Source organism: Fusicatenibacter sp., assembly GCF_050872605.1.
GTDB lineage: Bacteria > Bacillota > Clostridia > Lachnospirales > Lachnospiraceae > Fusicatenibacter.
The window spans coordinates 112,997-170,667 of sequence record NZ_JBNMHD010000001.1 but is presented as its reverse complement, the minus strand read 5'-3'; the positions used below and the strand labels follow the sequence as shown (position 1 = coordinate 170,667).

Genomic DNA, 57,671 nt, shown 5'->3' with positions numbered 1-57,671 from the left:
AATACAACCACAACAACTGTTAGATATGACTGGTTTATCAGTGGGTGAGCCATTTTTGATTTGCGGGGGACCACCATGCCAGCCTTTTTCAACTGCGGGAAAAAGATTGGGCATAAATGATCCAAGAGGAAGTTTGTTTATGGATTTTATTCGTATGATAGATTACATACAGCCTCGATTTTTTGTAATGGAAAACGTAAAAGGAATTATGTCATCACCGTTAAAACATGTACCTTTATCTGAAAGAGATGAGAATGACCCTGAACAAAAACTAGGTACAGTGCTTGATGTAATTTTATCTGAATTTGACAAATTAGGATATAAGACAGTATATGGGGTGTTGGATGCTGTAAATTATGGTGTTCCTCAATTTAGAGAGAGATTTGTATTAATCGGAAGCCGTGATGATGAAAATGTTTTTTTACCAATTCCCACACATTTTCAAATGCATCAAGATAAGAAATATCAGTGGCAAACTGTTGGAAGTGTAATAAAAGATTTGGAATTTGATTATGGAGAATGTGCAACATTAAGTCAAGAAAGAATGAAATTTTTAAAAATGGTTCCGGAAGGTGGAAACTGGAGAGATTTGCCAGAGGATATTATTCCGATTGCAATGGGTGGTGCATATAAATCAGGAGGAGGAAAAGTTGGATTTTATAGAAGGTTATCGTATGATCAGCCTTCACCAACGGTAGTTACTTCTCCGGTGCAGAAGGCGACAATGATGTGCCATCCGACACAGAATAGACCGTTAAGTGTAAAAGAATATGCAAGGATTCAACAATTTCCAGATGATTGGGTATTTACTGGAACAACAGCAGCGAAATATCGTCAAATTGGGAATGCAGTTCCGGTAGGATTAGCTGAAGCTATTGGAAAAACGGTACTTTCTGTAGCTGATAATACTGCGGTTGTCCAAACAAAACGTTTTAGAGGGACAAATGTGCATAATAAGATTAGAAATGCAATAGAATTGGGAGGAAGTTTATATGCCATTAAATAATTCATATGATGAACAGGCAGTGATCCAGTCAATCGCATCTGCATTGGAAACATTTTATGGAGCATTAATTGAAAAAATAGATGGATTAAACATCCAGAAAGTAATGAAACGTAAAAATCCATATTTATATCGTGCAAAAGCTATGCAGAGCGCAACTGAAATTGTGGATTCGGTACTTAACGCATTTGTAAGTTCCAGTGAAGAAACCATTTTTGGCAATTGCTTTTTTGAGCCAATTGCTATTGCGGCAAGTGGTGGAAACAAGGCTTTGGCAGAAGGCATTGATATTATGATTCAGAACAATGAGACAAATACAATTTCAGCAATAGCTGTTAAAAGTGGACCGTCTGTATTTAATGCAGACAGCAAGAAAAGACAGGAGCAGAATTTTACGGCTGCTTCTAAGTTGGCAAAGCAAGCAAAAGCAAGATATGAAGCGTATATTGGATATTGTTATGGTAAAAAGAAAGAATCTGGAAGAGGAAAGCCTAAAATGTATCAGGAGTTGGCTGGAAAACGTTTTTGGGCGGAATTAACAGGAGATGAAGATTTTTACATAAAGATTATTGGATACATGGGAACTATGCCAGAGAAATATGTTGCTGATTATAAAAAGAGCTATAATAGAGCAGCCAATAGACTGGTTAGAGAGTTTGCAAATAGTTTCTGCCAAGAAGATGGAAGTATTGATTGGAAGAAATTAGTAGAATTTAACTCGGGAGATTAAAATGTCAATTGAAGTTTTTTCTTTCTTCTCTGGACTAGGTTTCATGGATTTAGGATTCGAAGAAGCGGGGTTTGATATAGCGTTCGTTAATGAATATAACCATAATTTTATACAAGCATATCAGTATGCTAGAAGAAATAGACTACACTTCCCACGTTATGGATACTATGAAGGAAGCATAGAAGAATTTCTAAATGATAGGGTTTGGAATGAACAATTTCCGGATTACGATTCGAGAAATAAAGATAGGCTTATTGGGTTTATTGGTGGGCCTCCGTGCCCGGACTTTTCAACTGCTGGTAAAAATGCGGGAAGTACAGGGGAAAATGGTAAATTAACAGAAAAGTATGTAAGGCTAATTATTAAACGTCAGCCAGATTTTTTTGTGTTAGAAAATGTAAAAGGCTTATATCAGACAAAAAAACATAAAATATTTTATGAGCAGATGAAAAAAAGGCTATATCGAGCGGGATATTCATTATTTGATTCGATAGAGAATGCTTTGGAATATGGAGTGCCTCAGTTCAGAGATAGACTAATATTAGTGGGATTTAACCGGAAAAAATTCGGGAGGAATCTAAAATATGCAATTGGAACCAATAAAATATATAATATGGATCAGGTAGAGATGTGTAATTGGCCAACTGTTGATCCGTTCCAAGTTGGAATTATGCGAAATGAGCCACAAGATATAATTCCAGAAGTAACAGTGGAGTATTGGTTTAGAAAAAATGATGTAGGAAATCATGCAAATTCAATGGATTATTTTAACACTGTTGCAAATGATAAATTTAATAGCATAGCTGAAGGAGATACTTCGAAAAAGTCATTTAAACGATTACATAGGTGGAGATATTCTCCGACTGCGGCATATGGCAATAATGAAGTACATTTACACCCATACCAACCAAGAAGGATAAGCATAGCAGAAGCGTTGGCAATACAATCTTTACCAGGGTGGTTTGAGGTTTTACCAACGTTATCTTTATCTGCAAAGTTTAAAATGGTTGGAAATGGAGTCCCTTATTTGTTAGCAAATGGAATTGCTATGGAGTTGCAAGGGTGGATTGAAAAACATATGAATTAAGGTGGGGATATAAATGATAGATGCAGAAATGATAAAAGCGGATTTGATATCATTAGATACACGTGATTTTTACATCAAATATATTGTAAAATCAAAATACTGGTATTTTTCTGATTATTTAGAAATACCTAGTGATGAAGTGATAGATGTGTTGGATAGATTTAAAGAAATTGTTTCTGAGCATTTTAACATTAGTTTTCATAGTTTGCAGCTTGTAGGAAGCGCTAAGACAGGTTTTAGTCTGTCGCCAAATAAACTTTTGACACCATTTCATGATGAAAGTGATACGCAAAAATCCTCAGATATAGATATTGCTATTATCTCAGAGAGATTATATCAATATTATTGGGACAAAATGAGGCAAACGGAAAAGATACAATATAAAAGATTTTATCAACAATTGACAGCTTCTATATTCCGAGGATATATCAATGATAAAGTTTTGATGGAAATACCGCCAATCAGAGCAGAATGGCTTGCAGTTGTAGCCCCTATTAATAAGTTGCTGCAAGATGAGTTAATGATAGTGCATCCAATTACGTATAGAATTTATAGATCATGGGAAGATTTAGAAGAATATCAAATTATAGGAATTGAAAAGACAAAAAAATGTTTGGAGGGTTAAAATGTTTTCTTTTGCTGACAATCATAAGAGTATAAAAGAAATTAATACAATGTTTTCGAGCGGAAGCTTAATTGTAGATGAATCATATCAAAGAAGATCGGTATGGGGAGAAAAAGATAAGATAAGATTAATAGAAACAATTTTACTTAAGCTTGTAATTCCGGAGGTGTTTTTTTGGAAAGCAGAAACAGACCCAGAAACGGGAGAATCGGTGACACATATTGTGGATGGTCAACAAAGAATAAAGGCGATTTCTTCTTTTATAGATAACGACTATAAACTAAAATCGCAGTATTTATTAGATGCGGGAATTAAAGAGAAATATGGAAATAAATTTTTTAAAGATTTAGATCCAAGTGTGAAAACTGCATTTTGGAATTATCGATTAATGATTATTGAGATAAGTCAGGAATCAACTAAAGAAGAAATTGTAGAAGTATTTAGAAGATTAAATTTGACAGATTTTAATTTAAATGATCAAGAAAAACGAAACAGTATATCAGGAGATTTTGCGGCATTAGCAAGAGACCTGTCTGAAAATGAAATATGGGAAGAAAAGCATTTGTTTAATAATACTGACATAAAGAGAATGAAGGATGTGGAATTTTGTGGAACTTTGATTTTGCTATATCGGCAGGGGATTATAGATCAAACAGATCAAAAACCTTTAAATCAGGCATATGAAGATCTGCAAACAGGGTATACAGAGGCTGAAAGTGATAAACAACATATTTGCGATGCAATCACTGAATTGAGAAAATTTATTGAGGATGATGATATTTTAAAGTTTGTAAAAAGAAAAGCACAGCTATATACAGCTTTTTCTGTTATTTTCTATTTACAGAGAGAGGGCAAAAACGTTACAGGAACTCATGTGGAAAAATTGAAAAATTTTGTAAAATTGTATTCGGTTTTTGACAATGATATGGATATGGATGGAAAATTATCTGACGAGGAGAAAGATATTTATGATATGTTAAAAAAATATAAGTTAGCTTCGTCAGAAGGACTGAATAAACACACAAATAGAATGATTAGATATAATGTATTAAAAGACTTTTTGTGCGATGAAAAAAACACAGATGATATTCAGAATGCGTTATATGATAAAATTGTAAATTATGTAGTGCAGGAACAATAATGTTATTATCTTGCAAAATACATTGCCAAATTATTATTTTAAAATTTAACTAAGAGCGCCCATTTTGGGAAGGGAAGTCTTAGTAAAATATTTAAAAACAGAAAAGGTTCACAAAAGCAATGAGTCAAAACAGAAAATCCACCGCGATTGCCATGACGGAAGGTTCGCTGTGGAAGAATATTTTTATGTTCAGTATTCCGTTGATGTGTTCGCAGGTCCTCGAGGTTCTGTTCAACCTGAGTGATGTGGCGGTTGTCGGGCGGTTTGCGGATTATAAGGCGTTGGGATCGGTGGGATCGACGACACTGCTGGTTTCGCTGTTCACCGGATTTCTGATCGGTATGGGAAGCGGTGTGAATGTGCGTGTGGCGCATGGACTTGGTACGGGGAATCGGGAGACGGTTTCGAAAGCGCTTCATACCTCGCTGCTGCTCTGTACGCTGATCGGTCTGCTTGTGAGCGTGATCTGCATTTTGTTTTCCGCTAATATGCTGTCGATCCTGCACACGAAAGATGAGCTGATGGACGGCGCGGTTCTCTACATGAAAATCTACGCGCTCGGCATGCCTGCGATGGGAATTTACAATTTCGGCAACGGCGTTTTGAGTGCGCGCGGTGATACGCGAAGCCCGCTGATCTATCTGACGATCGCCGGTGTGCTGAACGTGATTCTGAACCTGTATTTCGTTATCGTTCTTCACATGGCGGCCGATGGTGTGGCGACGGCGAGCGTGATTGCGCAGTATGTCTCCGCAGTCCTCGTTATTTTAAATCTCCTGCGGCGGAGAGACGAGTGCCGGCTGCATCCGTCAAAAATCCGAATGGATGCATATGCTGCCAAAATGGTATTGATGCTCGGTATCCCGGCGGGAATCCAGAATGCGATTTTTGCGGTTGCCAACCTGTTCGTTCAGGCCGGTGTCAACTCCTTCGATGCCGTCACCGTTTCCGGAAATGCGGCAGCCGCCAATGCCGATACGCTGGTTTTTAATATCATGGCAGCGTTCTATACCGCCTGTGCCAGCTTTATCAGCAGCAACTGGGGCGCCGGAAAGCGGGACCGGATGCTGAAAAGCTATCTGATCAGTCTGTTTTACTCCTTTATGGCGGGAACACTGTCCGGTGTACTGCTTCTGATTTTCGGACGGCAGTTTTTATCCCTGTTCGCAACAGATCAGGCGGTCATCAACGCCGGAATGGAACGACTGAAAATCATGAGCTTTTCGTTCGCGGTTGCGTCGTTCATGGACTGCACGACGGCGGCATCCCGCGGAATCGGAAAAAGCGTTCCGCCGACGATTATCATTATTCTCGGCTCCTGCGTGTTCCGTGTGATCTGGGTGTACACGATTTTTGCGTATTTCCATACCATTACGTCACTGTACCTGCTGTATATCTTTTCGTGGACGATTACCGGTGCAGCGGAGATCCTGTATTTCCGGCATGGCTATAAAACGCTGCAGATCAGTCAAAAATAAAATTACGTATTTTATTACAAAAGAGACTCTAAAGATTGACGGAGTCTCTTTTTTTTGCTATCATAAATGCGGAAAAAGGGATCGTGATACGCTGCGGGGAGACGGGAAGATCATGGGGAGAAAGAGGAGTTTTTGATGGAAAAAACATTTCAGACAGGGAGTTTTTCCTTCCGGCTGAAGTTTCCGGAAAAGCTGGTACTTCCGGCGGATATGGAAAAATTTTCGGTGGAAACGGATTCTGCGGATTATACATATATCATTACGGCTGTCGATATATTGCCGGAAGCGGAGGGAGAGCTGATTGTGGATCGGGTCGATCTGCAGGTATTTCATACAAAAGAAGGATTGGAGAGCCGCCGGATCGGTGTGAAAGGAGAAGAGCGTCCTTATGCACTCTACCGTGAGACTGCGCAAAATCGTGCGGAGGTTTTCGTCGGCAGGTGGTATCTGGCAGAAGTTGAAAAGTATGAAGTTGTTTTTCTTTCCCTCTTTGCCCTGGAGCGCCGTCTGGCGGAGCGGCCGTGCCTGATTCTGCACTGTGCATACACGGAGTATCAGGGGAAAGCAATGCTCTTTTCTGCACCATCGGGAACAGGCAAAACCACGCAGGCGGGACTCTGGGAGCAGTACCGGGGAAGCCGTACCGTAAATGGGGATAAGGCATTGCTGGAATATGACGGCACAGCGTGGACAGCAAACGGCTGGCCGGTCTGCGGAACATCAGGGGTCTGCGAAAACAAAAAGCTCCCGGTCGGATGCATTGTAATGCTGAGCCAGGCAAAGACGAATCAGGCGTGGCGGCTGCGTCCGGCGGAGGCATTTACAAGTTTATACGGACAGATCACCATGAACCGCTGGGACAGGGAGGGACTGGTGCACAGTCTCGACCTTCTGGAACAGCTGGCCGGAAAAGTTCCGGTGTATCATCTGGCGTGCGATATTTCAGAAGATGCGGTGAAAACGCTGGAGCAGGAGATTGGGGCCGGTTCGTTCGAAAGTGAAACATATGCAGCTGCACTGCGCAGAAACAGGATTCAGAAAAGGGAGAAACATGCATGAAAATGGTGGATACCCATTCCTATGTCGAAATGCTGAAAGAACTTGTGGAGCAGGGCAGGGAAGTGCGTATGGTGATTTCCGGTAGCAGTATGGCACCGTTTCTGATTCATGGACGCGATAGCATTTTCTTCCGATCGCCGGAGCGGGAGCTTCGGAAAGGTGATATCGTATTTTACGAGCGGCCGGGCGGACAGTTTGTCGTGCATCGGATCTGCCGCGTTCATGCAGACGGTTACGATATGATCGGGGATGCACAGACGGAAATCGAGCATCACGTGCAGCGGGAGCAGATGTTTGCACGGGTGACAAAAGTGGAACGAAAAGGAAAAATACTTGTGCCGGGAACGTTCTGGTGGGAGTTTTTTGCACAGGTCTGGATTCGCATCATCCCGCTTCGCCCGGTTCTGATGCATGGATATGCCCGATTCTTCTCTGTGGATAAAAGGAAAAAAGAAGCAAATTCCGTGGAAAATGATGCGTGCAGGAAGCCCTCTTTGTGGAAAAAGCAGGAAACGTCTGGCGGAATCCCGTCCGCACGCAGAGAAAACGAAAGGAAAAGAAGATGATTACAGAAACAGAAACCGCATTCCTTGCGGTGATTCGTGCGTTTTTGACAGAAGAAAAAGCGGCTCCGGCGGAAATTGAGGGGCTGACAGAAAAACAATGGAATCATCTGTTTGTACTGGCGTCCCGGCATTCGCTGCTGGCGGCAGTCTATGATGTGGTGGGGAAAACACCGGCATTTCTGCAGCTTCCGGCAGAGTTCCGCGGCCAGATAAAAATGCAGGCAATGCAGAGCGTGATGCAGCAGGTTTCACGGACTGCCCTGTTTCTTGCGGACGAAAAAGAGCTGGAAAAAACAGGCATACAGCCGCTGGTAATGAAAGGAATCGTGTGCAGATCACTTTACCCCAAACCGGACCTGCGCCCGTCCGGAGATGAGGATCTGCTGATTCAGGCGAAAGATTTTGCGGCAGTGGATACTTATTTTGTAAAGAAAGGTTTTGTGCGGGATAAACAATGGGCGGGATCAGGCGATGCGGAGGTTTGGAAGCGGGAGAAGAGAGATCTGTCGAAAAAGCCGCAGCAGTCGGAAAAACCGCATGATTCAGAAACCGATGCGATTCCGGAGGAGATGGGTTACATTCATCCCAAAACAGGTGCTTTTTATGAGATCCATACCAGCCTGTTCAGCAGAACTTCCTCCGCATACGGCTATCTGAACCATGCATTTTCCAACGTTTTCGAGCATCCGTCCCAGATGGAAGTGCAGGGACAAATCATTTATACTTTAGAGGAAACGCATCATCTTTTCTACCTCCTCTGCCACAGCTTCAAGCATTTCCTCCACGGCGGTGTCGGCATCCGCCAGATCTGTGATATGGTGCAGATGATTCGGACATATGGAAGCAAAATTGACTGGAAGATGTTCTGGCGGCTGTGCGAACAGTATCACATGACGTGTTTCTGCATCAATATGCTGGATATCGGGGAGCGGTATCTGGGATTTTCTTATGAGGAGAGCGGAGCAGTCCGTTGTACGAAGAAGATCCGCCCGGACTCCGAAGCCCTTCTGACGGATATCCTTGATGCCGGTGCATTTGGAAAATCGAGTGCGGGGCGCATCCACAGTGCAAACATTACCCTATATGCGGCTGAAACCGGAGTCAACGAACGGAAGACGGGGACGGGCGGAGTCTGGAAGTCGTTGTTTCCAGAGTCTTCTTATATAAGGAATACGTATCCCTATGCAGCAAAGCATCCATGCCTGATTCCGGCAGCATATGCACAGCGGATCTTTAAATGGATGCGGCAACAGCATCATGCCGGAAGAGAGCAGAAATCCAGCCTGGAAGTCGGCACAGAGCGTGTTGCACTGCTGAAAAAATACGATATGATCCGCACGGCAGAAGATCCCAGAGAGGGAAAAAACAGAAATCCAAAACAAAAGAAGGAGAAGGCGGAGAGAAACACGGCGAAGAGCAGAGCCGCCTCAAAAATGAGGTTAAAATTTCTGAAATCAGATGAGAGAACGAAAGGAGGCGCGCATGCAGGAAGAACCCAAAGAGGAAAATAAGGACGCCTCCTTCGAATCCCTCCGCATTCTGGCAGAGCGCTGGAAAAACGGCACCTTTTCCGAAATCATCGACGACTGGAAATGGATTTTCAGCTACAGTGCGCGTTACAAAGGCGCGATCATTTTCTACACGATTCTCGGTATCCTGAGCACATCACTCGGCCTTGTCGGCAGCGTGGCAGGAAAATACCTGATCGACATCATCACCGGCTACCAGATGCAGAAACTGCCGCTGCTTCTCGGAATCATGATCGGAAGCACCGTGTTCAGTCTTGGTTTCGGAAGCATCATTAACCGCATCTCGACGAAACTCAGTATCGCCATCAACAACGACATTCAGGCGGATATTTTTGACAAGATTGTGGATGCGGACTGGCTCGAAATCAGCAAATATTCGAACGGTGACGTACTTAACCGTTTCAACGGCGACATCGGGACTGTCAGCGGCAACGCAATCAGCTGGCTCCCGACGATCATTATCGCCATTTATAATTTCATTGCCACCTTTTTCGTGATCCTCCACTATGACTGGATGATGGCTCTGATCGCTTTCTTAAGTGCCCCCTTTCTCCTTCTGATGTCCCGTTTCATGATCCGCCGCCAGCGGGAGTACAGCAGAAAAGTGCGCGAGATGAGCAGCAGACTGATGGGTTTTGAGGTGGAAGCGTTCTACAATTTCGACACGATCAAGTCCTTCGGCATTGCCCCATATTACAGCAGAAAGATGCGGTGGTGGCAGGGAATGTTTAAAGACATCAGTCTGAAATATAATCTGTTTACGATCAAGACGAATATTGTACTGTCGATTCTTGGAAGTACCGTAGAGTTCATCGCCTTCGGCTACTGCCTGTTCCGCCTGTGGACACACGATATCACCTACGGAACGATGACGCTGTTCCTGCAGCAGCGGAGCAATCTCTCCGGTGCATTCAGTAACGTGATTTCGATTATTCCGTCCTTCCTCAACAGCTCCGTATCCGCGCACCGCATCCGGGAACTTGTGGAACTGCCGAAAGAAGTCCATATCCCCGAGAGCGCCGAACTCGATCCGCTCGCAAAAGACGGCTTTCAGGTGCAGATGCGCGGTGTGGAGTTTTCTTATATAGAAGGAAATCGTGTCATCACAGAATCCGACTTCCAAGCCGCCCCCGGCGAAATCGTCGCGCTGGTCGGTCCGTCCGGTGGGGGAAAAACAACCATGATCCGCCTGATCCTCGGCCTCATCCACCCGCAGGAGGGCGAAACGGTGATGATCGCCTCAGACGGAAAAACAATCCCCATGAACGCCGAAACCCGTCACCTTTTCGCCTACGTCCCGCAGGGAAACACCATTCTTTCGGGAACGATCGCAGAAAATATGCGCATGGTAAAAGAGGATGCCGCCGATGCGGAAATCATCGAAGCTCTCAAAATCTCCTGCGCCTGGGATTTCGTCCAGTATCTGCCCGACACCATCAACAGCCGTGTCGGCGAACGCGGCCGCGGCTTCTCCGAAGGACAGTCCCAGCGCCTCGCCATCGCCCGCGCCATCCTCCGTGATGCCCCGATTCTGCTTCTCGATGAGGCAACCTCCGCCCTCGACGTCACCACGGAACGGAATGTCCTTCGAAACATCATCCGTCAGCGCCCCAACAAAACCTGCATCGTCACCACCCACCGTCCCAGCGTCCTCGGCCTCTGCCAGAGAGTCTACCGCGTGATGGACGGAACCGTGACAGAACTTGACGAAGCGGAAGGGGCGAAGATGGTGGAGAACTTTTAGAAAAATGGCTTCTTTTTCACAGAACAGGTGGGAAAGGAGCCATTTTTGACGGTAAAATGGCGCAAAAATGACATCAGAATGACGTCAAAACGACACCAAAGGTCAGACGAGTGATATTCCAAAGTCAAATCAGTTATAGAGTTACAAGTCGGAAAATTGCTATAATACAACCATCAAAGATCACACAACACGACATGTGAAAAGGAGAGAGAAAATGAAGAAAAAAGTTTTAGCAGGTGTCCTTGTAGCAGTCATGGCATTTTCCATGGCAGCATGCGGAAACTCAGGATCTGGTTCCAGTTCGAATTCCGGTTCATCCGCAGCTTCCGGAAGCACAGCATCAAATGACGAAGGCGATCCATACACCGTAACACTGGTACTGCAGGGAAGCCAGCAGCAGGACGAGGAAAGAATCGAGGAGAAAATCAACGAGATTCTGGAACCGGCGCTGAATGCAAAACTGGATATCGTTGTTCTTCCGTGGGCAAGTGCAACACAGCAGTTACAGTTAATGCTTTCCGGTGATGAGAAAATCGACCTTCTGTACACAAACGCAACAACAGCCGTACAGTACATGCACTCTGGACAGATCATGGATATGACCGAGCTGATCGACAAATACGGCACAAACCTGAAAGATATCTATGGCGAGGATATCGTAAAATCCAACAACGTTGACGGATTCGTATACGGCGTTCCGAACCAGATCGAGCGTGGTAACATTCCGGCAATCTTCATGAGAAAAGACCTGGTAGAGAAATACAACATCAACACTGATGACATCAAAGAGCCGCAGGATATGGAAAAAGTATTTGAGACCGTACAGGCAGGCGAGCCTGATATGACCATGCTGTATTCCATCAACGAAGGTGATACCCCGCTGACTCGTCTGTTCCGCGGCGATGCACTTGGCGATGCCAACTACTGTGGTGTCCTGATGGATCAGACCAACAGCACAACCGTAGAAAACTTCTTTGCAACTGACTGGTTCAAAGATACCACAACGATGCTGTATGACTGGTACAAGAAAGGCTACATCAGCCAGGATGCCGGAACAAACACAGAAAACTGGAGAACTGTATGCAAAGCAGGAAACCTGTTCTCCCTGTTCTTCTCTTATCATCCAGGTACTCCGGTTGAGTTCCAGAGCTCTACAGGATATGACTTTGAGATCGTTCCGTTCTATGACGCACCGATCATCAACTCCTCTTCCTACAGCAACATCATCTTCTCTGTAGCACAGAATTCCGAGAATCCGGACAAAGCAATGCAGGTTCTGGATTACATCTACGGCAGCCCGGAGGTTATGAACCTTCTGAACTGGGGCGAAGAGGGAACTGACTACGTAGTAGAAGACGAAGAAAACGGAATCATCAACTACCCGGACGGCGTAACAGCAGACAACGTAGGTTACAGCTTTAACTGTGGATGGGAGCTTCCAAACCAGTTCATCGCATACAAATGGGATGGATCTGACCCGCAGCTCTGGGAGAAAATGTCTGATTTCAACGCTTCCGGCACAGAGTCCAAAGCACTTGGATTTGTCTTTGACAACAGCAACTACACCAATCAGGTAGCAGCTCTGTCCAACGTTGTAAAACAGTACAGCGGCGCACTTTACAGCGGTTCCGGTGATCCGGAAGAACTGATTCCTCAGTTCCTCGAGGCACTGGATGATGCAGGAATCAACGATGTCATTGCTGCAAAACAGGAGCAGCTGGATGCATTTCTTGCAAATAAATAATTTGTAAACAGACACAGCCGGGGCGAGAAAGAAAAAGCCGGTGTGAAACAGTAACCGAAAGCTCCACTCTTCAAAAAAAGATGTGGAGCTTTCACTGTAAAAGAACATAGTAAAACAGCCTTATAAAAGGAGAAACGCTTTATGAAAAAAGCAGAGGTTAAAAAAGGAAAAAAGAAAAACGCGCTGAAAGAATACTGGCCGCTTTATCTGATGATGGTTCCGGCACTTCTGTATCTGCTGATCAACAACTACCTTCCGATGGCAGGTATGGTGATCGCATTTAAGAAGCTGAATTTTGCCAAAGGTATCTGGGCAAGCCCGTGGGCAGGACTTGACAACTTCAAGTTCCTGTTCTCATCCAAGGATGCATGGATCATCACAAGAAACACACTGTTGTACAACGTTGCATTCATCCTCGTAAACATGGTAGTCGGCATTGCGATTGCGATTCTGATCACAGAAGTAAAAAATACAAAACTCAAAAAACTGTATCAGAGTGCAATTCTTCTTCCGTTCCTGATGTCCATGGTTATCTTAAGCTACATCGTTTACGCTCTGTTAAGTGCAGAAAACGGTCTTGTCAACAACTCGATCCTTCCGTTCTTCCACATTGATCCGATTCAGTGGTACCAGAAACCGAAATACTGGCCGGCGATCCTGATCATCGCAAACTGCTGGAAAGGCGTAGGATATGGATGTCTGATCTACATCGCATCCCTCATTGGTATTGATCCTTCTTACTATGAGGCTGCAAGACTGGACGGCGCAAGCAAATGGCAGGAGATCACGAAAATTACGCTGCCGTGTCTTGTACCAACCATCATCACCTTACTGCTTCTCAGCATCGGAAGAATTTTCTACTCCGATTTCGGTCTGTTCTATCAGGTACCAATGAACTCCGGTGTCCTGTTCCCGACCACAAACGTAATCGATACGTATGTATACCGTGCCCTGATTGAGCAGGGAAATATCAGTATGTCATCTGCTGCTGGTGTATACCAGTCACTGGTTGGCTTCTGTGTCGTAATGTTCAGTAACTGGATTGTCCGCAAAGTAGACAAAGACCAGGCATTATTCTAGGAGGGTGGAATCATGACAAATTCAAAAAAAGCAAAACGTTTCCAGTTCTGGATTAATGTGGTACTTGTTATCATTACACTGTCCATTGTACTGCCGTTCTTACTGGTATTTATTTCATCTCTGACCGATGAAAACACACTGATCCGCAACGGATATTCGTTCTTCCCGGAGAAATTCAGCTTCTATGCGTATTCCTACATTATCCGTCAGGGCGAGAAAATCCTGCGGGCATATGGAATTACGATTTTTGTAACCATCGTAGGTACCGCAGCGAACATTGCCATGTCTTCCCTTCTGGCATATCCGCTGTCCATTAAAAAACTGCCATACCGCAGAGGAATCACTTTCTTCGTATTCTTCACCATGCTGTTCAACGGCGGACTGGTACCGACCTACCTGATGTATGTAAACTATTTCCACATCAAAAATACGATCTGGGCACTGATTGTTCCGGGCTTCCTGTTAAGTGCGAACAATGTGCTGATGATCCGAAGCTACTTCAGCACCAGCATTCCGGATGCCCTGTTTGAGGCAGCCAAAATTGACGGTGCCGGATACATGAAGATTTTCACCAGCATCACCCTTCCGCTTGGAAAACCGATTCTGGTAACGATGGGACTGTTTTCCGCACTTGGCTATTGGAATGACTGGACAAATGGTTTATACTATCTGTCAGGAAATGAAGGTCAGAAACTTTACAGTATCCAGAACCTGCTGAACCAGATGATTACCGATATTCAGTATCTGACAAGCGGAAAAGTAACCGGAAATATCGGCTCTGAAGTAGCAAAGCTGCCGACAACTTCGATTCGTATGGCAATTGCATTCATCGCTATGCTGCCGCTGTTTATCATCTATCCGTTCCTGCAGAAATATTTTGCAGAAGGTATTACACTTGGTGCGGTAAAAGGTTGATTTACGCGTAGAAATTTACAAAAAGAAACACGTTTGAGTTTCCAACATAAAATCACAGAAACAGTACAGATTCATGACAACATGAGGTGTACTGTTTTTGTGCTCCATTGCATTTGAAGGACCCTGCCAGTGACAGGGTCCATAGGTGGTTTTAGAAGGAAGCATTCTGACCATGAAAACAAGGAAAAGGAGAAACGCTCATGCACATTTCAAAACGGGCGAAAAAAACAACACTTGCGCAGCAGAGCCGTTATCTGCTGTTTATCCTGCTGGGGATGCTTCTGCTTTTTCTGGGCGGGAGCATGATGATTCTGGAACGAACCCAGCAGCAGGTGTATGGACAGCTGGAAGAAGTTTCAAAACTGTATACGGATGAACTGGATAACAGATTTCTTCGCATCAGCCGGGATCTGTTTTCTACGGTAATGGATAGTTCTAACCCGGATTCTACTTTCTGGAAATATATGGATCTGATGGAGACAGACCAATATACAGAATATGTCATTACAAAGCTTCGAAATAATTATGTATCCGCGGCATGGGATTTCGGCACGGATTACAATATTTTTCTTTATACAAAAAGTGATGAGAATTTATATCAGTTAAGTATTCCATCTACGGGTCTTTATACGATCAACCCCTATTTAAAGGAATCCATCCGACGCCGGATTAAAAGTCTGGATCAGCAGACGTACACGATCAAGAAAAAATGGACTGTACTGCGGCAGGGAGACGACGTTTACATGTTCAAGGTAGCCCAGAGCAAAGGCATTGGACTTGGCTGTTACGTCAATCTGAAGACGATTCTGGAACCGTTTTCCAGTCTGTCTCTGGGAAAGAGCGGCTATGTCAGCCTGGTTGATCAGAATGGAAAAAGCATTGGAACGCTGACCGAAAAAGGAATTTTGACGGATGATTCCAAAATCGACACAAGTAATTATACCTTCCGCCAGGAACTCTCTCAGGCACCATTTGAAATCCGCATCAAAATTTCCTGGACAGGCGTTCTGAATCTGATGACCGGAAGTATCTTTGCACTTCTCGGCGTTGCCTTTTTAATGGTCATTGCCGGTTCTATGCTTCTGTTTCATCTGGAAAGAAGAATCCTGCATCCCGTCAGTCTGTTTACGGAAAATCTTCAGAAATACGATAATGGGGATTACACCTTCGAGATGTCCGAGGGAAATCTGGTGGAGCTGGAGCAGATTGATGACAAGTTCCGCAACATGATTCACCAGATCCGCCGGTTGAAAATCACGCTGTACGAGCAGGAACTGGAAAAACAGAAGATTGAAATGGATTATCTGAAAAGCCAGATCCGCCCGCACTTTTACATGAACTGTCTGAACTTCATCTACAGTATGATTGATTTCGGACAGTACGACCACGCAAAGTCGATGAGCCGCATTACCTCCGACTATCTCGCCTATATTTTCCGAAATACGAGCGATATGGTGCCGGTGACAGCGGAGACGAATCACTGTGAGAATTATCTCAAAATTCTGCTGCTGCGCTATCCGGAAAAATTCACCTATTATATCGAAGTCCATGAGGAAGTGGAAGATGCCTTGATCTTCCCGTTCCTGATTCAGGTCTTTGTGGAGAATGCTGCGAAGCATGCGCTGACACTGGAAAAAGTTCCGCTGATTTCCGTGACTGTTTACCCGGAGGACCGCGGAGAAGAAAAATATGTCAACATCTATATTTCGGACACCGGAAACGGCTTCCCGGAGGAAACACTTCAAAAGCTGAAGGCGGGAGAAGAGATTTCAGAAAACGGAAAACACATCGGAATTGAAAACTGCCTGAAGCGTTTCCATTATTACTATGGAGACACCGGAGAGATTCATTTCGATAACAGTCCGCTTGGCGGCGCAATTGTAGATATACATATTCCATACCATACAGGAGAGAAAAAAGATGAAATTATTGCTCGTGGATGATGAAGAGTACGTGATTGAAAGTATCAAACGAAACCTCGATCTTACGGAAACGGGAGTGGATGAGGTTTACACGGCATTTTCCGTACAGCAGGCGCAGAATATCATGCAAATGGTGGACATTGATATCGTCATCAGCGATATTGTGATGCCGGGCGGAACGGGATTTGATTTTGTGGAATGGGTCAGAAAAGAGGAGCTGAAAGTCCAGGTTATTTTTCTGACAAGTTATGCAGAGTTTGATTATGCGAGAAGAGCGATTCAGCTGAACAGTGTCGATTATCTGCTGAAGCCCATTGATTTTGGAAAGTTAAAGGAAGCCGTACTGCGCGCAGCGGAATCTGTTTCGAAAGAGAAGAAAATCCAGGATCTTAGAAAAGAAAGCATCAAATGGAACCAGAATAAAAAAATTCTCCAGCAGGATATCTGGAAAAATGTGCTGAAGAACGGTTTCTCCGAAGAAAAATTCTGTGAGACAGCAGAACAGCGCCAGCTCCCTTATGGACCGGGACATTATTTCCGGTTGATCTGTCTGATGCCTGAGCTAAAGAGCAGCAGACGAGAAGTCTGGGATACTGGGACGATGGAATTTGTGATTGAAAATGTGCTGTCTGAGCTGTACGAGGAAACTGATCTTGCGGTGGACACCGTTTTTTATCAAGAGCCGGGGATTTACTGGATTGTCACACAGTCAAAAGAGAAAGCATTTCCACAGGATGGAGAACAGGACCGCGAAATTCTGCACCGGTTCGTGGCATGGATGAATGAAAAAATTTATCCGGAGCTGTGGTGCGGTGTAGGCTGTTGGGAGTTTGTGGCGGAGATACAGGAGCAGAGCCGGAATCTGCTGAAGATGCGGGACGGCAGTCTTTCTGCATGGAATGAGGTTCTGTTTCTATCTGAGTTTCAGGCTCCGAAGACCAGCTACGAAAACAAGGAGCTGGATGTGTGGAAAGCATTGCTCTCGGAAGAAAAACCGGATGAGCTGCTGGAGCGGCTGCAGAAGTGTCTTGACCGGACAGAGCGGGAAAGAATGATTACAAGAGAATTTCTGGCGGCACTGCGCACCGACCTGACGCAGGTTGTCTACGCTTGGCTTTCGGATCGGGAGATCAAGGCGTATGCGCTGTTTGCAGACGCCGATATGGAAAATCTGCATCGGAATTCGCTCTATGGAAGAGAGGAAATGATGGAATACGCAAAGGTACTGATCCGAAAAGCGGTTCAGTACAGACAGTATATCAACAAATCCGATTCTGTCACGAGCCAGGTATGCGCCTACATTGATGCGCATTACCGGGAGGAGATCCACCGGGAAGAACTGGGGGAGCTTGTCTTTCTGAACACGGATTATCTGTCCCGTATTTTCAAGAAGGAAAAGGGGATTTCGATCAGCAATTACATCATTCAAAAGAGAGTGGAGGAAGCGAAAAAACTTCTGACTCAGAGCACGCTGCCCATCAACACCGTGTCTTTGTATGTGGGATACAGCAATTTTTCTTATTTCACCAAAATGTTCAAAGAAAATACGGGATATGCACCGCTGGAGTACCGGAGAAATTTCAGCGAAAAGAAGTAAGGTGCGGCGGTGTTTCATGAAGTCGGAAAAGTGAAAGAAAAAAGTCTGCCCAGGTGATATTTTTTTCCGGGATGCCATGGTAAAATTTCTGCATAAGATTCTGAAAAACGGATACAGCAAAAACAAGGTATGGAGGAGAAACAATGACCGAGCAGAAATTAAAAGAGCTTCTGGCCGACATGACGCTGGAGGAGAAGGTAAACCAGATGAGCCAGGTTGTGGGCGCATTTTTCAACAAAGACATGGACATCACCGCCATGGGACCGATGGCAGAGAAAGGCTTTACACCGGAGAATGTAGCACTTTCCGGATCGATCCTGGGTTCCATGGGAGCAGAAACGTTAAAAGAAATCCAGAAAAATTTTGTGGAGCAGCACCCGCATCACATCCCGATGCTGTTTATGCTGGATGTCATCAACGGCTTTAAGACGATTTTCCCGATTCCGCTGGGACAGGGCGCAACGTTTGAGCCGGAGCTGTCCGAAAAATGCGCGGCCGTTGCTGCAAAAGAGGCAGCCGTTTCCGGTCTTCACGTAACGTTTGCACCGATGACCGACCTCGTGCGCGATGCAAGATGGGGCCGCGTGATGGAGTCTACCGGTGAGGACCCATATCTGAACGGCCTGTTCTGCGCGGGCATGGTGCGTGGATTCCAGGGAGATGATCTGAAAGAGCCGTACAAAATCGCATCCTGTGTGAAACATTTCGCAGGCTACGGTGCACCGACTGCAGGAAGAGATTACAACACTGTAGAGCTTTCCGAACACACCTTCCGCGATTTCTATCTGCCGTCCTACAAAGCAGGCATTGATGCAGGCGCAGCGATGGTAATGACTTCCTTCAACACCGTCAACGGCGTTCCGGCAACCGGAAACAAAAAACTGATGCGCGGCATCCTGCGTGATGAAATGGGATTCGACGGCGTTCTGATTTCAGACTGGGCAGCAATCGAGGAGATCATCTACCACGGCTACTGTGCAGACCGCGAGGAGGCAGCGATCCGCTCCGCAGAGGCAGGCGTTGATATCGATATGATGACCGGCATTTACTGTGAGAATCTCTGCCGTCTTGTAAAAGAAGGCAAAATTTCCGAGGCGCTGATCGATGAGTCCTGCATGCGTATTTTGGAACTGAAAAACAAACTGGGTCTGTTTGAGAACCCATATAAAGACGCAGATGAGACGAAAGAAAAAGAGATCATTCTCTGCAAGGAGCACCGCGATCTGGCAAGAGAAGCTGCAAGAAAATCGTTTGTTCTGCTGAAAAACGAAGAGAAGATTCTGCCGCTTGATAAAGAGAAAAAAATCGCCTGGGTCGGACCGTACGTCCACAGCAGAAACCTGATGGGTTCCTGGTCCTTTATCGGCGATGCAAAAGATGTAACAAATCTGGAAGAGGCAGTAAAAGCACAGGCTGATACAAAGAACATGAGCTTCCATCCGGGTTCCCCGATTCTTGGCTCCGACATCCGTCTGGAGGGATTCGGCGAGGCGATGGAGCAGTCCCATACACCGGAAGAGGAGGAAGCTATGCTTCTGGAAGCCGTATGCGCAGCGAAAGAGGCAGACGTTGTCGTTCTTGTCATCGGTGAGGACCGCCTGCAGTCCGGCGAGGCAACCAGCAATGCAAACATCCGCATTCCGGAAATCCAGCAGAAGCTGCTCGACCGTGTTTCGGAAGTCAATGAGAACGTTGTCGTTGTCCTCTTCAACGGCCGCCCGCTCGATCTGCGAGATGTTGTATCGAAAGCAAAAGCTGTTCTCGAAGTATGGATGCCGGGAACCGAAGGAGCCAATGCGATCGCAGACGTTGTTTTCGGCGCATATGCTCCAAGCGGAAAACTGACCATGAGCTTCCCATACTCCGTAGGCCAGGTGCCGGTTCACTACAACGAGTATTCCACCGGAAGACCGCACGTCCCAGGCAAGGACAAAGACCGCTTCCGCTCCAAATACCTCGACATCCCGAACGCACCGCTGTTCCCGTTTGGATATGGTCTGAGTTACACGAGCTTTGAAGTTTCGGATGTAACGCTGGATAAGACGGAACTTGGCATGGAAGACGAAATCAAAGCTTCCGTAACCGTGAAAAATACCGGTGAAACAGCCGGAACCGAAACGGTACAGCTCTACATCCACGACGTAGCCGCATCCGTGGTACGCCCGGTCAAAGAGCTGAAAGATTTCCGCAAAGTAACCCTCCAGCCGGGAGAAGAGCAGAAAGTGGAATTTACCATTAATGAAAAAGAACTCCGATTCCTGACAGAGAATGAGCGCGTAGAAAGTGAAAACGGCACTTTCGAAGTCTTCATCGGAAGCGACAGCACGACGGAGAATAAGGCAGAATTTGTGCTGAGTAAATAAAAATATATAAGAAAATGAAAAAGAAAAGCCAGCCCCAAAGAGCGAGAAAAATTGATTCGCCTTTGGGGTTGGTTGCTTTATACAGAGAGAAATTATTGAGGTGATGAAACAATTTATGCATTTTCAATATTTGACATTGATTTTTGAATGCATTCTTAATATAATAAAAGTAGGGAAATCCCTACTTTTATGCTTGACAAGGAGGTGGCGATTATGTTAGCAAATATGTTTGTGGATAATGCAAAAGTTATGGCAAAAGGACAGGTCACAATTCCAAAAGATGTTCGAGAGGTACTTGGAGTAGCAAGTGGTGATCGTATTACATTCATTGTTGAGGGAAATACGGTTCGTATTGTTAATTCTGCTGTTTATGCTATGCAGATACTGCAAAAAGAAATGGCTGGAGAAGCAGAGCGTGCTGGTTTAACATCGGATGATGATGTGATGGCACTTGTAAACGAATTGAGAAGCGAGGATGAAAATGCATGAGAGTACTGATAGATACTAACGTCCTGATTTCTGCGGCGCTTAGCAAAAACGGTACTCCGTTCCAGGCGTATGTAAAAGCAGAAAAGCCAGCCGCAAAGAGCGAAAAATGATTTGCCCTTGCGACTGGCGCTTTTTTATTGTTGAAATTTATGACTCACATACAGAAGCGTCGAAATTCTTCTGGTGTGCAGCCGCAGATTTTTTAAATACACTCCCAAAATAACTGGGGATTTCAAAACCGCATAAGTGAGCTATTTCGGAAACTCTGTGCTCGGGATAATGAATCAGCAAAATTATACTTTTCTTTCAAACTTTCCAGCTTTGCATTATCCGGAGTGTAGTCCTCTTTTAAAATACCCGTGAGCGAGTCTGTCAGATAAGAGGCGGTGGAGTTTTTCGGAACAAAACGTCCTAGTTCCTGTCCGTTGTTAGTAATAACAATTTCCTGACCGTTTATGATAAAAGCCAAGTACCGGTCAAAGTCATTCTGTATTTCATTAACCGTAACAATAATCATAGAAATCCCTCCTGGTTAATTCTAGCATATGTAAAATCTGACATTTTATCAAGAGGAAAATTTAAACGAACGATTTTTCTGTTGCGGGATTCCTTTTTTGCGTTATACTGAGAAGTAACGTGTTGGGAAATTTTTAAACAGGGGGATTTTACAAAAGATGGAGAAGAAGAACCGAAGTGTCTTCCGCCGTCTGTACGTACTGTTCGGGGTCAGTATGCTGGTGATTTATATCAGTCTGACCGCCGTATTTTTGCTGTACGCACAGAAGCAGCGGGACAATGTTGTGGAGGAGCTGCAGAACCGGGTGTATCACAATACGCAGATCATGGAGCAGCAGTTTGAGACGATTCAAAAATTAGAGCAGAACTTGATTACGGACAGCCGGCTGCAGTCGCTGGCGTATGATGATGCGCTGAATGTGTATGAGCGCTCGCAGTTGATCCGGTCGCTGCAGGCACATATTCAGGAACTGTGTGCGGCGAACAACAGTATTGATAAAATTGCGATTGTTTTTCCGAAGGAAAGCCGGGAAATCAACACGGAGACAGGATGGGGCGTAAAAACGTATAAAGCATTGGATCGAAAAGGCAATGATCTGGCCAGCACGCTGGTGTATGAGCGGCGGAAGCTGTACATGGAGCTTCTGTATCCGCTGACGTACTCGACGGACGAGGAATACCGCCCCGACTGCGGCATCATTATCACACTTTCCCAGAGCTATTTCCGGGAAATTCTGGAAGCACTTGGGGGTGGAGACACGGGAGCCTTTCTGGCGCTGGAACAGAAAAGCGGAGTTCCCGGTGTGATTCTGCAGACGGAAGCAGAGGGCAGCCAGATTTTCCAGGACTGGAAAAACCAGAATCAGACAGCGGACGGGACGGAGGAAAGTGCCGCAGATACGGAGCAGGGAAAGCTTCGAAGTCATGGAACTGAATACATGTTGGTACGGCGGCAGTTTCCATCCTACGGCGTAACCGTTGGTGCATACTGCAGTGCGAAAAAGGTAGGTGGTGCATCTGCCTGGGCGCTTGCGGTCATGGGGATTGTGCTGCTCTGCATTACTGTCTTGTTCTTTGCAATTCTATACCAGACAAACAACGCCGTCAGCCGCCCGCTGCATGAGGTGGTTCATGCATTTGGAGAAGTAGAAAAGGGAGACCTCGATGTCCGGATCTACCACGAACCGCATGATGAATTCGGCTACATCTATGCGGCATTCAACCGCATGGTACAGCGGATCACCGAGCTGATGGAAAACGTCCGCGAGCAGAGCCGTCTCCTGCAGAATGCAGAACTCATCCAGCTGCAGTCGCAGATCAATCCGCATTTCCTGTACAACAGCTTTTACCTGATCCGCATTATGGCGAAGAATGAAGATTATGATCAGATCACACAGTTCGTAACATCGCTGGCGAAATATTATCGATTCATCAACAAAGAAGTCAACCAGAACATTCCGCTGCAGCGAGAGGTGGAGCACATGCAGAACTACATCGACATTCAGCAGATGCGCTTCGGGGATAAAATCACCGTAGAACACGAAGCACTGCCCGCCGGTGTGAGCGAGTACCGCGTGCCGAAGCTGATTCTGCAGCCGATTGTGGAAAATGCGTATAATTACGGTATGAAGGATATTCTGGAGGATGGAAAAATCTGGATTCATTATGTGAAAACGGAAACACAGCTTGAAATCTGGATCGAGGACAACGGCGGAGGCGGCAGCGAGGAACACTTAAAAGAAATGCAGGAAAATATCCGCGACTACGAGGGACGCGCGGCCGGTCATGCGCTGTCGAATATTGAGCGGAGACTGAAACTGGCTTACGGAGAGGGCAGCGGGCTGGCGGCACAGAAAAGTGAGCTGGGCGGCGTTGCCATGATTCTGCGGCTGGATCTTACGAAAACGCTGGAGTAAAAAGAAAAATTTACGTTACGGTTTGACGGATCTCAGCGAATAGCAACAAGTCAATTTTTGCAGGGGAAGATCAAGAAAGTTACATTGTTGATCTTCCCCTGTTTTTTTATACTGAAGATACGATAGCCGGACTGTGCATTTTTGGCATGGAAGGAAAAAGCTGCTGCACAGACGGCGTAAAAACAGGAGGTATTTTTATGTGGGATAAAGCAGTGTGGCTTGGGGTGCCGCGGGAAGAAATTGAGGAAAAACAGATTTATCAGGGAGATATGAACGGCCGGTTCGCCTGGTACCGTCTGGATTTTGAACTGGAGGAGACCGGAACTCTGATGGTGGATCTCTCCGCCAATTCCCGATACCGTCTCTGGATCAACGAGCAGCCGGTCCTCTCGGGTCCGTGCCGGAGCAGCGAGTTCTGTCAGTATTATGAAACCGTGGACGTCAGTTCCTATCTGAGAAAAGGAAAAAATGTATGCACCGCGCAGGTTCTGCTCTGCGACAGTATGTATGGAACAGGAAGACCGGATGACAGCCGTGCGCCTCTTCACAGCGTGGCAACTCTTCCGGCGGGCCATCGCTTTGCCTTGGAAGGCGCGGTCAAAAAGGAAGACGGAGAGATTCTTGCCGATCTTGCGACAGGAACTGCCGACTGGCGCGTGTGGCTTGATGACACCTGGTATCTTGTCAAAGAGCCGCATGTCAACGGAAACATGGGTGCGCTGACCGAGCGCATTGATTTCCGGAAAACAGAAAGTGATTACAAAAAAGCCGATTTCGCAGCCGGAAACTGGAAAAAAGCCGCGCCGCTCGAAGAAGTAAAAACGGGATTCGAGATGATGTTCGGCATCTTAAAAACCTTCCGCATGGAAGAGCGTCCGATTCCGCTTCTGTACGAGACGGAGGAAATGCTGGAAAAAGAACTCGGAACGCCGGTACTGGGTGATGAGGAAAAAATCGAGGTACACCCGGGAGAACGCTGTGAGCTTCTCTTTGACGGCGATGCCGTTTTCAACGCCTATTTCCGTTATCAGATCGAGGGCGGAAAAGACGCGGAGGTCAAATTTACGTACTTTGAAAAATTCACCCGCGGCATCGATGAGGTAAAGCGGGACGACTATAAAAACGGAGAGATCGGAAACAACGGACAGGAAGACACGATCATCTTAAACGGCGGCAGCCTGGTATATGAGCCGTTCTGGTACCGCACGATGCGCTTCCTGAAAATCGAAATCGAGGCAAAGGACGAATCCGTATGCTTTTACCGTCCGCGTTTCCGTAAAACAGGCTATCCGCTGCATTCCTCGACCTGGGTATCTTCCTCGGAGGGCTGGGTAGAGCAGGTTTACCAGATGTGTGTCCGCACGCTGGAAAGCTGTATGATGGAAACCTACATGGACTGCCCGTTCTGGGAGCAGATGCAGTATCCGATGGATACCCGCCTGCAGGCGCTGTTCACCTACAGCTGCAGTACCGATACGCTGCTCGCAAAAAAAGCGCTGCGTGATTTCCATGAATCGATGCTGCCGGACGGCCTGATCCAGGGAAGAGCGCCGAGCAATCCGAAACAGATCATCTCGACGTTTTCACTCTACTATATTTTTATGATTCAGGAATACTATGAGCGCACCGGCGATGTGGATGTGCTGAAACGGTACCGCGCCGATGTCGATCAGATTCTCGAATATTATGACCGCCACATCGGATCGCAGGGGCTGGTGGAGAACCTCGGCTTCTGGGATTTTGTGGACTGGCAGGAGCAGTGGAATCCGACCTTTGGCCGCCCGGGTGCCGTAAAACAGGGGCCGTCAACCATCATCAATCTGATGTATGCCCTCGCGCTGGAAACCGGTGCGAAGATCTGTGCGGAAAGCGGAAGAACGGCATTGGAAGATGAGTACAAAGCCCGCCAGCAGGCTATTTTGCACCAGATCGAAGCGCTCTGCTGGGATGAAGCGCGCGGCATGTACCGCGAGGGTCCGTCTTACAGCGAGTTCAGCCAGCACGCACAGAGCTGGGCTGTATTAAATCATCTGAAAGAAGGAGCCGAGGCGGCAGAATTAATGCGGAAGACCTTCGAAGAAAAAGATGTCCTCCGCTGCTATTTCTCCACCTGCTACGAGCTGTTCCGCGCCTGTGAAGCGGCTGGCTGCTATGATCTCACCAGCCGGCAGATGGAGTGGTGGAAGCATCTTCTGGATGAACACTGCACCACCTGCCCGGAGACGCCGTCCAATTCCAGAAGCGAATGCCACGCATGGAGCGCCCTGCCGATGTATGAACTGATCTGTGTGATGGCAGGCATCCGTCAGAAAACGGGAAAAGCGGATGAAATCATTGTGAAGCCGCATCTTGGCACACTGCCGGATCTTGAGGGAGAAGCGGTATCGCAGCGCGGAGCAGTGGCATTTTCGTATCGAAAAGAAGGCGAAGAGACACAGTACCGCCTCAAACTGCCGGAGGGATTAAAAGGAATCTTTGTGAAAGAAAACGGCGAGACCATCATTCTGCAGGAAGGCGAAAACGTGATCAGAAATTGATCATTTCTTGATAAAAAATTGCAACAGGTCAATTTTTGACACAGTAAATCAAGATTGTTTCATTGTTGATCTGTGATTTGCGCGGTATAGTGTGTTTAGAAAGCAAAGGAAAAATGCTTCAGGGGTGAAGCAAAAACAGGAGGGTATGATATGAAAAGAAAAATTGCGTTACTGTTGACAGCCGTTATGGTGACCGGAATGATGGCAGGCTGCGGAAGCAGCGGAAGCGGCAGCTCCGGTAGCACAGGCGGATCATCCACCGCGACAGCATCTTCACTGGAAGATGCCGATCCGGATTTCAAGTATGACGAGCCGGTTACACTGTCTTCCTTCTTCGAAATTTCTCCGACAATCATGTCAGATTTCGATCAGGAAACCGTAGTAAACAGCCTCTATTACCAGAGACTGAAAGAGCGCACCAACATCTCCATCGACTGGAAATGGTTTGCAGCCAACACCACCGACGACTCCGTACAGAAAAAGAGCGTAGCCATCGCATCCGGCGATATTCCGGATTTCATGATCGTCAACAGCTCCCAGCTGGCACTGCTTGCAAAGAGTGATCTGATCAACCGCGACATCGGAAAGATCTTCGATGCATATGCAAGCGACACCTTAATGGACTGGACCACAGGAGAGGGCGATGCAGCACTGGAGTCCGCAAGAGATAAGGGTCAGGTCATTGCCATTCCGCTGGTAGATTCTTCCATCGACAGTGCCGACGTTCTCTGGATCCGCCGCGACTGGATCGAAAAACTTGGTCTGGAAATGCCGAAAACAATGGATGATCTGTACAACGTTATGGTAGCTTTCCGCGATCAGGATCCAGATGGAAACGGACAGGCAGATACCCTTGGAATGGTATTCCATAACAATTTCTTATCCACAGGACTTGGCGATGCAACAGGCGTATTTAATGGATTTAACGCCTATCCGGAAATCTGGATCGATGATGGAAACGGCGGTCTGGAATATGGTGTGGCAGATGCGGATGCAAACAAAGAGGCATTAAATTATCTGGCGAAAATGTATCAGGAGGGTTTGATTGAGCAGGACTTCTCTTCCAATGATGAGACAAAAGGAACCGAGCCTGCAGCAGCAGGAAAAGCCGGTATCCAGTATGGACAGCTCTGGAATGCAAACTGGCCGCTGAACGCAACCATTCAGAATGATCCGGAAGCTGACTGGGTATCCATCCCAATGCCGACTGTAGATGGCAGCGATGTACACCCACAGATTAACTTAAAGATCCTTGGCTATGTTGTGGTAAGCAAAAAATGTGAGCATCCGGAAGCCGTTGTCAGAATGCTGAACTTCTGGTGTGATGCATGGTCCGGCGATGAGTACAGCGATTATCTGGTAGACGATGGAACAGGTGCCGTACAGTTCCCACTGCACTGGGTAATGCTGAAAACCTATTATCCACTGAAGAACCTGGACAGCCATCTGGCAGTTGTAGACGCAGTAGAAAGCGGAGATACTTCCAAACTGAACCAGGAGCAGAAACAGTATTATGATGCCGTAGATGGATATCTGTCAGGAAACAAAGTAGAGAATTACGGCGGAATGAAAGTATTTGGAAATGATATGTCTTCTCTTGAAGTTATCAATGAGTATCATGAAAAAGATTCGTTCCTCTTAGATGCATTTACCGGAGCACCGACAGAAACCATGGGTCAGAAGCTTTCCACAGTAAATGACAAAATCATGGAGTATTATACCAAGGTTATCATGGGCATTGAGTCAACAGATACCTATGATGATTTCTTAAATGAAGTGAATTCCCTCGGACTGGAGAAAATAACAGAAGAAGTCAACGAGTGGTACAGCAGCAGAAAATAAGAAAAACGGGCGGGGAGTGGAGAATTGGAGCTTCACTCCCCGAAATAAAAAAGTACAGAAAATCGTAGTGGAAATACGGGGAAGGGATTTTGTATGAAACAGAAAAAAGGGAAAGGGATACAAAATTTAAAAAGAGAATGGCCGCTGCATGTGATGCTGATTCCGGCCGTCATTCTGCTTCTTATTTTTTCCTATCTGCCAATGGTAGGAATTGTCATTGCATTTCAGGATTTCGTTCCATCCGGCGGAATGAAAGGATTTTTCACCTCCGCATGGGTTGGGCTTGACAACTTCAAATATGTATTCGAAATGAAAGATTTCCGCCAGGTTATGATCAATACACTGGTGATCGCAATTATGAAAATTATCGCAGGAATCATCGTTCCATTGATTCTTGCATTACTCTTAAATGAAGTAAGAAACAAACACTTCAAAAAAGCAACACAGACACTGATCTATATTCCATACTTCCTGTCCTGGGTTGTTCTCGGAGGTATCCTGGTCGACATTCTTTCGCCGACCGACGGTATTGTCAACACCTTCCTCGGCCTTTTCGGACACGAGCCGGTTTATTTCCTCGGCAGTCTGAAAACAATCCGCGGAACCTTAATCGTTTCTGAGGTCTGGAAAAACTGTGGTTACAATATGGTTATTTTCCTTGCAGCTCTGACCGGCATCGATCAGAGTCAGTACGAAGCTGCAAGAGTCGATGGAGCAGGATACTTTAAACAGATGCTTTACATTACACTTCCTGGAATTTTACCGCAGATCGTTCTGGTAACTGTTCTTGGAATGGGAAACATTCTGAATGCAGGCTTCGATCAGATCTTCAACCTGTACAGCCCGATCGTCTATGAAAAAGCAGATATCCTCGATACTTTCGTTTACCGTCTTGGTATGGTAAACCTGCAGTACAGTGTATCTACCGCAGTCGGTCTGTTCAAATCGGTGATTTCGTTCATCCTGATCGCAGTATCTTTCTCACTTGCGAAAAAATTTGCAAACTATCAGATTTTCTAGGAGGTTTTTACTATGAAGATAAAATCGTCTCCATCCCGAAAGGTGTTTGAGGTATTCAATTACATCTTTCTGACAATTGTCATCTGCATTTCGCTGTTTCCGCTGGTTCATATTTTTGCACTTTCCTTAAGTTCCAACGCAGCGGCGCAGGCAGGCCTTGTTACCGTAATTCCAAAAGGATTTACGACAGAATCCTATAAATACATTCTTTCCAAACCGGAATTTTTCAAATCATTCGGTATATCCGTTGTAAGAGTTGTCCTGGGAACCATCATCAGCGTCGGACTTACGATTGTCAGCGCCTATGCGATGTCCCAGCCGGATGAGCGCTTCCATGCAAGAAAATATTATGTCTGGTTTTTCATGATCACCATGGTATTTTCCGGAGGACTGATCCCGCTGTTCATCGTCATCAAAAGTGTTGGAATCTACAACACCATCTGGGCCCTGATTCTTCCGAGCGCTGTACAGACCTTCAACGTCATTCTGATGCTGAACTTCTTCCGCGGACTGCCGTACGCTTTAACCGAATCGGCGCTGCTGGACGGTGCCAACCACTTCCAGATCATGGCCAAAATCGTTGTTCCGATTTCCAAACCGTCTCTTGCAACGGTCGGCCTGTTCACGATGGTCAATCACTGGAACTCCTGGTTCGATGGAATGATTTACTTAAGCGATACATCGAAATATCCGCTGCAGACTTACCTGCGAAATGTCATCCAGTCCGTCGATATGTCCAACATCGATATGAACAACGTCGGCGCGCTGAGCAACGTATCGCAGAAAACGGTAACCGCAGCACAGATTTTCGTTGCAATCATTCCGATCCTGCTGGTTTACCCGGCACTGCAGAAATACTTCATCACCGGTATGACACTGGGAAGCGTAAAAGAGTAAAAATGGGGTGACAAAAATGGAAAAAGCAAAAGAGGGACTGATGCATCTGTTACAGATGATGGGGTCCAAAGAGTTTGATGCAGAAAGTTATGCGAGAAGTGAGAGCATCGACGGAATCCTGAAAAATCAGGAGTGCATGCTGCAGAACCCGGAAGAGGGCGGGGAAGCGGCATTGAATTACTGGAAAGAGCGCGGATTGAAAAAGGAGCTTCATGAGGCAGAAAATATCGCGGAGAAGTGGGCATCCTACGTTCCGCTCGAGGCAGAAAAGAATCCGAAAAAAACATATCCGCTGCTGTTTGTAATGCATGGCTCCGGCAATCCGATTTATCTCGCAGAATCGTATGGCTATACGCAGCTTGCGGCGAGAGAGAAAGTAATTGTCATCATTCCGGAGACAGAGACACCGGAAAAACTGGATGAGCTGTTTGCGTATGCGAAAGAACATTATCCGGTGGACTGGAGCAGAGTTTATATGGCAGGCTATTCGCTCGGCGGATTTATGACATCGCGTCATGCGATCCGCTGGCCGGAGCGCTTTGCCGCAGTTGGAACCGGCGGTATGCTGTTTGCAAATGGTCCGACTGGTGTTCATAAACAGAACGATGTGATCTGGCCGGAAGAAACCATCACACCGGAAATGGTCGCACATGCGGCAGAGGTAAAAATTCCGGCCTGCATCTGCATGGGAGAAAACGAGATTCTGGGGCTCCTTCCAGTAACAAGGGACGAACCGCCGTTCAATCCGCCGGGAGGAGATGCCTCGGAGGAAAAAGCAGATCGGATTGATCTTTCCGGAAAAAATAAAATCCAGTCGATCAACAATTGGAGAACGATCGCCGGATGCGAACCAGTTGCAGAAGAAGCGGTACGTGAGGCAGCAAAATACAGTGCCGATATCGTAACAGAGAAACTCGGATTTCCAATGGAACAGACGAGAGTGGAACTGAGGGAAGGAAGAAGCCATTTCATCGGTGACTGTGTGAATCCGCAGGGAGAAAACCTGGCGCGCTTCATCTGCATGGGAAAATCCGCACATTGGCCGTCACAGGCACTTGTGGATTTTACCTGGGAATTTATGAAACAGTTTTCGAGAGAACCGGAAACGGGAGTCTTAAGCAGAAATCCAGAGGCTTGACGAACGGATAAAACAAAACTAAACTTCATGGCAGGGAGGAATGCGATATGTATAATGTACTGATTGTGGATGATGAAAAAATGATCCGCGATGATCTCTGCAGCCTGCTTGCCATGGAGGAAGAATGGGAGCTGGACCTGACGACTGCGGCATCCGGCATCGAGGCACAGAGCGTGCTGGAAGAACGGAAAATTGATATCGCGATTATGGATATCAATATGCCGCAGATGAGCGGTCTTGAGCTCTATGATATCATTCTGGAGCGGTGGCCGCACTGCAAAATGATTTTCCTGACGGGATACGCGGATTTTGACTACGTATATAAAGTTTCCAAACATGCCCGGTATGTGCTGAAAGCAGAGGATGATGAAAAAATTCTGGAGGCAGTCAGGGAAACCATTGCCGAGCTTGAAAATGATCTTCTTCTCCAGCATCTGTCAGATTTTCGGCAGGATCGGGAAATGCAGTCGATATTCTATATGAGGACACTGCTTCTGGGAGAACTGCTGGAGGGCTACCGTCCGCTGAATCAGCTGAACCAGCAGCTTGCGGATGAGATGCTGTTTGACTTTGCGATTGATCAGAAGATTTATTACGTTGTTCTGCGGCACAGTATTTTTCTGAAAGATGATTATGAGGAGGAAAAACGAAATGCCAGAATGTATTATCAACTGATTGAAAAGTATTTTCTCGATTTCATGCACGGATCTTATCTGGAATATAACCGGAACGGTTTTCTGATGATACTGCAGCCGAAACAGATGCAGAAGGAAGAGCATATTGTAAAGATGCTGGCAGGAGCGGCCGAATTGTTTCAGAAGGCACTCCATAAAAATCTTGGAACATCGACGGGAGTTCTGGTGGGAGAGCAGGCGGTTCTGTTTGAAACATTAGTCCGGAAATTTTCGGCCATCGAGGACCGTATGGCATGGTTTGCCGAGGATGAACTTTCGGTAGAACCGATTCAGAAAACACCGCTGGAAAAAGAGCCGCTGTCCGATGCAAAAAAGCAGGATCTGAATCAGAGTGTCATGAAGCTGGAGTATTATCTGGAGGGCATGGAAAAGGAGAAGGTGCTGGATACGATTCTTACGCTGCAGAGAGAGCTGCAGGGAATCCGAAGCATGCACGACCTGTTTGCACTGGAACTCTACTGCAGCATCAGTGCGAAATTTATCGGATGGATCAAACGGCTGGAAGTCAATGAAGAACTGGCGTTTCGCATCGGTACGATGAATCTTTATAATGTATCACTGCATGCAAGCTGGCAGGATGCTTTTGAATACCTGTATCATGTGGCAGAGCACGTTTTTGAAATCAAACAGCAGAATGTGGAGCGGCAGAATGAGGATGTTGTAAACCAGGTAAAACGGTATATTACCGAACATCTGGCAGAAGATACTTCGCTGCATGTACTGGCAGATCAGGTGCATTTCAGTCAGGAATATCTGCTCCGTATTTTCAAAAAGCAGGAAGGAATCACGATTTTACAATATATCAACGATATGAAACTGGATATGGCAAAACGGCTGCTGACCGGATCGGAACTTTCGGTGAAGGAAATTGCAGAAAAGCTTGGCTTTGCGAGCCAGGGGTATTTCGGCAGATTTTTCCGAAGCAAAATGGGACTTTCACCGAAGGCCTACCGTGACGGACAGGCGCGATAAATAAAAAATGGGAGGTTTTTACAATGTACGAAAAATATCTGATTGACATGAATGACCCGAAAGACTGGATCCGCCACTGGGATGAAGGAACGCAGGTGGTCAACGATTTCATCCTGCCGCGCGGCCCGCATGAGAAGGATGAGATGAGTGACACGATCTATCACAAAGATGCGACCGTTCCGTATCACCAGCACCGGAAAGGATTTGAGACGTTTGAAATCGCAGCCGGAAGCGTAGAGTGCTTTATGCGCGGCAAACGCTTTATCGCACACGCAGGCGATATCATCCACATTGCACCGTGGACGCCGCACGGATTCCACTTCCTGGAAGAGGGAACCATCTGGCGCGAGCTGTTCCAGGAGATTGATATGTCGGGCGGCATCTGGGAGAAAAACACCGTCAACCAGAATTTCCCGGAAATCAAAGAAGATCCGGAGTTCATGCGCATTTACCGCGGCGATCCGCTGAATCTCACAAGAGAAACACCGGTCTGCGAGACGGTGGACAAACATGAAATGCACGAAGTCCGCACCCCGGATTTTGCCTACACAACGTATGAGGGTGACGGCTATAAACTGCAGCTCAAAATCGGCCGCTGGGAGACAAACGGCGTGAAAGAAGTATGGCATGCTGAGCTGGAAAAAGGCCTCGTTGTCGAGTTCGCCTTCCCGCACTGCAACTGGGAGCTGTACTATGTGAAAGAGGGCGCGCTGGAAGTCGAGGTCATGGGCGAAAAATTTGTCGCAGGACCGAATACGCTTGTGCATATTCCGAATTTCCATCCGCACACCATCCGCGCACTGGAGCACACAAAGCTGTATGACTACGGCGGAGAGACACACCTGATGGCAATGCTCGAGGATCTCGAATCCATCAAAAAATATCAGCCGGAGAAGCTGCAGGATGAGGCGGCAATGACGGCATTCTATCACAAATACAAATGCTTCGCGACAAAGATGTACCGCGAGTAAAAGAAGAGAAAAAGAAATGGGCAGCCCGCTTTTGAAACCAGAAAAATCTGGCGGAAAAGCGGGCTGTTTTTCTGATGGCACCGTATTGACCCTTCTGTTAAAACAAAGTAAAATATAGGTATTGGGAAAACAGGAGAGGAGAAGAAAAAGAAAATGGGGTACTTAGGAAACAAATTACAGGGTAAATACCACAAAGACACGTTCCAGACCGCCGTCAATATGGCATGGCCGGCGATTGTGGAATCTTTTTTTATTGCCTTTGCGGGTCTTGTCGACTCGCTGATGGTAAGTTCGCTCGGCTCTTACGCAGTTGCGGCGGTTGGTCTGACCACACAGCCGAAACTGATGGGCCTGGCGTTTTTCTTTGCGCTGAATGTGTCGATTTCCGCCCTCGTCGCAAGGCGGCGCGGCGAGCAGAGGCAGGATGCGGCGAATGAAATCCTGGTGACATCACTGGCGTTTATTATCCTTGCGGCAATCGGATTCAGCATCGCTTTCGTGGTACTGGCGAGCCCGATCATCAATCTTTGCGGTTCAACGGCGGAGACGCATGACGGAGCCGTGATGTATTTTCAGATCATCATGGGCGGTATGATTTTCAACTGCATCCAGATGGGCATCAACTCGGCGCAGCGCGGTGCGGGCAATACGAAAATCACGATGCGCACGAATGTAACATCGAATACAATCAACATTATTTTAAATTATCTGCTGATCAACGGCCATTTCGGATTCCCGGCACTCGGCATTCAGGGCGCGGCGCTGGCGACCGTCACAGGAACGGTTGTTGCGTGTGTGATGAGCATTCTTTCTATCATGAAAAAAGACGGTTTCCTGAATCTTGGCTATATTGTGGAAAGGAAAATCAAACCGACTTTCGCATCCCTTGTCAGCCTGATCAAAGTCGGCTACAGTGTTTTCTTCGAGCAGCTGTTCATGCGGATCGGTTTTATGATGACGGCAATCATGGCAGCAAAACAGGGAACCGATGCGATGGCGGCACACCAGGTCGGCATGAACATCATGTCGCTCTCGTTTGCCTTCGGTGATGGCCTCCAGTCCACGGCGGTTGCGCTGATCGGCCGAAGCCTCGGCGCGAAAAAGCCGGATCTCGCAAAAGAGTATGGCAGAACGTGCCGTCTGATCGGCGCTGGCATCGCGGTATGCCTCGTTGCGATTTATCTCTTCGGCGGAAGATGGCTGTACAGCCTGTTTTTCAAAGAACAGCATATCATTGAAATCGGCGTCAGCATCATCCATGTCATCATCTTCGTCGTCATTTTCCAGATCTGCCAGGTCATCTACATGGGCTGCCTGCGCGGCGCCGGAGATACGCTTTATACAGCGGTTGCGTCCATGATCAGCGTTACGTTTATTCGTACGATCGTTTCCTACCTCGGTGGCTATGCGCTGGGTCTTGGCATCGTCGGTATCTGGTTCGGCGTGCTGGCGGATCAGATGTCGCGGTTTATCTTTGCAACGATCCGGTTTAAACAGGGAAAATGGGTGAAAATCCAGATCTAAAACAGGAGAAAAGTTATGATCAAAAAAATGCTCGTACGAGGAGCAAAAGTACATAATCTGAAAAATATTGATGTCGATATTCCCTTAAATGAGATCGTCGGCATCGCCGGTGTGTCCGGTTCCGGCAAATCGTCGCTGGCGCTCGGCGTGCTGTATGCGGAAGGATCGCGCCGCTATCTGGAGGCACTGTCCACCTACACCCGCCGCCGGATGACACAGGCATCGAAAGCGTCGGTGGATGAAGTCTTATACGTTCCCGCCGCACTGGCCCTGCATCAGCGGCCGGGGGTGCCGGGAATCCGCAGTACGTTCGGAACGGGAACGGAACTGTTGAACAGCCTGCGCCTGATGTATTCCCGCCTGGCGAACCACCGCTGCCCGAATGGGCATTATGTGGAGCCGTCGCTCGCCGTTGCAGCCGGAAAAGAGCTGGTCTGCCCGGAGTGCGGGGAACATTTCTATGCGCCGTCTGCTGAAGAACTGGCATTCAATTCGCAGGGAGCCTGCACGCGGTGCGGCGGAACAGGAACCGTGCGCACCGTGGATCTGGCGTCGCTGGTACCGGATGAATCGCTCACGATTGACGAGGGAGCCGTTGCTCCGTGGAACAGTCTGATGTGGTCACTGATGACGGATGTCTGCCGCGAGATGGGCGTGCGCACGGATGTGCCGTTTTCGGAACTGACTGAGAAAGAAAAAGAAATCGTCTACCACGGGCCGGCGGTGAAAAAACATATTTTTTACAAGCCGAAAAATTCGAACCAGGGCGGCGAACTGGACTTCACGTACTACAGTGCCGTTCATACGGTGGAGAATGCGCTGGCAAAAGTAAAAGACGAAAAAGGAATGAAACGTGTTGAGAAATTCCTGAAAGAGGAGATCTGCCCGGAATGTCATGGGACCCGTCTTTCCGCGGCTGCGCGTGGTCCGAAGCTGCACGGCATTTCCCTCGATGAGGCATGTCAGATGACACTGACCGATCTGGTCAGCTGGGTGCGCGGTGTGCCGGAAACCCTGCCGGAGGAGATGCGTCCGATGGCGGAGAGTATCTGTGAATCGTTTTTAAACACGGCAAAGCGGCTGATGGATTTGGGCCTCGGATATCTGACGCTCGACCGTTCTGCCGCCACGCTTTCCACAGGAGAGCGCCAGCGGATGCAGCTCGCCCGCGCTGTCCGGAACCGCACAACCGGCGTGCTCTATGTGCTGGACGAGCCGAGCATCGGCCTTCATCCGTCCAACATCGTCGGACTGACGGGCGTAATGCACGATCTCGTTGCCGATGGAAACTCCGTGATTCTTGTCGACCATGATACGCAGATTTTAAAAGAATCCGACTGGATCATCGAGATGGGGCCGGAGGCCGGAAGCAAAGGCGGTCATGTGATTGCAGAGGGGGCGATTGAGACAATCGAACAGAATCCGTCCTCACAGATCGGCCCGTTTCTGGCGGGAACGGCGGAGACAAAGCTGCGTCCGCGTGTCAGCCGAGAAGAGATGTTTGCAGAAGGAACGATCCGTCTTGTAACCGGTCCGATTCACACGGTAAAACCACTGGAAGTAAAGATTCCGAAAGGCCGCCTCACAGTCGTAACCGGTGTATCCGGTTCCGGCAAAACAACGATGGTACTGGAAAGTCTGATCCCGGCGCTGGAAGCAAAAATCAGTGAAAAACCGCTGCCGGAGCACATCCGCGGAATCGAGGCGGATGGCATCGAGCATGTGAAACTGATCGATGCCACGCCAATCGGCATCAACGTGCGCTCGACCGTCGCAACGTATGCGAATGTCCATGATGAACTGCGGAAAATCTTCGCAAAGCTGCCGGACGCAAAAGAAAAAGGATACAAGGCCGGCGACTTTTCCTACAACACGGGAAGCCTGCGTTGCCCTGGCTGTGACGGAACCGGTGTGGTAAGTCTTGACGTCCAGTTCCTGCCGGATGTCAACATCCCCTGCCCGGACTGCCGCGGTGCGCGGTATGGCAGAGGCGCGTACGGCATCAGAATGACAAACAAAGCCGGAGAAACCGCATCCCTGCCGGAACTGATGGCGATGGATGTCAATTCCGCGGCGGAGTTCTGTGCTGACCGGAAAAACGTCAGCCAGAAGCTGAACATTCTGCGCCAGCTCGGTCTTGGCTATCTGACACTGGGTGAGGAGACGCCGAGCCTTTCCGGCGGCGAGGCACAGCGGCTGAAACTGGCAAGCGAAATCGGCCGCGTGCAGACGGATTCGGTATTTGTCTTTGATGAGCCGAGCATCGGCCTGCATCCGCTCGATGTGCGCGTGCTCCTTCAGGTTTTCCAGGCGCTGATCGACAACGGAGCGACCGTGCTTGTGATTGAGCACGATCTTGATGTCATCAAAAATGCCGATTACGTCATCGACATGGGTCCCGGCGGAGGAGAGAGCGGCGGACGGATCGTCGCATGCGGCACGCCGGAGGAGATCCGGGAAAATCCGGAGAGCATTACAGGGAAGTTTTTATAAAAATTCACATAAACAAGGAGGAAGCAAAACTATGTACAAATTTGACAGAGAAGCCTACGACAAGCGGATGGAATGGTACCGCGATGCGCGCTTCGGCATGTTCATCCACTGGGGGCTTTACGCCATCCCGGCGCGCGGGGAATGGGTGCGGAGCATCGAACAGATTCCAAAAGAAGACTACATGAAATACTTTGAGGAATTCAATCCCGTTGATTTCGAGCCGCGCAAATGGGCGAGAGCAGCGAAAGAGGCCGGTATGAAATACATGGTCCTGACTGCAAAGCATCACGACGGATTCTGCCTCTTCGACAGCCAGTATACCGATTTCAAATCCACCAACACGAAATGCGGCCGCGACCTCGTCGCAGAGTATGTCGAGGCTGTCCGCGCAGAGGGACTGAAAGTCGGACTTTATTTTTCCCTGCTCGACTGGTTCCACGATGATTTCCCGCACTACGGCGACCAGAATCACCCGATGCGGAACAATCCGGCGTACAAAAACGATGACCGCGATTTCGACCGCTACCTGACCTACATGCACAATCAGGTGCGAGAGATCTGTACGAACTACGGAAAACTCGATGTGCTGTGGTTTGACTTCTCCTACGGAACGCTGCGCGGCGAAGCATGGAAAGCAACCGAGCTCATCAACATGGTACGCAGCCTCCAGCCGGATGTCATCATCGACAACCGCCTCGAGGTAAGCGGCGAAGGCTACGGTTCTCTGGCGGCTGGAAATCCGACCCCGTACCACGGCGATTTCGTGAGCCCGGAGCAGATGATCCCGCCGAACGGCATCCAGGATGTGAACGGAAATGACATTGCCTGGGAGTCCTGCGTGACGATGAACAACCACTGGGGCTACTGCGCGAACGACCACTTCTTCAAACCGGCACCGATGCTGATCAAAAAACTGGTCGAGTGCGTATCAAAAGGCGGAAACCTGTTGCTGAATGTTGGCCCGGATGCGAAGGGAAATATTCCGGAAGAGTCGATCGAGCGGCTTGCAGAGATTGGAAAATGGATGAAGAAAAACGGCGAGAGCATCTACGGCTGCGGAAAAGCCGGCATCGAAAAGCCGGACTTCGGCCGTGTGACGCGCCGCGGAAATCATCTGTATTTTCATGTCTATGAAAACACGGTCGGCCCGCTGCCTCTGCCGGGCGTGAAAAAAGAAGAAATCCAGGCCATCCGCTACGTCGCAACCGGCGCGGAAATCCCGGTTTCCACAAGCTGGGTACACAGCGATTACCCGACGATGGCATTTGCTGACCTCGGTGAAGACCCGGTACTGCCGGATGCCGTCGATACGGTTATTGATGTCATTCTGAAAAAATAAGCATAGAAAAACAGCTGCGGCTGATCCCCAAAAGGATGACCACAGCTGTTTTTTTTTCGATGGCAGTCTTTTATTCGGCTTTTCTGGATTTCCAAACCCGCAGAAATCCCCAGAAGAGATTGGCGCAGAGCCATCCGATGCCTGTAGCGGCGGCAACGGCGGCAAGTTCAAAGCGCCGGAACAGGATCCAGGTAAACAGAACGCGCAGTGATATCTGCAGAATAGAACCGATCAGCGTAAAAGAAACGCGCGCCAGTCCATTGTAATAGCCGGTAAAGGAGCTTCCCGTATAGCACAGAAAATAGAAAAACGAGATGACCCGCAGATACTGAACTGCACTTGTATAGGCTGTTCCATCCGCATGGCCGAGCATCAGCCTGACAGCAGGCGGGGCCGTAAAAAAGAGAACGACTGCGCAGAAGAGCCCCAGCAGAAAGAGAATTCGAAGACTGCAAAGCGAAGCATCCCGTACCCGGTCTTTCTTTCCGGCACCGTAGTTCTGTGCAATCAGAACGGAGGTAGAAGCGGAACCGCTGTCGGCAAGGGAATTGACAAAGCCTTCAATCCGCGTGGAAGCGGTATAGGCGGCAATGACTTCTGTACCAGCTGTATTTACAATGCCCTGCACCAGCATTTTCCCGATATAGACACTGGTCTGATGCAGTGCCGTGACGATGCTGCATTTTAAAGTTGTCAGAAGAAGATGTCTGTCAAACAGCAGATCCTCTCTGGAAAGCAGAAGCTCCCGGTGTGAGCGGAACAGGTAGATGAGGCAGAGCACAGCAGAAAAAATCTGGGTCAGAACTGTGGCCTGCGCTGCGCCCGTAATCCCCATGCTGAGCCGTGCGACAAAGAGAAGATCGAGTCCTAAATTGGCAGCGACCGAGGCAGCCAGGATGTAAAGCGCGGCTGCCGTATCGCCGGAAGCGCGGAGTGCAGAAGCGTACATATTATAAAGAAACGCAGCCGGCAGTCCGAGAAAAATCCAGAACAGATAATGGCGGACAAAACCGGAAAGTTCGGACGGCGTCTGAATCAGGACAAGAATCCCGTTCATTCCGAAAAGCCCGACGGCACTTAAGAACAGTGTCAGAAAAAGCCCGCCGTACAGCGCCGTGAAGTGCTGGCGGCGCAGAGCACGCTGATCGGAAAGCCCGTAACAGCGGGCGAACAGCACAGAAAGTCCGGTGCATGCACCGAAAACAGCAAAGAGAAAAAGATTCATAATCGTTCCGGCAATCCCGATCGCGGCAAACTCCTGCTGCCCGGCATAGCGGCCGATGACGAAGGCGTCGATGGTGTTGTAAAACTGCTGCAGAAGATTGCCGAAGATCAGCGGCAGAGCGAGATGAAGAAGATGGCGGGATAAATTTCCCTCCGTCAGATCCTGTGTATGCATAAGAAAACTCCTTGTATGATTGTTCTGATGATTGACAAAAGTATAGCGCGGATTTATCCTTGATAAAAGCGAAAATAAATCAAGTTATACTTGCGGAAACTGCAAGAAGAGAAAAGGGAGAAATACATTAGATGGAACTGGAACGATGGGAAATCTTATTAAAAACACTGGAATGCGGCAGCCTGACTGCGGCGGCGGAGGCGACCGGATACACGCTGTCCGGTGTCAGCCGGAGTATTGCAGCACTGGAAAAAGAGACGGGAATTTTACTCCTACACCGGGAAAAGAAGGGCGTAACAGCAACGGATGGCTGCCGCCAGCTTCTTCCTGCGGTCCGCGAGCTTTTGTTTGCGGCAGAGCGCCTGGAGCAGACGGCAGCATCTGTGCGCGGCGGCGTCTGCGGAACGATCCGAATCGGAACGGCATACCGCCCATACTATCGCTGGATTATGCATGTAACGTCAGAATTCCGGGAACAGTATCCGGAAGTGCAGTTCCGCATCTTTACCGGAACAAGCACAGAGTTTGCCGGAAAAATTCAGGAGCATGAGCTGGATTTCGGCCTCATCAGCAGACGGGAGGGGATTGCATCCTGGATTCCCTTCTGTGAGGACCCGCTGACGGCCCTTGTGCCGGAACACCATCCGCTGGCAGAACGGGAAAAAGTACCGATCACAGAATTTACAAAGGAACCCTACATCGACACCTGCCCGGGCATGGATACCGACAATGCGCGCTTTTTCCGCCAGGAAAAACTGGAGCCGAATACCCAGTTCACGACGATTGACATCCAGGCATCCTACGCGATGGTGGACGCCGGTCTTGGCATCAGCATGAACAATCACATCAACAGTGTACAGGGCTACCCCGGCGTGTGCCAGCTGCCGCTCGAGCCGGAGTATCTGGTGGAAATCGGCCTGGCATACGGAAAGAGACTGTCCCCGGCGGCGGAGCGTTTTCTGGAATTTGTGAAGAAGCGGATTCCGAAAAACGAATCTTAAAACTTCTTACGAAATTCTGTATTTTTATAGTGATCAATTGACAGTTCTGACAGAAGAAGGCATACTGGAGAAAAAGCGTATACAGGAACCACTTTCCAAAGAAAGGAAAACGGAAAATGATTCCGGCGTGCGTGAACAGTAGTTTATTTCCATAAACGAAAGAGGGGGAATAAAAAATGATTTGTCTGAACCACGTCAGCAAGATTTACGGCGACGGAAGCAAAAAAGCCGTCGACGATCTTTCCTGGGATATCGAAGATGGAAAGATCACCGGATTTATCGGCCCGAACGGAGCCGGAAAGACAACAACCTTAAAAATGATCACTGGTATCTTAGAGCCGTCCGAAGGAACGATCGAAATCAACGGAAAAGATATCCAGAAAGAGCCGCTTGAAGCTAAGCGCCAGTTCGGCTTCGTGCCCGATGACCCGGATGCGTTCCTTCGCGTCAAGGGAATTGAATACCTGAATTTCATGGCAGACATCTACGGTGTCAGTACCGAAGAACGCCGGAAATTTATTGAAGAAACCGCAAAACGCTTCGAAATGGAAGAGAACCTTTCGAGCCGCATTATGAGCTATTCCCACGGCATGCGTCAGAAAATTATGGTGATGGGTGCACTGATCCACAAGCCGCCGGTCTGGATTCTCGACGAGCCGCTGACCGGCCTTGACCCGCGTTCTGCACACGAATTAAAACAGATGATGCGCGAACACGCCGATGCCGGAAACGCCGTGCTGTTTTCCACCCACGTGCTGGAAGTAGCAGAAAAACTCTGCGACCGCATCGCGATCATCAATCACGGCCGCCAGGTATACCTGGGTACCCTGGAAGAATTAAAAGCGGCCTATCCGGATCAGACGCTCGAAAATATCTTCCTGGAGATCACCGAACATGCGTAACTTATGGATTCTCACCCGTTTCCTTCTGAAAAGCGGACCAGGAAAAAGCAATCAGAAGAGCGGAAAAAAGAAAGCATTTTCAGGCGCAGGCCGCATCGCCGTCTACATCCTGCTCGGCATCTGCCTCCTGCCCGTTTCTGTATTACTGTTCATGATGGGATACTTTGGCTATGAATTCCTGCAGCCGCTCGGCCTCGAAGTTCTGATGCTCGATTTCGTCTGCGCCATCGGTATGCTGGTCATTTTCTTCTATGGACTGCCGCTGTTCCTCAGCCAGTATTACATGGATTCCGACCTCGTGAAACTTCTGCCGCTGCCGTTCACTCCGGCAGAAATCGTCGGCGCCAAAGGATTCTGCTGCCTGATCAATGAATATTACCTTGTGGTTCTGATGTTTTTCCCGTTTTTACTCGGCTACGGCATCAGCGCAAAAATGGGCATTCTTTACTGGATCAACATGATCCTCGCCTGCCTGATCTTTCCGGTTGTCCCGCTTGTTTACGCGGCGGTTCTTACAATGATTGTCATGCGGCTCTTCAAAAACATTCGAAACAAAGATTTCTTAAGCTATCTCGGTTTTGGCGCATCCATGGTTTTCGCCATCGGCATCAACGTCTTTTCCCGGAGCATCGGAAACTTTGAAATGGAAGATATCATGAACCTGATGGAAAGCCAGAAAGGCACCCTGCGCGCCTTCCAGACCATCTTCCCGAATCTGACCCTGATGACCGGAAGCCTTGCAGAAGCATCACTCCTGAAAATGATCCTCTACATCGCCACAACCGCTGTCATCCTCGCCGTCTTCTTCGCCCTCGCCTGGAAAATCTACCTCCCGGCCGTCCTCGGCATGAGTGAGACAACGAGCGAAAAACGCCGCCTGACCAAAGAAGAAGTCACTCGGACCGTCAAAAGCCGGAACCCCATCCGTACCTATGCGATGATCGAATGGAAAAAACTCTACCGCACCCCGGCCTGGTTCATGAACTGCGTCCTGATGCCGCTCATCTGGCCGGTCTTCATGCTGGGCATTGCCCTGATCTCGGTAATTTCCAGCCTCGGTATGGCCAAGGCTACAGGCTTCCTGCACACACTCTCCGCGGATGGAACCATCTACCACATCCTGCGTGGAGAACTCCCCGTCGCCATAGCCGTCCTCACCGCCGCCGGAATCGCCGTCATGGTCTCCATGTTCTGCCTGATCTCCGCCACCGCGATGTCCCGTAAAGGCAGCGAATACATCTACATGAAGTGCATCCCGATGACCTACCACGACCAGATCCGCGCCATGCTGGTAAGCGGCATCACCATCAGCCTCCTAGGCACCCTGCCGTATTCCCTGGCCTTCAACATCATCGCCGTCATCTTCGGCCTGCACCCGGCGACCCTCGTTTACACCACAGCAATCACCGTCCTGTTCATCCTCTTCATCAACTATGAACAGCTCCTTTTCGATCTGTCCTTCCCAAAACTAAACTGGGAAAACGAAACAGCCGCCATAAAATCCAACAACCGCGCCCTGATCTCCGTCCTCATCGACCTCACCGTCGGAGCCATCCTGATCGGCGCCGGCTGGCTGCTGTACGGAAAACTCCACCTAAACATCCACATCACCACCGTGGTAATGATCCTCATCACAGCAGTTTTGACATTCGCCATGCGAACCGCCCTCTACACCCAGGGAGCGTCAGCAATCCGTCACCTGGAAAGCACCTAAAGCGTATTCCAGAAATATCATCATACCCCCATTTGAAAAGCTCTGTCCCCCAAAAAAATTAGGCAGAGCTTTTTAATTTTAACACCTATCGCTCATCAACATCAGGGCGCAGCGGGGCAGGCATCATGGGCGGCGGGGCATTTGCAGGAGAGCTAAGGATCTTAGGGCGTGGAATTTTGCGTTGGAATGAGACGCAGCACTGTCTGAGCGTCAGCGAGTTTGCGGAGTCTCATTCCGTTTTTAGCAAAATCCCACACCCTTAGATCCTCTTGCTCCCCGAAACAGCCCAGCCGCCCATGATGCCTGCCCCGCTGCGCCCGTCCGTTATCTTAAGAAAAATGTCAGTTTTTCATCAAAAGAATATCCGTTTTCTCTGCTATGATAAACACCATAGAACCAAGAGGGGAAAAACAACATGAACCAATACAACATATTAGTCGTAGACGACGACCGTGAAATCGTAAGATCTCTCGGCAAACTATTAGAACTGGAAGGCTACAAAGTAAAAAAAGCCTACAACGGCATGGAGGCCCTCGACATCCTCATGACCGAACAGATCCACCTGATCCTTCTGGACGTCATGATGCCCAAAATGAACGGCCTCTCCGCCCTGATGAAAATAAGAGAAAAAAATAACATCCCAATCATCATGCTCTCCGCCAAAACCGAAGAGAGCGACAAAGTCATCGGCCTCTCCATGGGTGCCGATGATTACGTGACAAAACCATACAACACAGCCGAGCTGATGGCCCGCGTCAAATCCCAGCTCAGACGTTATTTCTCGCTGGGAGCAGCCAGCGGAACTGCCCAGAGCCAGGATATATTAAAAAACGGCGGCCTTCTTCTGAACCGAAACACAAAAGAACTCCTCGTTGACGGCGAACCCGTCCGCCTGACCGCGACCGAATACAAAATCATGGAACTTTTGATGGAACACCCCGGCTACGTCTTCCCAGCCGAAGAAATCTACAGCCAGGTCTGGCAGGAAGACGCGTACAGCGTAGAAAATACCGTCATGGTACACATCCGGCGTATCCGTGAAAAAATCGAGATCACGCCCAAAAATCCAAAATATTTAAAGGTGGTGTGGGGAATTGGATACAAAATCGAAAAAATTGACTAAAACAGAAAAACGAATCCTGACCTGGATGCTCATCGATCTTGGCATGGTACTCATCCTGTGCGGAAAACTCCTGCGGAAATGGGGCGAAGAATTTGCCTGGGGCTTCTGGCGCGGCATCGACTGGGGAGTCGGTGTGGGACTGACCGTCGCCGGTGCAGTGAGCATAGCCGCAGCATGTTATCTGGTATGGAAATACTGGAAAAACACCTGGAGCCCGGCGATGACTGCTTTTATGGATAACGAACCAGCAGCACAAAAGACAGCATCCGAAGAAAACGGAACAGCAGCCGATTCCGAAACCGAAGAAGCAGCCAGAGCAAGACAGATGAAACAATTGCAGTTTGAAGCCAGAGCCGCCGCCGAAACCGAAAAAGAGCAGCTGTACCTGAAAAAATCCGAAAAGCTGCCAAACGAACTTTTGATCCTGATCGGAGGCTTCACCCTTTACCAATGGATCCGGCCATTCCGGCACAGCTACATCAGCTACAGCTTCGCAGCCAGATGGCCGAACGCAGTGGGAGGATGCATACAGACTGGCGTATTGCTCTTTCTCGTATGCGGTATTTTCCTTCTCTGTGCCGGAATCCTTCTGTACCGTTATACAGAAAAACAACTGAAAGAAACTTTTTGGATCGTTCAGGAAATCGAGCGATACAAAGTCCGCACCAGCCTGGAAAAGCAGCTCGCTGCCCAGAGCAGATGGCCGTTCCGCATCGCGCTTGTCTTGGAACTTCTGATCTTTATCACCATGCTTGCCGGACTTGCAGATGACTGGGACAGTGAAGTGATGTTTGTTCTGATCTTTGTCATGACTGCACTGATTCTCATTCTGTTTGCCTGGAAAACGCATCGCAGCCGCCTGAACCGCGAGATGGGACTTCTGATGGAACAGATCCACACCATGGCAGAGGGCAGCATGGAAAGCCGGATTAACGAAATCTCCGAAAAATCCCTGCTGTACCCGGCATTCGCGGAGCTGGAAAACATCGAGAGTGCCATGCAGAAGAGCGTGGAAAAACAGATGCAGGCAGAGCGTTTGAAAATCGACCTGATCACCAATGTATCGCACGATCTGAAAACACCGCTCACTTCGATGGTCGGCTATACCGATCTGCTGAAAAAAGAAGATCTGACCCCGGCGGCACAGGATTACGTTGAAGTCATTTCCACGAAACAGGAGCAGCTAAAAGAGATGATTCAGAGCCTCTTTGAACTCTCCAAATCGACCAGCGGAACCGAGAAATTCCAGATGGAAAAAATGGACATGAAGCGCCTGATCGAGCAGACACTCGCCGATATGGACGATGCGATTGCACAGAGCGGCCTGTCGTTCCGCACATCACTTGGCGAAGAGCCGCTGCCGTTCCTTGGCGACAATGGAAAGATGTACCGTGTGGTACAGAATCTGGTAGAAAATATCCTGAAATACAGCCTGGACGGAACGAGAGTTTACATCGACGCGGGAAAAGAAAACGGGGAGATTTTCGTGACGATGAAAAACATTTCTGCGTATGAAATGAATTTTGAAGCAGAAGAGATGATGGAGCGCTTCGTACGCGGCGACAAGTCACGGACGAGCGAGGGCCACGGGCTCGGCCTTGCGATTGCATCGAGCTATACCGCCAACATGGGCGGACGCATGGAGCTTGCGACAGACGGCGATCTGTTTAAAGTAACCTTGCATTTTCCGGAGGCAGACGAGAATCTGGAAAAGTGATACAGGCAGTGCAGCTGCCAAAGAATGATAAAAAGAAGTATTTGACTTGCATAAGAATGAGACAGAATCAAGATTACCGGAGGCAGGAGCTCTGCCGACTGTAATCCTGGGGAGGAAAAAAGATGGAAACAATCAGTATTATCATACCATGTTACAATGAAGAGGAAGCAATCCCGGTCTATTATGACGCGATGACACGCCAGATGGATGAGATGGAAGAACTGCAGAAGGTTCAGTTCGAGCTGATCTTTGTCGACGACGGATCGAAAGATCACAGCCTGTTCGAAATGCGCCAGCTTGCCAGAAAAGATGCGCGCTGCCGTTACCTTTCCTTTTCCAGAAATTTCGGAAAAGAGGCCGCTATGTACGCCGGACTGCAGGCGGCAGAAGGTGATTACGTGACCGTGATGGACGTTGACCTCCAGGATCCGCCGGCGCTTCTCCCGAAAATGTACGAGATGCTGCAGAGCGGAACGTGTGACTGCGTGGCAGCACGCCGCAGCTCGCGGGAGGGCGAGGGAAAAATCAAATCGTTTCTCTCAAATGCCTTCTACGGTGTGATCAACCGCCTTTCCAAAACAGAGATCGTAAGCGGCGCGCGGGACTACCGCCTGATGAGCCGCAAAATGGTGGATGCCGTGCTGGAAATGAGCGAATACAATCGTTTCTCGAAGGGTATTTTCGGATGGGTCGGCTTTCATACGGAATGGCTGGAATTCGAGCACGAGGACCGCTGCGCCGGAACATCGAAGTGGCCGCTTCACAAGCTTCTTGCTTACTCGATCGATGGAATCACGGGATTTTCGGTTGCGCCTCTGTCGCTTGCTTCGGTCATGGGTGTGATTTTTTTCCTGATTTCCATGATTATGATCGTGTTTATCGTCGGAAGAACTCTGCTGTTTGGAGACCCTGTCGCAGGATGGCCTTCGATGGTGTGCATCATTTTCCTGGTGAGCGGTGTACAGCTTTTCTGCACCGGAATTGTAGGTGTTTATCTTTCCAAAACGTATCTTGAGACAAAACACCGCCCGATCTATCTTTTAAAAGAGACAAGCGAGGAAATGGCTGAGAAACACAGCCCGCAGCCGGTGAAAAAACACGACAGCGCTGCAAAGCGGAGAAGAGAAGCACATCCGGCAGAGAAGAAAAACGTGTACTTTCCGGAATACGCGGATAAGCGCCACATTTCGACAAGAGGAGAGATCCGGGCATGAGAAACGAAATCATAAAGGAAACGAAAAGCCTGGGGAAAACACGGAAAAAAGAACGATATTCAGAAGGAAAGATCAGAACGTTCTTTCATAACCTTGATCCAAAGGATTTCACGGCGGCGGGTCTGTTTCTCTTTGCTTTATTTCTGTGCTGGCTGTTTGTCCTGCGTTACGGTGTATTTGGTTCCACCATCGACTGGATCAGCCAGCACAGTACGCTTGCCGATTACTTCCGGAAACGGTTTTACGCCACTGGAAACCTGTTCCCCGAGTTCGCCTGGAACCTGGGCGGCGGACAGAATATTTACAATTTTGCCTACTACGGCCTGCTGAGTCCGACGGTATTGCTGTCGTATTTCTTCCCATTTATCCCGATGGATCTGTGGGTGATGGGTTCCTCTGCGGTGCTGTATGCGGCGGATGCGGCACTCTTTTACCTGTGGCTTTGCCGGAAGGGTCTGCACTATGGCACCTGCCTTTTTACATCCCTTTTCTTTACGTGTTCTACCGCACTTCTGTATCATTCCTATAATCAGCTGATGTTTGTCAACTATATGCCGTTTCTGATCCTGGCGTTGATGGGCGTAGACCGCCATTTTCAGAAAAAAAAGAGCGGAATGCTGATCCTTGCCATTCTGGGGATGATTCTGACCAGCTTTTATTTTTCTGTCGGCGGGTTGATTGCGCTTACGGCGTATGCGGTGACGGAGTATTTTAAAACTGCCGGACACAGGAAAACGGCAATGGCGGTTCGAGATTTTTTCCGCGCAGCAATCCGGTTTGCACTTCCAGTTCTTGCCGGAATCCTGCTTTCCGGCATTCTGCTGATTCCATCGGCTGCTGCACTGTTCGGCGGCAGCAGCGGCGGACGCGGCAGCGCAGAGGGCGGGATCGCAGGACTCTTTACCGACCCGGCGATGTGGAAACCGCAGTTTCTGATCCTGCGGCTCTGCTATACGCCGTACGGCATCGGTCTTTCTTCCTTTGCAGCAACAGCACTCTTTGGCCGGATACTTGGAAAAAGCCGGTTCCGGGAAAAACTGCTGTCGCTGTTTCTGCTTGTCCTTTTCTGTATTCCCATCTTTGGCTACCTGCTGAACGGCGGACTGTACAGCAAAGACAAAGTATTTCTCCCGTTTCTCCCGGTTCTCTGTGCAGAAGCCGCACTTTATGTGGAAAACCAGCTTGCCCGGAAACGGGAGTGTGGAAAAAAACGAAGTTCCGGAAAATTGATGCGGAAAGTCATGGCAGAACTGCGGGAACTGCTGCCGTACGGTATCATGCTGTTTCTGATGTGGAACGCAAAGCAGGAAACTTATTTTGATAAATACTGGCATCTTGGCATGCAGGATGTAATCTGTGTAACAGTATGCTATCTGGTGTGGCGCTGGTTTCCGGCCAAAAAACTGCTTCGGGGAAGGACACTTCCGTTCCTGCCGCTCATCTTCAGCGCAGTGATTCTTTTATTCACCGGAAAAGTGATCAATCAGGAAAAAAATGTGATGATTCCATACGAAACGTATGATTCCCTGACAGATGAAAAAATTGCTGAAGCGGTCCGCGAAATCCGTGCGGAAGATCCCGGCTGGTACCGCATCGAGCAGTATGGAGACGGCGGACAGAACATCGCAAACGTCAACCGGATCTGGGATATCGGGCAGAACATTTCGACGATTTATTCTTCGGCATACAATGCAGAATACAAGAAGTTCCGGGACGAGACATACGGCATCAACGAAGCATTCCGCAACCGCATGATGCAGACCGTTTCGGATGATCCGCTGTTCTGGCAGCTCATGGGTGTAAAGTACATTCTGGCGGAAACACAGCCGGAGGGGTATGAACTCTATCGCGATTACGGCGAATTCCAGGTCTATCGGGCAAAAGCTGCCGCGCCGATCGCCTACGTGACAGATCAGGTGGTTTCGGAGTCGGAGTATAAGTCTCTTAGCTATCCGCAGAACCAGGAACTCCTGGAGACAACAGCAGTGATTCCGGATCAGGAAAGACTGGCGGGATCCACGGACGGTTCCGGCAGCACTGAGGCTTTGGATACAAACGCCTCCGACACCAACGATGATTCCGTGAAAACCCTGTTTCACAGCCGCTTCCAGAAGGCGGAACTTGAAATTCCAGAGACTAACCAGGAAGGGCTTCGGATTCAGAAAACAGCAGATGGCTATGAAATTGAGGCGAAAAAATCCGTAACCGTTTCAGCGCAGCTGCCAGACACGGCAGAAGGAGCAACACTGCTTGCTGTTTCCTTCGATGTCGACAATCAGAAAGCAGGCCATGATATGTTTATCCGCATCAACGGCCAGACCAACCGCCTGACAGGTGTTTACCATACGTATGCGAATGGAAATACCCATTTTAACTATCTCGTCACAATGAAAGAGGATGGAACGGCATCGCTTCGTCTGGGAAAAGGCCATTACGTGCTGAAAAACCTTGCCGCCTGGGTTGGTACAGCACAGCCGTCGGAAAAGACAGAACAGCTGTATCAGCAGAAACTTACCTTAATTGGAGGAATAACGAAGACATACGGCGGCGACGGCATTACCGGTGTGGTTTCCGCAGAAAAAGACGGATACCTCATTACCAGCATTCCATACGATGAGAACTTTGTATTGAAAGTCGATGGACGGAAAACAAAGGTGTTCCGCGCCAATACATCTTTCCTTGGTGCCAGAATCCCGGCGGGTGAGCACCAGATCGTCCTCGAATACCACGCACCGGGCCGAACTGCAGGAATGTGGTGCAGCATAGCGGGAATACTTTTGACACTGGCGGTTGCGTTTCGTGAAAAAATAAAAAGATAAAAAAGGCCACGATACGAGTTCTCTTTCGGGTTCTGGGTTTGTATTTCTCGAAATCCGGGAAATAAAAGGCCAAAATTCCTTACATCCGATCTATATTTTACAGATCCATTCAGCTATACTACATCTCAACGACAGGCTATTACATGAAACAAAGAGGTGAGCAGATGGATCCAGCACAGAGAATCAGGCGGATTCGGATGATCGAAAAAATAGAAAAGTATCCCAATTTCAGTAATAAGATTGGCGTGAAAAATACATCCGGATTTGTAAAAAAACAACAGAAAAAGTGAACGGCTTATGATAGAATAAAGCCAGAAGGAGAACGTTATGTTATCATTATTATTTACTATTTGTATGATTGGTTTCGTTGGAAAATTTTTTATATTTGGACTCAGAGCATCCTGGGGAATCCTGAAACTGCTTTGCACAGTTGTTTTCTTACCGGTCATCTTAATCGGAATGGTGCTCGGCGGACTGATCCACATCGCATTTCCATTATTACTGATCGCTGGAGTGGTCGCACTTGCAGCATCACATTCCTCAAGATAAGGGGAACAAACATATGACATACGATATTCAGAAAGAAAAAAGAGAAGCCATTGACGCAGGAAGAAAAGCAATCTCGAGCCTGGAAACAGCAAGAGATAATCTGAACAGTGCAAAGAACTGGGGCCTGGTCGATATGTTCGGCGGCGGATTTTTCACCACCATGATCAAACATTCCAAAATCGACCAGGCAAAAGAAAACATGGAGCAGGCCAAATACGATCTGCGGAATTTCAGCAGAGAACTGCGGGACGTGAATATGGCCTGCGACTTAAATTTTGACATCGGAGATTTTCTTACCTTTGCAGATTATTTCTTCGACGGCTTCTTCGTAGACTGGATGGTCCAGGACCGGATCAGCACCGCAAAACGCCAGGTCGAAGAGGCGATCCGGAGAATTGAAAACATCGTAGATCAGTTACAGCGGATGTAAAAATGAGGCAGTGAACGAAGAAAAAGTTCACTGCCTTTTTTGTGCCTATTTCTGCTTTTCTTTCTCCTTGCGAAGCATCTCCATATTCAGCCCCTGTTCCCCGGCGGTTTTCTCGACCCAGAGGTTTAGGGAATCAATGGCCAGAGAAATTTCGTCCAGTTTGTTGCTGATAAAGGCAAAATCCTTGATTTCGTCATCACTGATTTTCCCATCGCGTGCGATCTGGATCAGGCGTGAGGTGAGCGGATTGATCTCATTCAGGCTGGCGATGGTTTCCAGAATAATGTCCGGGAGATCCGAGACCTCCACTTCCGGGACGTAACGCTGGCCGATTTCACATTTGTGCGAGCAGTAATAATTGCAGAGATCCGGGCGGTGATAGGCGTCCGCCATCTGGATAATATCGTAAGGTGCAGGTTCCTGCATTTCGTATTCGAACTTTTCAATTTTCGAGTCAGAAACCGCCGTCATTCTTTCGCTGGCTTCCGCCCGGGTCAGGCCGGCTTCTTCGCGGCAGATCTGGTAAATCGTTTTATTTTCTCTGGTGGATTGCTTTCCCATGAAAATAGCCTCCCTTGTGTCATGCAGAATATGTGTATGATAAAGCTTATTATACTTGATCCGGTAAAGAACGACAAGATGAATTGAAAAATGGAATTTTGAAAGCTGGTAAAAATAGCTAAAAACGAAATTGTAAAATTGTGTTTTTTGTCAATGGAAATTTTCATCGCATAGATATATAATTCACTTACGACTTAGATATAAACATAAGTAAAAGGCGAAAGTAAATCAAAGAGAAAAACAAGGAGGAATCAACATGAAATTAACAAGAGATGGAATCAAAGACCGTGCAGCATGGGAGCAGGCAGGAATTGCACTTCCGGGATATGATGTAGAGGCGGTATCGGAAAAAGCAAAGGAAGAGCCAGGCTGGGTTCATTTTGGAATCGGCAACATTTTCCGTGTTTTCATCGGCGGAATCGCAGACGGACTGCTGGAAGACGGCGTTCTGGACCGCGGTATTACCTGTGTGGAAACGTTTGATTATGATGTGGTAGACAAAATCTACAAACCATACGACAACCTGGGACTGAATGTCATTCTGCATGGAGACGGAACCCGTGAGTACAAGGTGCTCGGCGCACTCGCAGAGGCAGTGAAAGCACAGTCTTCCGATCCGGCACAGTGGAACCGTCTGAAAGAAATCTTTGCAAGCAAGTCCCTGCAGATGGTTTCGTTTACCATCACCGAAAAAGGCTACGCTCTGCAGAAAGCAGACGGTACCTGGTTCCCATTCGTTGAGGCGGATATCCAGAACGGACCGGACAAAGCAACTGGCGCGATGGCAGTTCTTGTTGCGATGCTGCTCACCCGTTACAAAGCAGGAAAATATCCGATTGCACTCGTTTCCATGGATAACTGTTCCCAGAACGGTGCAAAACTGCGGGAGTCCGTTCTGACCATGGCAGAAGAGTGGAAAAAAGCCGGCTTTGTCGATGACGATTTCATGGCATATGTAAGCGATGAGAAAACCGTTGCGTTCCCATGGACCATGATCGATAAAATCACCCCGCGCCCGAGCGAGCAGATTGCCGCAGATCTTGAGGCACTCGGCGTAGAAGAAATGCAGCCGGTCATCACCGGAAAGAAAACGTACATTGCACCATTTGTCAATGCAGAGAAGCCGCAGTACCTTGTCATCGAAGACAGCTTCCCGAACGGAAGACCGGCTCTGGAAAAAGGATTCGGCGTTTACATGGCAGACCGCAATACCGTCAATCTGTCTGAGCGCATGAAAGTAACTGTCTGCCTGAACCCGGTACACTCTGCAACCGGACCGCTCGGCGTTGTCCTTGGCTATGATCTGTTCGCACATATGCTGAATACGAACGAGGATATGATGAAGATGGCGCGCATGATCGCTTACGATGAGGGTCTTCCGGTTGTAGCAGATCCTGGAATCCTCTCCCCGCAGGCATTTGTTGACGAACTGTTCAACGACCGTTTCCCGAATGAGTATTTAGGAGATACCAATCTCCGTCTTGCCGTTGATGTTTCCCAGATGGTCGGCATCCGTTTCGGTGAAACCATCAAAGCATATGTGAAGAAATTCGGCGATGCATCCCGCCTGACCGCTATTCCGCTCGGCATTGCAGGATGGCTGCGCTATATGCTCGGTGTGGATGATAACGGAGAAAAATTCGAGCTTGCTCCAGACCCGATGAATGAGGAGCTTCAGGAACAGTTCAAAGATATCGTAGTCGGCAAACCGGAAACCTTTACCGACCAGCTCCGCCCGATTCTTTCCAACGAGCGCCTGTTCTTTACCGATCTTTACAAAGACGGCGTAGGAGAAAAGATTGAGGATATGTTCCGCGAAATGATCGCAGGACCGGGAGCCGTAAAGGCAACGATTCATAAATATGTACAGAAATAAGAGAAAGAATCTCCGTCTGCTGCCTGAAAATCAGCAGCGGACGGGGCAGGAGGTAAGAGGAAAATGACGGAAGTGGTATTTGCGGCAGAGCCGGCAAGACTTCTTATTGCTGCGGCAGCGGGAATTGTGTTACTGCTGCTGTTGATTATCAAATTCAAAATTCACCCGGTATTATCCCTGTTGATTTCTGCGTTGGTGATCGGGCTCGGTGCCGGAATGCCGGTTCCGACGCTGATCAGCACTGTGGAAAAGGGAGCGGGCGAGACACTGCAGGGAATTGTTCTTCTGATCGGACTTGGTTCGCTGTTTGGCGGCATCCTCGAGGTGTCCGGCGGTGCACAGTGTGTTGCACAGACATTGATCAATAAATTCGGCGAGAAAAAGGCGGGAATTGCGCTTGGTATTACCGGACTGGTTGTGGGAACAACGGTATTTTTTGAAGCCGGTGTTGTCATTCTGATTCCACTGGCATTTGGACTTGCGAAAAAAACAAAAAAATCTACCTTATATTATGTGATTCCGCTGCTTGCAGGACTGGCGACCGGATTTGCGTTTATCCCGCCGTCCGCCGGATCGGTGCTGGTTGCCAATATGCTGCATGTTGACCTTGGGGTTATGATTGCTGTCGGCGTTCCGGTCGGAATTTTATCCCTGCTGTTTGCGGGAATTCTGTGGTCGAAATTTATCGGCAGCCGGATTGATACCGGACTTCCATCGAATATTCAGGAAGTGCGTGAGGCAGAGGAGGCCAATCTTCCGAAATTTTCAACCGTACTCTGCATCATCCTTGTTCCGCTGGTACTGATCCTCTGCAGCACGATTTCCGAATATATTCCGGGAATCGATGGTGTCCGTCCGGTGCTGGAATTCCTTGGTACCCCGTTTGTTGCGCTGATTATTGCGGTACTGTGTGCGATGTATTTCCTTGGAAAGAAACAGGGGTATGACGGAGAGCAGCTGAAGAAGATTCTGGACCGCTCCTTACGTCCGACGGGACAGATTCTGCTGGTGATCACCGGAGGCGGAATTATCCGCTGGGTGCTGCAGGACTGCGGAATGGGTGATATTATCGGACCGGCGCTGGAAAAGAGCGGACTGCCGCTGGTACTCGTTGCCTTTCTGATTGCGGCACTGATCCGTGCGTCCGTTGGAGCGGCGGTAGTTGCTATGACGATGGCTGCTGGAATTATGGCTGCCATGCCGGGTGTCGCACAGCTGTCACCGGTTTATCTGGCTGCGATGGTCTGTGCCATCAACGGCGGAGCGACGGCATTCAGCCATGTAAACGACTCTGGTTTCTGGCTGGTCAGCTCCCTGCTTGAAATAGATGAGAAAACGACATTGAAATCATGGACGATCATGGAAACCATCGTTGGAATCACTGGACTGGTCTGTGCCATTGTGATCAGCCTGTTTGCATAGGAGATAGAAGAATGATTGCAAAAGTAACATTAGGTACGATGCAGAATGCGAGAAAGCTGGTCAGTATCGTGGAGAGAATTCCATATGATGCAGAGCTGTGCTGCGGACGGTATGCCGTCGATGCAAAATCGATGCTGGGTGTGCTGAGTCTGCCGGAGTTTGAAACAGGAGAACTGCATGTGCATACGGACAATGAGGCAGAATGTGATAAAATTCTGGAGCGTCTTCTGGAGGCATCCCTTCTGATGGATACGAATGATTCGGTCCGCCGTTCCATTTATGATATTACCGCATTTGGAGAAATTCTGATTGATTTTACACCGCAGGGAGAAAATGCGGACGGACAGACGCTGTACGCGAGAAATCCAGGAGGAGCTCCGGCAAATGTAACCGTTGCGGCAGCAAAACTTGGCGGGCGCACGGCATTTCTCGGAAAAGCAGGAAAGGATATGCATGGAGAATTTCTGCGTGAAGTGCTGAAAAAAGAGCAGGTCGAAACAAAAGGAATGCTTCTGGATGAGAAGTATTTTACGACACTGGCGTTTGTAGCAGTCGGTGCGGATGGTGAGCGGTCGTTTTCTTTTGCGCGCAAACCGGGAGCAGATACCCAGATCCGGAAAGAGGAACTGGATATTGATGTGCTGGATCAGACCAGTATTTTCCATGTGGGTTCCCTGTCGCTGACGGATCAGCCGGCGCGCGATACGACATTTTATGCGGTGAAAAGAGCCAAAAACAAGGGAAGCATCATTTCCTATGATCCGAATTACCGCGCTTCTCTGTGGCCGGATGAAGGTACTGCAAAAGAGCAGATGAGAAGCCTGATTCCGTATGTAGATCTGATGAAAATTTCGGATGAGGAGACGGAGCTTCTGACCGGAGAGCAGAATGTTGCAAAAGCCGCGGAAACATTATATCATCAAGGTGTAAAAATAGTTGTCGTGACACTTGGCGGAAATGGAGCGTATCTGTACAGCAAAGACGGCGGATGCACCGTTCCGGGATTTCCGGTGGAAAAAGTGGCAGATACCAACGGCGCAGGCGATTCCTTCTGGGGTGGATTTTTATATCGGATCAGCCAGTCGGGAAAACGTCTGGAAGAGCTGACACAGGAAGAACTGGCAGCATTTGCCCGGTTTGGAAATGCTGTTGCAAGTCTCTGCGTAGAGAAAAAAGGTGCCATTCCTGCCATGCCGGATCTGGTGCAGGTGGAAGAAAGAATGAGGGATCAAAAATGGAATTAAAAGAGCAGTTAAATGGAATCCAGCATGTGGGAATTCCGACCAATGATATTGAGACGACGATTGCGTTTTATGAAAAGCTTGGTTTTGAAGCGGCATTCCGCACCGTGAATGAGGCGGCAAATGAAAAAGTCGCTTTCTTAAAACTTGGAACGCTGGTGATTGAAACGTATGAAAACAAAGCCGCGGCTCTGAAAGCTGGAGCGATCGACCATGTGGCGATTGACGTAAAAGACATTGAAAAAGTTTACGAAATGATTACCGCTGCCGGACTCAACACCACGCAGGATGAAGTCCATTTCCTTCCCTTCTGGGACAACGGCGTCCGTTTCTTTACGATTGAAGGACCGAATAAAGAAAAAGTAGAATTCAGCCAGTATTTATAAGAAAAGAGAAGCCCCTGCCGGTTCGGATTTTTAATCCCTGCCGGCGGGGGCTCTTGATATGATAGTGTTTAGTCATAAAGCGCAAGGAACGGTTTTAGAAATGCTTCATCCCATTTTTGCGTTACATCAGTAGCTTTTCTGTCACTGTCATCATAAAATCCTTTTTAATTTTGAATTTTCCAATAACCCTTTCGATCAGAGCCAACACGAATAATTTTGCCGCTTTCTTTTAATGTTTTTATAAGGCGACTGACTTTTCGTGGACTTATATTCATTTGGACAGCTATTTCTTTTGCTGTTATGGCAGCGTTTTTTTCTAATATTTCCAAAATTTTTATTATTTCTGGAATATCATTGCCATTATCATCGCCATTGGCAATGATAG

Annotated in this window: 45 protein-coding genes (2 of these 45 running past the window's edge); 41 read left to right on the top strand and 4 right to left on the bottom strand. The window is 48.1% G+C overall.

Going from position 1 to position 57,671, the window contains the following annotated elements; translation table 11 throughout:
* The 17 genes from ACY2VT_RS00760 to ACY2VT_RS00680 form a co-directional block, all read left to right on the top strand.
* Positions 1 to 1,006 carry the 3' portion of a DNA cytosine methyltransferase gene (locus ACY2VT_RS00760; RefSeq protein ID WP_461878542.1) on the top strand. 203 nt of this gene lie to the left of the window's left edge, so 1,006 of the gene's 1,209 nt are visible here — the last part of the coding sequence; its start codon lies beyond the left edge, outside the window; it ends in the stop codon at positions 1,004 to 1,006.
* Positions 993 to 1,733, top strand: coding sequence for a PmeII family type II restriction endonuclease (locus ACY2VT_RS00755; RefSeq protein ID WP_461878541.1), 741 nt, complete (start codon positions 993 to 995; stop codon positions 1,731 to 1,733). Before ACY2VT_RS00760 ends, ACY2VT_RS00755 begins: the two co-directional genes overlap by 14 nt.
* 1 nt (position 1,734) lies before the next feature.
* A complete protein-coding gene (locus ACY2VT_RS00750; RefSeq protein WP_461878540.1) occupies positions 1,735 to 2,820 on the top strand; it encodes a DNA cytosine methyltransferase in 1,086 nt (361 codons plus the stop codon).
* Positions 2,821 to 2,833: 13 nt separating this feature from the next.
* A complete protein-coding gene (locus ACY2VT_RS00745; protein ID WP_461878539.1) occupies positions 2,834 to 3,445 on the top strand; it encodes a hypothetical protein in 612 nt (203 codons plus the stop codon).
* A 1-nt stretch (position 3,446) separates the two neighbouring features.
* Positions 3,447 to 4,586, top strand: coding sequence for a DUF262 domain-containing protein (locus tag ACY2VT_RS00740; protein WP_461878538.1), 1,140 nt, complete (start codon positions 3,447 to 3,449; stop codon positions 4,584 to 4,586).
* 119 nt (positions 4,587 to 4,705) lie between these two features.
* Complete coding sequence (locus ACY2VT_RS00735) at positions 4,706 to 6,064, top strand: MATE family efflux transporter (RefSeq protein ID WP_461878537.1); 1,359 nt, start codon at positions 4,706 to 4,708, stop codon at positions 6,062 to 6,064.
* 135 nt (positions 6,065 to 6,199) lie between these two features.
* Positions 6,200 to 7,123: a hypothetical protein gene (locus tag ACY2VT_RS00730; protein ID WP_461878536.1), complete on the top strand. Its 924-nt coding sequence runs from the start codon at positions 6,200 to 6,202 to the stop codon at positions 7,121 to 7,123.
* A complete protein-coding gene (locus ACY2VT_RS00725; RefSeq protein WP_461878535.1) occupies positions 7,120 to 7,689 on the top strand; it encodes a S24/S26 family peptidase in 570 nt (189 codons plus the stop codon). Before ACY2VT_RS00730 ends, ACY2VT_RS00725 begins: the two co-directional genes overlap by 4 nt.
* Positions 7,686 to 9,200, top strand: coding sequence for a nucleotidyltransferase domain-containing protein (locus ACY2VT_RS00720; RefSeq protein WP_461878534.1), 1,515 nt, complete (start codon positions 7,686 to 7,688; stop codon positions 9,198 to 9,200). Before ACY2VT_RS00725 ends, ACY2VT_RS00720 begins: the two co-directional genes overlap by 4 nt.
* Positions 9,172 to 10,962: an ABC transporter ATP-binding protein gene (locus ACY2VT_RS00715; RefSeq protein WP_461878533.1), complete on the top strand. Its 1,791-nt coding sequence runs from the start codon at positions 9,172 to 9,174 to the stop codon at positions 10,960 to 10,962. The genes ACY2VT_RS00720 and ACY2VT_RS00715 overlap by 29 nt, the downstream gene beginning before the upstream one ends.
* A gap of 214 nt (positions 10,963 to 11,176) precedes the next feature.
* Complete coding sequence (locus tag ACY2VT_RS00710) at positions 11,177 to 12,706, top strand: ABC transporter substrate-binding protein (protein WP_461878532.1); 1,530 nt, start codon at positions 11,177 to 11,179, stop codon at positions 12,704 to 12,706.
* Between the two features lie 141 nt (positions 12,707 to 12,847).
* On the top strand, positions 12,848 to 13,786 hold the full coding sequence (locus ACY2VT_RS00705) for an ABC transporter permease (protein ID WP_461878531.1): 939 nt from the start codon (positions 12,848 to 12,850) through the stop codon (positions 13,784 to 13,786).
* 12 nt (positions 13,787 to 13,798) lie between these two features.
* Complete coding sequence (locus tag ACY2VT_RS00700) at positions 13,799 to 14,701, top strand: carbohydrate ABC transporter permease (protein WP_461878530.1); 903 nt, start codon at positions 13,799 to 13,801, stop codon at positions 14,699 to 14,701.
* Positions 14,702 to 14,901: 200 nt separating this feature from the next.
* Positions 14,902 to 16,644: a sensor histidine kinase gene (locus ACY2VT_RS00695; RefSeq protein ID WP_461878529.1), complete on the top strand. Its 1,743-nt coding sequence runs from the start codon at positions 14,902 to 14,904 to the stop codon at positions 16,642 to 16,644.
* Positions 16,622 to 18,220 (top strand): response regulator transcription factor, encoded by a 1,599-nt coding sequence (locus ACY2VT_RS00690; RefSeq protein WP_461878528.1) that lies wholly within the window; start codon positions 16,622 to 16,624, stop codon positions 18,218 to 18,220. The genes ACY2VT_RS00695 and ACY2VT_RS00690 overlap by 23 nt, the downstream gene beginning before the upstream one ends.
* Positions 18,221 to 18,363: 143 nt before the next feature.
* Positions 18,364 to 20,583 (top strand): beta-glucosidase BglX, encoded by a 2,220-nt coding sequence (gene bglX / locus ACY2VT_RS00685; protein WP_461878527.1) that lies wholly within the window; start codon positions 18,364 to 18,366, stop codon positions 20,581 to 20,583.
* A 213-nt stretch (positions 20,584 to 20,796) separates the two neighbouring features.
* Positions 20,797 to 21,072 carry an AbrB/MazE/SpoVT family DNA-binding domain-containing protein gene (locus ACY2VT_RS00680; protein WP_461878526.1) on the top strand — a complete coding sequence of 92 codons (276 nt, stop codon included), beginning with the start codon at positions 20,797 to 20,799 and terminating at the stop codon, positions 21,070 to 21,072.
* A 232-nt stretch (positions 21,073 to 21,304) separates the two neighbouring features.
* Here ACY2VT_RS00680 and ACY2VT_RS00675 read toward each other — a convergent pair whose 3' ends face one another.
* Entirely contained in the window at positions 21,305 to 21,589 is a 285-nt protein-coding gene (locus ACY2VT_RS00675) for a type II toxin-antitoxin system Phd/YefM family antitoxin (RefSeq protein WP_461878525.1), read from the bottom strand.
* Positions 21,590 to 21,746: 157 nt separating this feature from the next.
* Here ACY2VT_RS00675 and ACY2VT_RS00670 point away from each other — a divergent pair, with 157 nt between their 5' ends.
* The 11 genes from ACY2VT_RS00670 (at position 21,747) to ACY2VT_RS00620 (ending at position 38,932) form a co-directional block, all read left to right on the top strand.
* Positions 21,747 to 23,504: a sensor histidine kinase gene (locus ACY2VT_RS00670; protein ID WP_461878524.1), complete on the top strand. Its 1,758-nt coding sequence runs from the start codon at positions 21,747 to 21,749 to the stop codon at positions 23,502 to 23,504.
* 197 nt (positions 23,505 to 23,701) lie between these two features.
* Entirely contained in the window at positions 23,702 to 26,041 is a 2,340-nt protein-coding gene (locus ACY2VT_RS00665; RefSeq protein ID WP_461878523.1) for an alpha-L-rhamnosidase-related protein, read from the top strand.
* A gap of 150 nt (positions 26,042 to 26,191) precedes the next feature.
* The gene (locus ACY2VT_RS00660) at positions 26,192 to 27,883 is read left to right on the top strand and encodes a type 2 periplasmic-binding domain-containing protein (protein WP_461878522.1); all 1,692 of its coding nucleotides are present in this window, start codon (positions 26,192 to 26,194) and stop codon (positions 27,881 to 27,883) included.
* 93 nt (positions 27,884 to 27,976) lie between these two features.
* Positions 27,977 to 28,903 (top strand): ABC transporter permease, encoded by a 927-nt coding sequence (locus tag ACY2VT_RS00655; RefSeq protein ID WP_461878521.1) that lies wholly within the window; start codon positions 27,977 to 27,979, stop codon positions 28,901 to 28,903.
* Positions 28,904 to 28,915: 12 nt separating this feature from the next.
* Positions 28,916 to 29,800: a carbohydrate ABC transporter permease gene (locus ACY2VT_RS00650; protein WP_461878520.1), complete on the top strand. Its 885-nt coding sequence runs from the start codon at positions 28,916 to 28,918 to the stop codon at positions 29,798 to 29,800.
* 16 nt (positions 29,801 to 29,816) lie between these two features.
* On the top strand, positions 29,817 to 30,938 hold the full coding sequence (locus tag ACY2VT_RS00645; RefSeq protein ID WP_461878519.1) for a hypothetical protein: 1,122 nt from the start codon (positions 29,817 to 29,819) through the stop codon (positions 30,936 to 30,938).
* Positions 30,939 to 30,985: 47 nt separating this feature from the next.
* Positions 30,986 to 32,605 carry a response regulator transcription factor gene (locus tag ACY2VT_RS00640; protein ID WP_461878518.1) on the top strand — a complete coding sequence of 540 codons (1,620 nt, stop codon included), beginning with the start codon at positions 30,986 to 30,988 and terminating at the stop codon, positions 32,603 to 32,605.
* Positions 32,606 to 32,628: 23 nt separating this feature from the next.
* The gene (locus ACY2VT_RS00635; RefSeq protein ID WP_461878517.1) at positions 32,629 to 33,576 is read left to right on the top strand and encodes a cupin domain-containing protein; all 948 of its coding nucleotides are present in this window, start codon (positions 32,629 to 32,631) and stop codon (positions 33,574 to 33,576) included.
* Between the two features lie 153 nt (positions 33,577 to 33,729).
* Entirely contained in the window at positions 33,730 to 35,100 is a 1,371-nt protein-coding gene (locus ACY2VT_RS00630; protein ID WP_461878516.1) for an MATE family efflux transporter, read from the top strand.
* A gap of 15 nt (positions 35,101 to 35,115) precedes the next feature.
* The gene (locus tag ACY2VT_RS00625; RefSeq protein ID WP_461878515.1) at positions 35,116 to 37,593 is read left to right on the top strand and encodes an excinuclease ABC subunit UvrA; all 2,478 of its coding nucleotides are present in this window, start codon (positions 35,116 to 35,118) and stop codon (positions 37,591 to 37,593) included.
* A gap of 31 nt (positions 37,594 to 37,624) precedes the next feature.
* Entirely contained in the window at positions 37,625 to 38,932 is a 1,308-nt protein-coding gene (locus ACY2VT_RS00620; protein WP_461878514.1) for an alpha-L-fucosidase, read from the top strand.
* Between the two features lie 70 nt (positions 38,933 to 39,002).
* Here the strand turns inward: ACY2VT_RS00620 and ACY2VT_RS00615 are convergent, their stop codons facing one another.
* The gene (locus ACY2VT_RS00615) at positions 39,003 to 40,331 is read right to left on the bottom strand and encodes an MATE family efflux transporter (protein ID WP_461878513.1); all 1,329 of its coding nucleotides are present in this window, start codon (positions 40,329 to 40,331) and stop codon (positions 39,003 to 39,005) included.
* A gap of 131 nt (positions 40,332 to 40,462) precedes the next feature.
* Here ACY2VT_RS00615 and ACY2VT_RS00610 point away from each other — a divergent pair, with 131 nt between their 5' ends.
* The 9 genes from ACY2VT_RS00610 (at position 40,463) to ACY2VT_RS00570 (ending at position 51,800) form a co-directional block, all read left to right on the top strand.
* Positions 40,463 to 41,332 carry a LysR family transcriptional regulator gene (locus tag ACY2VT_RS00610; RefSeq protein WP_461878512.1) on the top strand — a complete coding sequence of 290 codons (870 nt, stop codon included), beginning with the start codon at positions 40,463 to 40,465 and terminating at the stop codon, positions 41,330 to 41,332.
* Between the two features lie 176 nt (positions 41,333 to 41,508).
* Positions 41,509 to 42,234: an ABC transporter ATP-binding protein gene (locus ACY2VT_RS00605; protein WP_461878511.1), complete on the top strand. Its 726-nt coding sequence runs from the start codon at positions 41,509 to 41,511 to the stop codon at positions 42,232 to 42,234.
* Positions 42,227 to 43,948 (top strand): putative ABC transporter permease subunit, encoded by a 1,722-nt coding sequence (locus ACY2VT_RS00600; RefSeq protein WP_461878510.1) that lies wholly within the window; start codon positions 42,227 to 42,229, stop codon positions 43,946 to 43,948. Before ACY2VT_RS00605 ends, ACY2VT_RS00600 begins: the two co-directional genes overlap by 8 nt.
* A 415-nt stretch (positions 43,949 to 44,363) precedes the next feature.
* On the top strand, positions 44,364 to 45,071 hold the full coding sequence (locus ACY2VT_RS00595; RefSeq protein WP_461878509.1) for a response regulator transcription factor: 708 nt from the start codon (positions 44,364 to 44,366) through the stop codon (positions 45,069 to 45,071).
* Positions 45,064 to 46,788 (top strand): sensor histidine kinase, encoded by a 1,725-nt coding sequence (locus ACY2VT_RS00590; protein ID WP_461878508.1) that lies wholly within the window; start codon positions 45,064 to 45,066, stop codon positions 46,786 to 46,788. Before ACY2VT_RS00595 ends, ACY2VT_RS00590 begins: the two co-directional genes overlap by 8 nt.
* A 122-nt stretch (positions 46,789 to 46,910) precedes the next feature.
* The gene (locus ACY2VT_RS00585; protein WP_461878507.1) at positions 46,911 to 48,002 is read left to right on the top strand and encodes a glycosyltransferase family 2 protein; all 1,092 of its coding nucleotides are present in this window, start codon (positions 46,911 to 46,913) and stop codon (positions 48,000 to 48,002) included.
* Positions 47,999 to 50,821, top strand: a complete 2,823-nt coding sequence (locus ACY2VT_RS00580) for a YfhO family protein (RefSeq protein WP_461878506.1) — start codon at positions 47,999 to 48,001, stop codon at positions 50,819 to 50,821. The genes ACY2VT_RS00585 and ACY2VT_RS00580 overlap by 4 nt, the downstream gene beginning before the upstream one ends.
* Positions 50,822 to 51,148: 327 nt before the next feature.
* Positions 51,149 to 51,370, top strand: coding sequence for a hypothetical protein (locus ACY2VT_RS00575; protein ID WP_461878505.1), 222 nt, complete (start codon positions 51,149 to 51,151; stop codon positions 51,368 to 51,370).
* A gap of 13 nt (positions 51,371 to 51,383) precedes the next feature.
* Positions 51,384 to 51,800, top strand: coding sequence for a hypothetical protein (locus ACY2VT_RS00570; RefSeq protein WP_461877867.1), 417 nt, complete (start codon positions 51,384 to 51,386; stop codon positions 51,798 to 51,800).
* 45 nt (positions 51,801 to 51,845) lie between these two features.
* Here ACY2VT_RS00570 and ACY2VT_RS00565 read toward each other — a convergent pair whose 3' ends face one another.
* Positions 51,846 to 52,361 (bottom strand): helix-turn-helix domain-containing protein, encoded by a 516-nt coding sequence (locus tag ACY2VT_RS00565; protein ID WP_461878504.1) that lies wholly within the window; start codon positions 52,359 to 52,361, stop codon positions 51,846 to 51,848.
* Positions 52,362 to 52,617: 256 nt separating this feature from the next.
* Here ACY2VT_RS00565 and ACY2VT_RS00560 point away from each other — a divergent pair, with 256 nt between their 5' ends.
* The 4 genes from ACY2VT_RS00560 (at position 52,618) to ACY2VT_RS00545 (ending at position 57,286) form a co-directional block, all read left to right on the top strand.
* Positions 52,618 to 54,237 carry a mannitol dehydrogenase family protein gene (locus ACY2VT_RS00560; RefSeq protein ID WP_461878503.1) on the top strand — a complete coding sequence of 540 codons (1,620 nt, stop codon included), beginning with the start codon at positions 52,618 to 52,620 and terminating at the stop codon, positions 54,235 to 54,237.
* Between the two features lie 63 nt (positions 54,238 to 54,300).
* Positions 54,301 to 55,659: a GntP family permease gene (locus ACY2VT_RS00555; protein WP_461878502.1), complete on the top strand. Its 1,359-nt coding sequence runs from the start codon at positions 54,301 to 54,303 to the stop codon at positions 55,657 to 55,659.
* Between the two features lie 245 nt (positions 55,660 to 55,904).
* Positions 55,905 to 56,903 carry a carbohydrate kinase family protein gene (locus tag ACY2VT_RS00550; protein ID WP_461878552.1) on the top strand — a complete coding sequence of 333 codons (999 nt, stop codon included), beginning with the start codon at positions 55,905 to 55,907 and terminating at the stop codon, positions 56,901 to 56,903.
* A complete protein-coding gene (locus ACY2VT_RS00545) occupies positions 56,894 to 57,286 on the top strand; it encodes a VOC family protein (protein WP_461878501.1) in 393 nt (130 codons plus the stop codon). Before ACY2VT_RS00550 ends, ACY2VT_RS00545 begins: the two co-directional genes overlap by 10 nt.
* 164 nt (positions 57,287 to 57,450) lie before the next feature.
* Here the strand turns inward: ACY2VT_RS00545 and ACY2VT_RS00540 are convergent, their stop codons facing one another.
* Positions 57,451 to 57,671, bottom strand: the final stretch of a protein-coding gene (locus ACY2VT_RS00540) for an RNA-binding domain-containing protein (RefSeq protein ID WP_461878500.1). 1,087 nt of this gene lie beyond the right edge of the window; 221 of the gene's 1,308 nt are visible here — the last part of the coding sequence; the start codon falls outside the window, past its right edge; its stop codon occupies positions 57,451 to 57,453.

What these genes read in the sequence shown, in the direction of transcription:
- ACY2VT_RS00755 (WP_461878541.1), top strand. Translation starts at nt 993, where the DNA reads ATGCCATTAAATAATTCATATGATGAACAGGCAGTGATCCAGTCAATC.
- ACY2VT_RS00750 (WP_461878540.1), top strand. Translation starts at nt 1,735, where the DNA reads ATGTCAATTGAAGTTTTTTCTTTCTTCTCTGGACTAGGTTTCATGGAT.
- ACY2VT_RS00745 (WP_461878539.1), top strand. Translation starts at nt 2,834, where the DNA reads ATGATAGATGCAGAAATGATAAAAGCGGATTTGATATCATTAGATACA.
- ACY2VT_RS00740 (WP_461878538.1), top strand. Translation starts at nt 3,447, where the DNA reads ATGTTTTCTTTTGCTGACAATCATAAGAGTATAAAAGAAATTAATACA.
- ACY2VT_RS00735 (WP_461878537.1), top strand. Translation starts at nt 4,706, where the DNA reads ATGAGTCAAAACAGAAAATCCACCGCGATTGCCATGACGGAAGGTTCG.
- ACY2VT_RS00730 (WP_461878536.1), top strand. Translation starts at nt 6,200, where the DNA reads ATGGAAAAAACATTTCAGACAGGGAGTTTTTCCTTCCGGCTGAAGTTT.
- ACY2VT_RS00725 (WP_461878535.1), top strand. Translation starts at nt 7,120, where the DNA reads ATGAAAATGGTGGATACCCATTCCTATGTCGAAATGCTGAAAGAACTT.
- ACY2VT_RS00720 (WP_461878534.1), top strand. Translation starts at nt 7,686, where the DNA reads ATGATTACAGAAACAGAAACCGCATTCCTTGCGGTGATTCGTGCGTTT.
- ACY2VT_RS00715 (WP_461878533.1), top strand. Translation starts at nt 9,172, where the DNA reads ATGCAGGAAGAACCCAAAGAGGAAAATAAGGACGCCTCCTTCGAATCC.
- ACY2VT_RS00710 (WP_461878532.1), top strand. Translation starts at nt 11,177, where the DNA reads ATGAAGAAAAAAGTTTTAGCAGGTGTCCTTGTAGCAGTCATGGCATTT.
- ACY2VT_RS00705 (WP_461878531.1), top strand. Translation starts at nt 12,848, where the DNA reads ATGAAAAAAGCAGAGGTTAAAAAAGGAAAAAAGAAAAACGCGCTGAAA.
- ACY2VT_RS00700 (WP_461878530.1), top strand. Translation starts at nt 13,799, where the DNA reads ATGACAAATTCAAAAAAAGCAAAACGTTTCCAGTTCTGGATTAATGTG.
- ACY2VT_RS00695 (WP_461878529.1), top strand. Translation starts at nt 14,902, where the DNA reads ATGCACATTTCAAAACGGGCGAAAAAAACAACACTTGCGCAGCAGAGC.
- ACY2VT_RS00690 (WP_461878528.1), top strand. Translation starts at nt 16,622, where the DNA reads ATGAAATTATTGCTCGTGGATGATGAAGAGTACGTGATTGAAAGTATC.
- bglX (WP_461878527.1), top strand. Translation starts at nt 18,364, where the DNA reads ATGACCGAGCAGAAATTAAAAGAGCTTCTGGCCGACATGACGCTGGAG.
- ACY2VT_RS00680 (WP_461878526.1), top strand. Translation starts at nt 20,797, where the DNA reads ATGTTAGCAAATATGTTTGTGGATAATGCAAAAGTTATGGCAAAAGGA.
- ACY2VT_RS00675 (WP_461878525.1), bottom strand. Translation starts at nt 21,589, where the DNA reads ATGATTATTGTTACGGTTAATGAAATACAGAATGACTTTGACCGGTAC.
- ACY2VT_RS00670 (WP_461878524.1), top strand. Translation starts at nt 21,747, where the DNA reads ATGGAGAAGAAGAACCGAAGTGTCTTCCGCCGTCTGTACGTACTGTTC.
- ACY2VT_RS00665 (WP_461878523.1), top strand. Translation starts at nt 23,702, where the DNA reads ATGTGGGATAAAGCAGTGTGGCTTGGGGTGCCGCGGGAAGAAATTGAG.
- ACY2VT_RS00660 (WP_461878522.1), top strand. Translation starts at nt 26,192, where the DNA reads ATGAAAAGAAAAATTGCGTTACTGTTGACAGCCGTTATGGTGACCGGA.
- ACY2VT_RS00655 (WP_461878521.1), top strand. Translation starts at nt 27,977, where the DNA reads ATGAAACAGAAAAAAGGGAAAGGGATACAAAATTTAAAAAGAGAATGG.
- ACY2VT_RS00650 (WP_461878520.1), top strand. Translation starts at nt 28,916, where the DNA reads ATGAAGATAAAATCGTCTCCATCCCGAAAGGTGTTTGAGGTATTCAAT.
- ACY2VT_RS00645 (WP_461878519.1), top strand. Translation starts at nt 29,817, where the DNA reads ATGGAAAAAGCAAAAGAGGGACTGATGCATCTGTTACAGATGATGGGG.
- ACY2VT_RS00640 (WP_461878518.1), top strand. Translation starts at nt 30,986, where the DNA reads ATGTATAATGTACTGATTGTGGATGATGAAAAAATGATCCGCGATGAT.
- ACY2VT_RS00635 (WP_461878517.1), top strand. Translation starts at nt 32,629, where the DNA reads ATGTACGAAAAATATCTGATTGACATGAATGACCCGAAAGACTGGATC.
- ACY2VT_RS00630 (WP_461878516.1), top strand. Translation starts at nt 33,730, where the DNA reads ATGGGGTACTTAGGAAACAAATTACAGGGTAAATACCACAAAGACACG.
- ACY2VT_RS00625 (WP_461878515.1), top strand. Translation starts at nt 35,116, where the DNA reads ATGATCAAAAAAATGCTCGTACGAGGAGCAAAAGTACATAATCTGAAA.
- ACY2VT_RS00620 (WP_461878514.1), top strand. Translation starts at nt 37,625, where the DNA reads ATGTACAAATTTGACAGAGAAGCCTACGACAAGCGGATGGAATGGTAC.
- ACY2VT_RS00615 (WP_461878513.1), bottom strand. Translation starts at nt 40,331, where the DNA reads ATGCATACACAGGATCTGACGGAGGGAAATTTATCCCGCCATCTTCTT.
- ACY2VT_RS00610 (WP_461878512.1), top strand. Translation starts at nt 40,463, where the DNA reads ATGGAACTGGAACGATGGGAAATCTTATTAAAAACACTGGAATGCGGC.
- ACY2VT_RS00605 (WP_461878511.1), top strand. Translation starts at nt 41,509, where the DNA reads ATGATTTGTCTGAACCACGTCAGCAAGATTTACGGCGACGGAAGCAAA.
- ACY2VT_RS00600 (WP_461878510.1), top strand. Translation starts at nt 42,227, where the DNA reads ATGCGTAACTTATGGATTCTCACCCGTTTCCTTCTGAAAAGCGGACCA.
- ACY2VT_RS00595 (WP_461878509.1), top strand. Translation starts at nt 44,364, where the DNA reads ATGAACCAATACAACATATTAGTCGTAGACGACGACCGTGAAATCGTA.
- ACY2VT_RS00585 (WP_461878507.1), top strand. Translation starts at nt 46,911, where the DNA reads ATGGAAACAATCAGTATTATCATACCATGTTACAATGAAGAGGAAGCA.
- ACY2VT_RS00580 (WP_461878506.1), top strand. Translation starts at nt 47,999, where the DNA reads ATGAGAAACGAAATCATAAAGGAAACGAAAAGCCTGGGGAAAACACGG.
- ACY2VT_RS00575 (WP_461878505.1), top strand. Translation starts at nt 51,149, where the DNA reads ATGTTATCATTATTATTTACTATTTGTATGATTGGTTTCGTTGGAAAA.
- ACY2VT_RS00570 (WP_461877867.1), top strand. Translation starts at nt 51,384, where the DNA reads ATGACATACGATATTCAGAAAGAAAAAAGAGAAGCCATTGACGCAGGA.
- ACY2VT_RS00565 (WP_461878504.1), bottom strand. Translation starts at nt 52,361, where the DNA reads ATGGGAAAGCAATCCACCAGAGAAAATAAAACGATTTACCAGATCTGC.
- ACY2VT_RS00560 (WP_461878503.1), top strand. Translation starts at nt 52,618, where the DNA reads ATGAAATTAACAAGAGATGGAATCAAAGACCGTGCAGCATGGGAGCAG.
- ACY2VT_RS00555 (WP_461878502.1), top strand. Translation starts at nt 54,301, where the DNA reads ATGACGGAAGTGGTATTTGCGGCAGAGCCGGCAAGACTTCTTATTGCT.
- ACY2VT_RS00550 (WP_461878552.1), top strand. Translation starts at nt 55,905, where the DNA reads ATGGATACGAATGATTCGGTCCGCCGTTCCATTTATGATATTACCGCA.
- ACY2VT_RS00545 (WP_461878501.1), top strand. Translation starts at nt 56,894, where the DNA reads ATGGAATTAAAAGAGCAGTTAAATGGAATCCAGCATGTGGGAATTCCG.